The organism is Nocardioidaceae bacterium (genome assembly GCA_018672315.1).
In the GTDB taxonomy this organism is placed as follows: Bacteria; Actinomycetota; Actinomycetes; order Propionibacteriales; family Nocardioidaceae; genus TYQ2.
Genome location: CP076053.1, coordinates 2,798,164 through 2,855,681, shown reverse-complemented (window position 1 = coordinate 2,855,681; position 57,518 = coordinate 2,798,164). Strand labels below are relative to the sequence as shown.

Genomic DNA, 57,518 nt, shown 5'->3' with positions numbered 1-57,518 from the left:
CCTCGGCGCCGGTGTCGTCGGCGCGGCGGGCCGCCTCGACGAGCACCACCACGGCGTCGTGGCTGCGGGTGTCGACGTCCTCGGCGACGGCCCGGAAGGGCTGGTCGTCGAAGAAGGTGCTCACCTCGGGATCGTCGACCGCCGCGCGGAGGGCCGCGAAGAAGGCGGACAGGGCCGCACCCCGCGCGCCCGCGGCCATGGCACCGATGTCGCCGTTGTCGGCCCCGACCGTGGTCAGGTCCTCGCTCAGGGGCGCGTCGGCGTCGGTCAGCGTGGTGCTGAAGGCCGGGGCCAGGGCGTCGGGGGTGAGGAAGACCGGCAGGTCGATGCGCGTGCCCTGCAGCGAGACCAGCAGCTGGGCCTGCGCCTCGGCGGGCCCGCTGAGCAGGATGGCGTCGACGCCGTCCTGCCGGATGCTGCGGCGCACCAGACCGAAGAGGCGGTCCTCCTGCTCGCCGAGCGTGACGGTGCGCTCGGCGTAGTCCTCGAGCCCCTCGGGCACGCCCCCGCCGATGTCCAGCACGTACGGCAGCTCGGCCTCCCGGTCCTCGAGAGCGGTCGCGAGCGTGGCGCCGGCGACCTCCTCGGACGGTGCCAGGGAGAAGAGTCCACCGCCGTCGAGGAGGTTCTCGGGCACGGGTTCGTACGGGAGCACCACCGGCACCTGCTCGTCCTGCGCGACGGCGAGAGCCTGCTCGAGGTGGTCGCCGCTGGAGGCCACGACGATGCCCGTGACACCTGCGTCGACGAGCTCGCGGACGGCCGCGACGGCGCCCTCGGTGCTGCCGCTGTCGTCGCGGACCTCGAGGGTCACGTCGACCTCGCCGCGGGAGTAGCGGTACGCTGCGACGGTCGCACCCTCGGCGGCGAACTTCCAGGCCTCGCCCTGGCCCGGGTCGGACCCGAGGGTGACCACGACGCCGAGGGTCACCTCGGAGACTGAGCTCTCCGCGTCCTCACCTCCGCCGAGGTCGACCGGCGCGACGCTGGCCGCGGTCGCCGCGGTCGCGGCGGGCTCCTCGGCGGAGTCACCGGTGCAGCCGGTGACCACGAGCAGTGCCGTGGCCGTCGCCAGTGCACCGGCGAGACCGGGCCGCCGGGTCACTGCCCCGAGCCGATGTGCACGTCGTAGACGACCTGCACACCGTCGGCCTCGGGGTCGCCGAACGCGCCGAGCTGCTGCAGGCGCCGCAGCGACGCATCGGCCTGCTCCTGGCGCAGACGGATGCCGTCGATGTCGGAGCTGCGCTGGTTGGCGTACGACGTCGTGCGGTCGGTGGCCTGCGTCAGCTGCAGGTCGGCCGAGCGTGCCGTGGCGGCGCCGGCCGACATGATGCCGAGCAGGCCGGAGCCCGCGACGTCGGGGTCGCCCAGGTCGAGCAGCACGTTGGTCAGGTCGCGGCGCAGGATCGCGGCGGCGCTGTCGAGGTCGCGTACGGAGCCGCTGACGACCCGGTCGATGCCCGCGAGGGCCTGGCCGGCCTGACGGGTGATCTGCTGACGTGCCGACTGCCGCGCGCCGAGCAGCACCCGCTGCTGGCGCCGGATGGCGGCGTAGCCGTCGGACCGGATCAGCCGACCGGCGCCGCGCAGACCGGCGATGGACTTGTCGAACGCGCGGCCGAGCGTCTCGGCGTTCTCCGCGGTGCGCCTGCTGATCTGTCGTGTCGCCGGGTCGACGATGTCGGCCAGCGAGTCGTCGGCCGCGTCGGCCGCGTCCTCGAACGCCTCCCGCGCTGCTGCGGTGACCGCCTCCTGGTTCTCGGCGACCTCGTCGACGCTCTCGATCGCCACCGTGCGGGCCGCGTCGAGCTCGGTCATGGCTGCCTGCAGCGCGTCGGTGAGCTCGCGGAGCTCCAGGCGGTCGCCCTTTACACCCTCGGTCAGCCCGCCGAGTGCGCCGCTCACACCGCTGACGGCGTTCGCGACGACGTCCAGTGCGCCTTGCGCGCCGCCGACACTGGACGACAGCGTCGCCCAGGCGGCCGCGTTGCGCTGGGCGCGGTCGGCGAGGGAGTCGGCCACCGGCGTGTTGCCCGCACCCGGGTTCGGGTCGACCACGGGGGCGTTCGGGTCGTTCGGGTCGTTCGGGTCGCCGGGCTGACCGCCGCCGGGGACGACGGGGCACGTGCCGCCGTCGAGGATGTCGCGCATCTGCTGCGCGGCTGCGCCGCCGTCGCAGACGATCGCGAGTAGATCCGCGACCTTGCCACTCAGCTTCGTGGCATTCAAAGTCCCGTCGTTCACCTGCTGGGAGAGCCCTCCCAACGCGTTGGACAGCTGCTGGAGCGCCCCGAAGACTCCGCCGAGGCCGATGCCTCCGATGTCCCCACGCTGCAGCGCCCGCGCGTTCAACAGCGCCGACCCGCGCTCGAGGATGCGGTCGACGCGCGTCGAGAGCTCACCGGCCGAGCGCACCGCGGTGGCCGCGGCGTCGGGGTCGAGCGCTGCGATGGCGGCGTCGCCGTCCTCGAGCAGCTGCGTGGAGATCTCACCGAAGCGGTCCTGCACGCCGAGCAGCGAGCAGGTGACGTTGTCCTTGCGGTCACCGTCGGCGTCGAGGCACTTCTGCGCGGTCGGCTCCGCGGGCCCGATCGCGTCGACGATCACCTGGCGCACCTCGCCCTTGCAGGCGTCGGTGGCGCGGGCGTACCCGTCGAGGAGGGCGACGACCCGCTGCAGGCTGCCGCCCACGGTGCGGGCCCGCACCCCGGACCGCACCGTGGACTCGCAACCGAAGCCCACGACCGTCGCCGGCCCACCGGAGCTGGATGGCGTGCCGAGCACGGACTGCAGCCGGGCGACCGTCTGGTCGAGCTGGGCCAAGGTGCCGCGGCTGGAGGACTGCACCGAGGAGCGCACGCCCTGGCGCAGCCCGCGCATCGTGCCCTGCAGCTGCCGGATCGAGGTCGCGACGCCGCGTGTGGTCGAGCGGAGGTTCGAGACGGTCTGGCGGCCGAGGGTCTCCGCCGCCGACCCGAGCGTGACGCGCACGTCGGAGATGGTGTCGCTGGCACGACCGAGCACGTCGTTGACGTCGCCGATGACCTGCACGGTGCGCGCCTGCAGCTGCAGGTCGTCGGAGCGCTCGGGGTTGAAGGCCGCGTCGAGCAGCTCACCGAGGGACGGGTCGACCACGAGCCCGGGGAAGACCGTGAGGTCGAAGGTCGGCGCGGGCAGGTCCTCGCCCTGCATGACCAAACGCATCGTCGTCGTGGCGGAGAGTCGCGGCGGCGCGAGGATCGAGGCCCACTGCACGACGGTCGTGCCGTCGTCGGTGCGTCCGAGCACACCGTTGGTGACCCCGGCGTCCTCGGACCCCTGCACCTGGTCGAGCAGCGACTGCTGGTTCGGACCGTCGGTCAGCACGGTGGCCGGCGCCGTGTCACCGAGGTCCGCGGCACCCACGACGGTGAGCGGTGCGGCGACGAGCGCGTTGCGGGAGCGGGAGACCCCGTTGGCGTCGTAGGTCAGCTCCTGCGGCTGCTGGGTGAGGTTCGAGACCGTCACCTCCACCACGGCGCGGCCGTCGTACCCCTCGAGCTCGCTCAGGTCGGTGCCCGAGCCCTCCTCGGTCCTGTACGAGGTCAGCACCCGCACCGGCAGGTCGGCGGAGTCCTGGCGCGGGTCGAAGGACTGCTCGGTGGTCTCGATGCCGTCGGCCGAGCCGCGCATCATGCGGCCGCTCAGGCCGGTGATGCTGCCGTCCGGCGCCATCGAGACCTGGACCGCCTGCAGCGCGCTGCGCGGGTCGACCGGTGGGTTGTTGTCCTGCTCCGCGGCGAGCGCGGTCGGCGCGGTGGCCAGGGCCACCGCCAACGTGGTCGCGACGGTCACGGAGGCGGCGCCCCAGGACCGACGTGGCGTACGACGGGATGAGCGCGCCGAAGCACGACTGGTCGAGGTCACTACTTGATTCCCCCGGTCTCGACTGTAGGTACGGAATCTCCGCACGCGGATCATAAGGCCAAGTCAGACCGGTCCGCCGCCATCCCGGGCGATATCGCCGAAGTTCTCCTCACGCGGTGACACGGCGTCGATTCCAGTCGTATGCTGCTGTCGCATCCGACGACCGGACAGGTCTGGTCGTACCAGGTCAGAAGGCCCCACAGGGGTCCAGAAGGGCGGAATCCGACATGTCCCGTGTGCTCTCCACCGAGCAGGCCAAGCAGGCCATCCAGCAGATGCAGTCGATCATCAACGGCGGCTTCACCGACCAGATCACCCAGCTCGACTCCCAGGGCCGCACCTTGAGCGACCCCAACGTCTGGGACGGCCCCCTGGCCGAGCGGTTCCGCGGCTCGACCTGGCCCGAGACCAAGTCCGCCCTGGACAAGGCCAAGGAAGAGCTCGAGCAGCTGCGCGACCAGCTCCAGCGCATCAGCACCGACATCTTCTCCGCCGGCGGCGGCTCCTGAGCAGAGCGCTCGGAGCCTGACCCGAGCATCCCCGTACGCGTCCCTGAGCTGAGCACCTGAGGAGAAGTCTGTCGTGAGCGACCTGCGCGGCAACGAGGAGGACGTGCCCTTCGACTGGGGCGGCGCCGACCGGCTGATCGCGGCGGCCACCAGCGCCGCGTCCACCGTGGAGTGGTCCGCTGTCGGCTGGGGTTCCCGTGCGCGGACGGCGTCGGTGGAGTTCCGGGGCCTCTTCTCGCGTCTCTTCGACGACAACGCCGTCACCGCGGCGGCCGACGCGCGGGAGATCGCGACCGCGCTGCGTGACCTGGCCACGGTCACCGGACGCCTGAAGGGACTTGCCGAGGAGGAGCAGCAGCGTCGCGAGGAGGCCCGCCGCTGGTACGCCGAGCAGCAGGACCGCAACGCGGTCGAGCGCGGTCTGGACTGGCTCGGTGACAAGCTCACCGGCGACGACACCCCCGAGGTGCGGGTCGCGGCGGGTCCTCCCCCGCCGATCTCGGTGCAGCACCCCTCCACGGGGTTCCGCGAGACACCCACCGGCGGCGGTGGAGGGGGCGGGGGCGGCGGCACGTCCTCGGCCCGGCCCCAGGACCTCTTCACCTTTGCCGACGGGGCCGACGCGGCGACCGACGACCTGACGACGACGTCGCAGTCGGTCTCCTCGGCGCACTCCTCCTTCTCGGCCAACACCCAGTGGGGGCGGGTCGAGGCCGACGGGCTCTTCAGCGGGTTCACCGCCTTCCTCGAGCTCAACCGGGCAGACGCGCGCTGGTCGCGGGTCGTCGCGCGCGCCTTCGAGGCCGCGGGCAGCCGTGGCAGCGTCTCGACGCTGGCGGACTCGGCGGTCGCCTCCGCCCTGGCCGCAGCCGGGGTCAGCGCGTCCCGCGTCGACCTGCAGATCGACCCTCCGGTGGCGTACGGCGAGCAGCCCACCACGGGCTACGCCGACGACCCGGTCAACACCGCCACGGGCAACTTCACCCACACCGAGGTCGACCTCGGCTTCGTCGGGGGCGCCGCGACGTTGGGTCTGCGGCGTACGTACAACGCGCTGGCCCACCGCGCCGGGGATTCCCGGGCGGTCCAGCCGTACGGTCCCGGCTGGTCCACCTGGACCGACGCCCGTCTCGATCTCGACGCGCACGGTGACGGCACGACCGCGGCGATGACGCTGCCCGAGGGCCGGCAGATCCAGTTCGCGCGGGAGACCACCGACGATGGGGACGTCGGCTGGGGCAGGGCGATCGGTGACAACTACTGGCTCGAGGCTCTCGGTCGGACGTCCACAGCCGGTCACGCCGTCACCGACAACCGGGGTGGCCGGTGGACCTTCGACGGTCGCGGTCGTCTCGTCGAGGTCGCCCGGGGCGCGGGCACGGGCGTACGCCTCACCTGGGACGACGCCGGCGGCACGGACAGGGTCACCCGCCTGGAGCACGAGCGCGGCCGCTGGATCGAGCTGGCCTGGGAGGCCGACGGCGCCCCAGGGGGACGCGACCGCCTGACGGGGGCGACCTCCAGCGACGGCCGCGAGGTCTCCTACGCCTACGACGAGCACGGTCGTCTGGTCGCGATGACCAGCGAGGGGCGTACGCGCTCCTACACCTGGGACGACCTCGACGGTGAGCACCAGGGGCTCCTGATCGCGGTCACCGACCCCGACGGCGTCGCGGAGCTCGACAACACCTACGACGACCGCGGCCGGGTGCGTACGCAACGCTCCCCCCACGGCCGTCTCTCGCGCTATGCCTACCTCGACGGCCGCATCACGGTGGTCTCCGACGCCGACGGCACGCGCTCCAACACCTGGGTCGCCGACCACCGCGGACGTCTGGTGGCCGCGATCGACGCGCACGACGAGCGCACCTCCTTCGCCTACGACCGGCACGGCAACCAGGTCCTCGCGACCGAGCGCGACGGGTCGACCACGACGAGCAAGCACGACGACCGGGGCCGCCTGGTCCGGCAGATCACGGCCTCGGGGGCCGACCTGTCGTGGGGCTACGACGAGCACGACCGGGTGACCACCGTCGTCGCGGAGTCCGGTGCCGTCACGACCATGGCGTACGACCCTGACCCGGCCGCGCGCAACCCGATCCGCATCACCGACCCCGAGGGCGGGGTCACCGAGCTGCACTGGACCGACGGCCTGCTCGACCAGGTCGTCGACCCGACCGGTGTGCTGGTCGAGTTCACCTACGACGCCCACGGCGACCTCGTCGCGACCACCGACGCCCACGGCGGGTCGGCGCGGCTGGAGCGCGACGCCCTCGGCCGGGTCGTCGCCGCGGTGAGGCCGTCGGGTGCGCGCACGACGTTCACCTACGACGGTGCCGGCGCGCTCGCGGCGCGTACCGACCCCGACGGCGCCACGTGGCGCTTCGAGCACTCCGACGGTGGCCGTCTGACCGCGACGATCGACCCGACCGGCGCCCGCACGACCCTGGAGCGCGACGGGGCCGGCGAGACCGTACGCACCGTCGACCCCCTCGGCCGGGCCGTGCACCGCACGCTGGACGACCTCGGTCTCGTCTCCTCGGTCGAGCTGCCCGACGGTGCCCGCTGGTCCTACGCCCACGACGCCCTGTCGCGACTGGTCGCGGTGACCGACCCCACGGGTGGCACCTGGCGCACCGAGCACGACGCGATGGGACGGCCCGCCGCGACGGTGGACCCGACGGGCGCCGGCCGTCGCATGACGATCGACCGCCGCGCGGGCGAGGTCAGCGTGACCAGCCCGACCGGCGACGTGCTGACCTCCCGTTCGGACGCGCTCGGACGAGCACTGGGTGCGGTCGGTCCCGACGGGTCCGGCTCGGTGCTGACCCACGACCGGTGCGGTCGCGTCGTCGAGGTCGTCGACCCCGAGGGCGGACTGACCCGCATCGTGCGGGACGCGTCGGGTCGCCCCGTCGAGGTGAGCTCCCCCGGCGGCGCCGTCACCCGGTACTCCTACGACGCCTGCGGACGTCTGGCCACCACGACCGACCCGACCGGGGCGACGACCACGCGGGGCTACGACGTCGACGGACGCCTGGTCACCCTCACCGGTCCCGCCGGCGAGATCGCCGACATGACCTACGACGCCTGCGGTCGGCTCGTACGCCGTCGCGTGCCCGGCCGCGGCACACAGACGTGGCGCTACGACGCCGCCGGTCGCGTCACCGCGACACGGGACCCCTGGCACGGACGCCGCGCGTTCGCCTACGACGCCGCGGGTCAGCTGGTTGCTGTGACCAACGCTCTGGGCGGCGTCACCCGCTGGGAGTACGACGCGAACGGTCGCGCCGTCCGCATCATCGATCCCCTCGGGCACGTCACGTCGCGCGAGTTCGACGGCCTGAACCGCTGCATCGCCGAGACCGACCCGCTGGGTCGCACCACACGCGCGGGGTACGACGCGGTCGGCCGACAGGCATGGCAGACCGACGCCGGCGGCTCCACGACGACGTGGGCCCGCGACGAGGCAGGTCGGCTCACCGAGGTCGCCGTCGACGGCCGCACCGCCTCGCGGTGGGCCTACGACGCCCGCTCGCGCACCACGACCGTGCTCGACCACCACGCCCTCGGCGGGCGGCTCGCCGAGGAGGCTCAGCGACGGCACGAGCTCGCGTACGACCGGCGCGGGCACCTCGTGCGCCGCGCCCGCGTCGCGCTCGTCGACGCCCCTGGCGAGGCCACGGGCGAGATCAGCTGGACCTATGACGCCGACGGCCACCGCCGCAGCGTGACCGTCCCAGCTGCTCAGGACGGCGCGGACGGCGCGGTGACCACGACGTACGACCGGGACGCCGCTGGTCGCGTCGTCGGCGTCGGACACCCCTTGCTCGGCCGAGCCACGATCTCCCGCGACGTGGCTGGTCGTCCGGTCGAGGTCCGCGCCGACGGAGACGGGCGACCGCTGCGACAGACGTTCACCTACGCCGACGGGTGGCTGACCGCGACCGAGGTGCAGGCGGGTGAGGCGTCGAGCTCGGTACGCGTCGCACGTGACGACCAGGGCCGTCTCACGCGGGTGACCCGCGACGGACGCACGACCACCTACGCCCACGACAGCGCCTCGCAGCTGCTCGGCACGGTCAGCGACGACGGCACCACACGCCGGTGGCGCTACGACGCCGCCGGGCGGCTTGTCGGCGAGCGCGTCGTACGCGCCGAGACGGTGAGCGAGATCAGCTACCGCTACGACGAGGCCGGTCAGCTGCTCACCTCCACCGCGCAGGCCCCCGGCGGCGAGCAGCGCACCGAGCACGCGTACGACGCCGCCGGTCGCCGGATCGCGACGTCCACGGACCAGCAGACCGTGCGGTACACGTGGTCGCCCACCGGGTGGCTCGCCACCACCGAGACCGAGACGTCCGCGGAAGAGCTTCTCGTCGACGCCCTCGGCGAGCTCGCCCGGGTCTCCACCGCCCAGATCTGGTGGGACACCGCCGCCGGCGGCCTCGACCCGCTGCTCGTCGGGTCCGACCCCGTCGTCGGCGCCGGACCCCTCACTGGCGTCGGCGACCAGTGGCGTACGCCTGGGTGGCGCACCGCCCGCGAGACCGACCCGGCCGACCCCTGGTCGGTCGAGACCATCACCGGCGGCCCGGAGGGACTCGGTGTCTCCGCCACCGGTGTCCTGCACCTCGCAGGCCTGGAATGGATGGGCGCCCGCGCCTACGACCCCGCCACCCGCGGATTCCTCACCGTCGATCCCCTCGACCCCACCCCCGGCGCACCCTGGGCAGGCAACCCCTACTCCTACGCCGGCAACGACCCCCTGCACGCCACCGACCCCACCGGCCTCTCCCCCCTCACCGACGCCGACCTGCAGTCCTACCTCGCCGACCGCCAGGGCGCCTTCCACGCCGCCGGCGAATGGGCGAAGAACAACTGGGAGTACGTCGCCGGCGGCGCCATGGTCATCGCCGGCGGGGCGCTGATGTTCACGGGCGTCGGCGGACCCGCGGGAGCCATGCTCATGGCCGCCGGCGCCGACACCATCATCCAGAAAGCCACCACCGGCGACGTGAACTGGGGTCAGGTCGCCATCTCTGGTGCCTTCGGCGCCTGGGGAGGCGTGGGTGCAGCAGCACGCATGGGCGTCCAGTCGGCGCTGGGCCGCGCCGTGGTCGGTGGAGCGATCTCCGGAGGTACGAGTGGCGCCGTGAGCGGTGCGTACGGCTACGCCACCGGTCCCGGCCCCCACACGGCAGGAGGACTGCTCCGCGCCACGGCGACGAACAGCCTCGTCGGCGCCGGATCGGGTTCAGCTCTCGGCGGTGTCGGTCATCAACTCAGTGGTGGCGCGTCGACTGCCAGCAGTGCAGGCCGGACGCTGGATGAGGTGGCGCCGCAACCACGACTACCGGACCTCGAGGGCACCATCCGGGACTCGTTCCGCGGAGGCAGTTACGAGGTCCGTCACTTCCCGGCGGGCACGGAGTTCTACCGCGCAGAGGGTTGGGCGGACTCGAAGCCTGGCTCCTTCCTCGGACTCGAGTCAGCCGACAACCACATCGAGGCCGAACAGGCGTACAACATCGCGATGTGGGACAACCCGATCGAGGTGCAACGACGGTACGTTCTGACCGAGGGGCAGGACATGTACTACGGCAGCGTCGCAGGCGGCGAGGGTTACCAGGCATTGATTCCCCGGGACGTCGACCCATCGTCGATCTTGCAGCAGACCGGCGCCAAGCCGTTGAGGTGACCTGATGAATCTGTACGCAGTGACCGAACGCGTGGAGCGCCTCTTGCGCGAGGCTCACGAACAACGGCGTGCTGATTGGCTGGCGGAGCGTCGCGAGCGGCTCGAAGACCCCGCGAAGGCTGCCCCGGCAGCGAACGAGATACGAGGAATCGTCCACGGCATGGGCGGTCTGCTCGACCTCTGGCCCGACGTCGAGGACCGAGACCACGCGCGAAGGATCCGCAATGAGCTGCACGACCTGGCGGAGAGGATCATCGAGTTGACGGATCCTTCGGCCTCGGGCCCCGACGATGACGCGCGCCATGCCTGAGGCTCCCGCTGCGCTACCCCGCCCCCTGCGTTATCTCCTGATCGCCCTCGCGGCAGGATGGCTGGTCGCCGGCGCGGTCTTCCTTCTCCAGGACGGCGTCACCGGCACGGCCTGGCAGGTGCCGGTCATCACCGGCGTCACGGCCTCCGTCGTCGCACCGCTGGTCGCTGTCCTTCGCGATCGCCGTTCACGACGCATGTGAGTCACTCGCACCGCATGCCTTCCGCGCACGAGGTGGGCTTGCCGGTCGTTCGTGTCCGCCGCACGAGCGCGGGCCGCCTGTTGCAGCGGCCCTCGTACGAGGTGTCCGTGATTCCGGTGGGCGCTGTCGATCCCGGCCAGGTCCTGCGTACGCGCCGGCCTCTGTCGATCATCGAACGTCACATCGGACGGGACGAAGGTCCGACCGTCATCCGGGCGGCCGACGAGCGATGGCGCAGTGTCCGCGACGGCTGGGCGACGCTCTTCCCCGGCGATGCGCTCCCCGAGCGACACCGAAGCCACGGCGAGGCTGGAGAAACGACGGACCCGTCTCCCCTGACCGGCGCGCACGACGACGGGTCGCCTCGGCTCCGCGTGCGGCGCCTGCCCGACGGACGACGACTGCTCCGCGCGAGGCCCCGCTACGAGGTGGCGTACACACCGGTCGGTTCGGGCCGAGCGTTGTGGAGCAGTGAGACCGACGATCCACGGGAGCTGCTGGAGCCCTACTGGGGCGTGGCCGACACGCACGCTGTGCTCGCGGCGGCAGACCCGGCGTGGGATGGCGGTGTCGGCGCGTGGGAGTCGCTGCTGCCCGGCGACCGAGACCTCGCACGTGGCGACGGGCGTCCGTCTCACCGGTCGCCGGCGTATGCCTCGCTCGTGCCCGTCGTGGAGCTCCTGGTCGCCCACGGCAACTCGCTCGCGGATGACGGCTTCCTGAACTCCCCGGGAGGCTGGTACTGCCGCATGACAAAGACGCTGGACATCGACCTCGTCGAGCGCGAACGCGACCTCCCCGCCTCGGTCGACGCCTCGCGCGACCTTCTCCCCGTCTGTGGGACGACCGCGTCCTGAGCGACCTCGAGCGACGATCGACCTATCCTGACGTCGTGATGACGCCGTGAAGCGCCTCCTGGGCGCCGCGCGGCAGCAGTGGTGGCGGTGGCAGCAGTGGCGTGAGGAGCGGCGTACGCGGCCGGTGAACGTGCTGCCGCCCTCGATCAGGTATCCACTGCTGGCTCTCCTCGGCATCGGCGCTGTTGTCGGCCTTGTTCTCGTCGTCCGCGATCCGGGAATGGCGATCACGCAGTCCAACGGCCGGGTGTACGCGCTCCTCGGCGAAGTCGTCGTGCTCCTGCTCGGCGCGCTCGCGATCGCCGCGTGGGTCGGCCGACGGCATCGTCGGATGGTGCGACGCCTGGAGCAGCTGGGCCAGTTGGCGCAGCAGCGGCCAGGCCACGACGGACAGGTGGGCCACCTCGCCGAGATCGGCTCGTCGGCGGCTCGCGCCGCCCACCTGCTGCGGGCGCGCCAGACGGAACAGGCGGTCAGCGAGATCGAGATGATCGAGCAGCGGCGCGACGCGGCTCTCCACGGGGCAGACGATGAGGTGAACGCCGCGCTCGACGCCGTGATCGAGGAGCTGGCTCGCATGCGGCGCACACGCCGCCGGATCCGAGAGCGTGAGGCACGTGTGGGCCGTGAGCGGCGCCGCCGGCTGCGGCTACCTCCGACACCCGAGGAGCGGCTCGCCAGAACGGCGCAGGACTCGACAGCTCCCCACGCGAGCCCACCCGACAGCGTTCGCGACAGTGAGGGGGCCGGCGGACCGTGGCCGTCGCTCTCTCCGAGCCCGCTGGCTCGTCGTCTCGACGACCTGGGACGCGGCTCCGACACCGTGCATCTGGGGCCCTGGCTGCGCCGTGCGCGCCTCGATCGAGCGCATCTTCCCCGCGACTACGCCCGTCTGCGACGCGAGCAGGCCGAGCAGGTGCTCGACTGGGTGGAGCGTACGGCTCCGGCCGTCGTCCGCGCGGTCGCCGACCAGCACGACCGGCCCGAGGAGCTGGCGGCCGACGCGACGTACGCGCTCGCGTGGACCCTCGGGTCCGACATCGACGGCCGCGAGCGGCTGCTGGTCGCCTCGGTGCTGCGCTTCTGCGTCGAGACGGCAGGGTTCGAGTGGGGCGAGGTGCTCGCGGCCGGATGCGACCCGGCCGGACACGACGGCGAGGGCATCCTGCGCATGCTCTTCTTCGTGTCCGGCGAGCTGCCGGCGTCCCATCAGCCGTCCGGCTCCGGCGCGGACTTCACCGTGCAGAGGATCCCGGCTCTCCTCTCGCCCCGGCTCGTGGGGCCCGACGCAGATGCCTCGCTGGCTCCCCTTGCCGAGCGGCTGTTCGTCGAGCGAGCACGACGCCCCTGGGAGCGGCTCGAGGACGCCCAGCTCGACCCGGTGCTGCGTCACGTCACCGCCGCCGCCAACCTGCTGGCGACCGGCTCGACCGACGCAGCACGGCATCACATGGATCAGGCGGCGTACCTCGTCGGCGACTCCTGGCCACGGACCGACGAGGACGGCCTCGGGTCCGCAGTGATCGCGGCGGCCCGACGGCTACGGGCACGCTGAGGCAGCCCGATAGCGCGACGAGGTCCCGAGAGTCAGGAATGTTCCGGACCTTTCACGACGACTCGCCCGGGAGTCGAGAGGAGTTCACGCCGGGACCTGCGCAGAAACCGATTCCGTCAGTACGCTGCCGCTCGACCGGCCGCACCGACCGGTCTGGCCCGACACACCAAGCGCCCCCGATCAGGCGCGGAAGGCGGAATCCGACATGTCCCGTGTGCTCTCCACCGAGCAGGCCAAGCAGGCCATCCAGCAGATGCAGTCGATCATCAACGGCGGCTTCACCGACCAGATCACCCAGCTCGACTCCCAGGGCCGAACCTTGAGCGACCCCAACGTCTGGGACGGCCCCCTGGCCGAGCGGTTCCGCGGCTCGACCTGGCCCGAGACCAAGTCCGCCCTGGACAAGGCCAAGGAAGAGCTCGAGCAGCTGCGTGACCAGCTCCAGCGCATCAGCACCGACATCTTCTCCGCCGGCGGCGGCTCCTGACCTGACATCCGTGGTCGGTGTCCCGCATCGCGCGGGACACCGACCTCCGAGCTACTCCTGGGGGTCTGATCGATGGGTTGGGGTGGGAACGAGCACGACGTCCCGTTCGACTTCGAAGCAGCCGATGCGCTGATCGCGACCTGCAACAGCGTCGCCGGCGACGTCGAGGACCACGCGCAACGCTGGGCATCGTCGGTCACCACGGCCTGCGTCGAGTTCCGTGGTGCCTTCGCACGGCTGTTCCAGTCGAACGCGACGACCGCCCGCGGCGACGCCGACCAGCTCGCGGCAGCGCTGCGCGACATGGCGGGCAAGGCGCAGGGCCTGCGGGGAAAGGCCGAGGCCGAGCAGCAGCGGCGCGAGGAGGCTCGTGCGTGGTACCGCGAGAAGGAGTCCCTCTCCGGCGACCTCAAGGGCCTCGCACACAACGCCACGTTCGGTCTCGCGTTCTCCGACCACGAGCAGCCTCCGCCAGGGCCGCCCGACCCACCGATGCCCGAGTCCGTCCCTCAACCTCCGGCAGCACCCCGCGAGGCGCCCACCCCGGGCGCTGCCGGCGGCGGGTGGGGCGGCGGCACGACCTCCGCCCGTCCCGAGGATCTGCAGGACTTCTCGACGCGCGCGCACGCCGACGCGGACACGCTCGATCGCCGGCGCTCGGCGGTCGCCTCGGACCTGGACGCCTTCAACGACGGCTCCGAGTGGGGGACGCTCCACGCCGACGGCGTCGTCCTCGCCTTCTCGAAGTTCGGCGAGGCCAACCATGCCGACGCCCGGTGGGCCGCGGCCATCGGCGTCGCCTTCCGGGCCGCCGGCAGCTCCGGGGACGTCTCCACGCTCCCGGACTCGGCCCTGGCCGAGGCGCTGAACCGGGCGGGTGTCGACGCCAGCCGTGAGGACCTCGACATCCCGCCGGCCGTCGCCATCGGTGAACCACCCACCTCCGGCTACGCCGACGACCCCGTCAACACCGCGACCGGCAACTTCGTCCACCACGAGATCGACCTGGGCTTCACCGGCGGATGCGGCGACCTGGCGTGGCAGCGCACGTACAACTCCGTCGTCCTCCCCGATGCCGTCGTCGGCGCCTTCGGGCCGGGCTGGTCGACCTGGGCCGAGGCAGGCCTCACCCTCGAGGACGAGGTCGCCCGCGTACGCCTGCCCGAGGGCCGCGAGATCCACTTCCCCTCCGCCGGCGAGGGGTGGGGTCGCGCCACCGACGGCAACCACTGGCTCGACGCCGAGGGCACCGGTCACCTCATGAGCGACAACGCCGGCGGACGGTGGCGCTTCGACAGCGCCGGCCGCCTCGTCGAGATCTCCCGAGGGCCCGGGGCCGCAGTGACCGCCACCTGGCAGGAGCACAGTCGCGAGGCACGGCTCGTACGCCTCACGCACGCCCGTGGACGCCACCTGGACCTCGAGTGGGACGACATCCCGGGCACCGGCAGCCGCATCGTCGCCGCGCGCAGCAGCGACGGCCGCACCGTCGTCCACGACTACGACGACGCAGGCCGGCTGCGCGAGGTCACCCTGCCCGGAGGCGCGGTCCGGACGTACGTCTGGGACGACGCAGGGCTGCTGCGTGCGGTCACCGACCCCGACGGCGTCGTGGAGGTGGAGAACACCTACGACGAGGCCGGCCGGGTCGCGACGCAGCGCTCACCCCACGGACGCCTGACGCGGTACGCGTACCTCAACGGCCGCGTCACGGTCGTCTCCGACGCCGACGGCACCCGGTCCAACACCTGGATCGCGGACTCCAAGGGCCGCCTCGTCGGCGTCGTCGACGCCCACGACCACCGGCAGTCCACGGCGTACGACCGGCACGGCAACCCCGTCATGCACACCGAGCGCGACGGTGCCGTCACCGTCAGCGCGTACGACGACCGCGGCCGCCTGGTGCGAGCGCAGACCCCGGAGGGGGCCGACCTGCACTGGGGCTGGGACGAGCACGACCGACTCATCTCCGTGACCGTCAGGCGCGGGGCCGAGGAGCTCGGCGCCACGCGGTTGGAGTACGACGACGCCGAAGGACGCACGGAGCGCCACCCCGCTCGGCTCATCGACGGCGAGGGCGGCATCAGCTCCTTCACCTGGCGCGACGGCCTCCTGCGCGAGGTCGTCGACCCGACCGGCGTGCGCGTGGCCTTCACCCACGACGGGCACGGCGACCTGGTCGCGACGACCGACGCCGAGGGGCGTACGGCACGCCTCGAGCGCGACGACCTCGGCCGTGTCACTGCGGCGGTCTCCCCCGCGGGCGACCGCACGGCCTACCGCTACGGACCGGCGGGGCTGCTGGCCGAGCGCCTCGATCCCGACGGGGCGGTCTGGGCCCACGAGCACACCGTCGGTGGCCGACTCGCCGCGGTCGTCGATCCCATGGGGGCTCGCACCGCCGTCGAGCACGACGAGGCCGGTGACGTGGCCCGGGTGATCGACCCGCTCGGTCAGGGGACGACGCAGCGCTACGACGACCTCGGGCAGCTGGCCTCGGTCGAGCTGCCGGACGGCTCGACGTGGCGCTACACCCACGACGCCCTCTCCCGGCTGACCGAGATCACCGATCCGGCCGGGGGCACCTGGCGACGCGACCACGACGCGACCGGGGCGCTGTCGCGGATCATCGACCCCACCGCGGTGAGCCGCCACGTCGAGACCCGCCGCGGCAGCGGTGCGGACCCCAGCACCGTCACCGTCTCCGACGCGCTGCTCGCGACCACCACCCGCCTGGACGTGCTCGGCCGGGTGGTCGCGGAAGTGCGCCCCGACGGCTCGACCGAGCTCCGCCGCCACGACCGCTGCGGCCGTGTCGTCGAGGTCGTCGACGAGGTCGGCGGGTCCACGCTCCTGACGCGCGACGCCGCCGGCAGGGTCACCTCGGTCACGAGCCCCGCGGGCGTGGTGACGCGGTGGGCGTACGACGCCTGCGGTCGTCTCGCGACGCGCATCACCACTGCGCAGGACGACACCGACGCGGTCGAGACCTTCGTGCACGGCGACCACGGCCGGCTAGAGAAGGTCGTCTCACCCACCGGCGAGGTGAGCACGTGGAGCCACGACGCGATGGGGCGGGTCGTACGACGCACGCAACCCGGTGTCGGCACCACCAGATTCGAGCGCGACGCGGTGGGACGCGTCACCGCTCTGTCCGACCCGACGTGCGGGCGTCGACAGTTCGGCTACGACGCCGCCGGCCGCCTGAGCTCCGCGACCGACGCGAACGGCGGCACGACGCACTTCGAGCTCGACGCGCTCGGTCGGGTCGGTGCCGTGATCGACCCGCTCGGGGCGCGGACGGAACGCAGCTTCGACGCCGTCGGCCGTCTGGTCGCCGAGACCGACCCGCTGGGGCGTACGCGCACGTGGGCGTACGACGCCGCCGGTCGTCTCGTCGAGCACGTCGACGCGACCGGGGCTCGCACGGCCTGGACCCATGACGCGTCGGGCCGGGAGGCGAGCCGTTCCGCGATCGGCGCGGACGGTGACGCCACCACCGTGCACGTCGCCCGCGACATCACCGGACGGCGGCTGCGGCTGACGGAGTCGGGCACCCGCGGCACCCGCGACCACGAGCTGTCCTTCGACCCGCGCGGCCTGCTCCTCTCCCGGAGCCGGGACGGGGCCGGGGTCTCCTGGACCTACGACGCCGACGGCCGCACCACGGGCGTGACCCGTCCGGACGGGACGACCACGCAGCGTGCGTACGGCTCGGACGGTCGGGTGGGCCGTGTGGAGCACCCGCTGCTCGGCGCGATCGAGCTGACCCGCGACGCGGCCGGCCGGGTCGTCAGCGCCCGGGAGACCGCCGGGGGCGGCCGCCGCCACGAGTGGCGCTTCGAGGACGGCTGGCTCGCCTCCGTGGTCACCGGCGCCACCGCGTCCGACCCCGGTGCGATGACCTGGCTCGAGCGCGACTCCGACGGCCGCGTCACAGCGGTGCGTCGCACCGGTGACGCGGTCGACTCCTACGACTTCGATGCCGCCGGGCAGCTCGTCGGCGTCCGGCAGGACGGCGTTCGTACGCGCTTCCGCTACGACGCCGCCGGGCGTCTCGTCGCCGAGACCCGCGACGAGGCCGGCCCGCACGAGGACCCGCACCGCACCATGTGCCACCGGACCTTCGACGCCGCCGGACAGCTCGTGAGCACCGAGACCGACGGCGAGGTCACCACGCACGTCTACGACGCCGCCGGTCGCCGCGTGGCCGACCGCCGTCCCGACGGCTCCGCCACCGAGTACGCCTGGAGCGTCGACGGACTGCTCGCACGGGTCGTCACGGTCGGCGCCGACGGTGCACGGCGTACGCGCGAGCTCTCCGTGGACGCGCTCGGCGAGCTCGCCGACATCGACGGCACCCCCGTGTGGTGGGACCCCACCGACCCCTGGCACGCCCTGCTCGAGCTCGGCGACGCACCTGTCGTCGCCGCCGGCCCGCTGCACGGTGTCGACGGACGCTGGCAGTCACCGTCGTGGCGGCCCACCGCCACCGGCGACGGCTCCGACCCGTGGCAGCCCGATGCCGTCTCCGGACCGGGACCGGCGTCGCTGACCGCCGCCGGCGAGCTGCTCCTCGACGGCCTGGAGTGGCTGCACGCCCGCGCGTACGACCCGGCGACGCGCAGCTTCCTCTCCCCCGACCCCCTCCCGCCCGTGCTCGGTGCCGGGTGGGCCGGCAACCCCTACGCGTACGCCGGCAACGACCCGTTGCACGCGCTGGACCCTCTCGGGCTGTCGCCGGTGAGCGACGCCGAGCTGCAGGCCTACCGCGAGGCGAACCGGGCACCGATCTTCAAGGCGGCCGACGCCGTCGGAGAGTTCGCCAAGGACAACTGGGAGTACGCCGTCGCGGTCGCCGCGGTCGCGGGCGGGGTCGCCCTGGTCGCCACGGGAGTCGGCGGGCCCGCCGGCATGGCGCTGATCTCGGGTGGCATCGACGTCGGCATCCAGAAGGCCACGACCGGCGAGGTGAACTGGAAGCAGGCGGCGGTCTCCACCATCGCGGGAGGCGTCGGCGCCGGGGTCGGCACCGCGCTCGCCCGCAACGCCGCCATGTCGGTGGGCAGGCGGGTGGCCATCAACGCCGCCGTCGACGGGACGGCGAACATGGCCAGCTACGTGGCGCAGAACGGCCGCAACAGCTCCGTCCGGGGGCTGCTCGGCTCGTTCGCCGGCGGGGCGGTCGCAGGCTCCGCCAGTCAGTACGGCGGACGCGCCGCGAACTACGCCGAAGACATCGTCGGCAGCCGGCTGAACGCCACGGCGACGCGAGCGCTCACCGAGACGACCGTCGACTTCGGGGCGGGCTTCACGGGGTCGACGACCGAGCAGCTCATCTCCGACGGTTCGGTGAACCTCAACGAGGCATCCCTCAAGGGCGGCGTCGCCGGCGTCGCGGGCAACACGGGGCGTGTCATGGAGCAGCTCGACCCCGCCGGTCCGAGAGTTCTCTCAGGAAGGCACCAGGCCGACGCCATGGGACGACCGTGGACAGCCTTCCGGGAGGACTGGGGCTCCCAGGGCAGCGGGGTCGCGGTCACCGCCGCCGGCGACAGGGCCATCGACGGGGCCGAGCAGGGTGAGCTCCTCGGCCTGTGACGGGGCGTGGAAGGGGCGTGGAAGGGCTGGACGGGATTAGAGTCGCGGCATGACGAGCGTCCCTGACGGTGCCACGCGTTACGACCGCATCCAGGGCCGCATCCGTCGATCCACGGTCGTCGAGACCGGCCTCTTCGTGGTGGCGGTCGGCATCGCGGTCGTCCTCCCGCTGCTGAACGGGGCCGACCCGCTGCTGGTCGCGGGCATCTTCGCGGCAGCGGCCGCGATCTCCGCTGCGACCTATCTCCTGCCGGGCCGGTTCCGCTGGCCCGTGGTCATCGTGGTCGCGGTCGCCGGGGCCGCGATCGTGGTCCCCCTCACCGAGGACGGCACGTCGGCTCTCGTCTGGTTCGCTGCCTTCTTCGGCTGCCAGATCCCGGTCAACGCCATGACCAGCCGCGCGCAGTGGAGTGCGCGCCTGTCCACCGCGGTCGGCGCCCCTCCCTCGGCCGCGCATCCGCAACGCGGGGACAAGGTCGACCACTTGGCTCTGTGGACGACCACGGAGCACGACTTCGAGGCCGTCGACCCGGCCTGGGAGACCCTGCGCGACGCCCTGCACCGGCTGGACGGCCGCGACCGCACCCTCCTCATGCTCTGGCGGGGCCCTCACCGCCTTGCCGTCGGTGGCGACGCAGCCGGTCAGATGATCGTCATCGGCACCAACGACCAGGGCAGGTGGATCGCGCTCCAGTCCTCCGCGAAGCCTGAGGACAAGACGTTCCGTCAGACGCTCGAGGACGGTCGCGACATCCCCTTCGCCACCGAGCTGGTCCGCACCCCACCCCAGCACGTCGTCGGCATCGACCTCGCCGAGCAGGCGCTGCAGCACCTGCACCGCACGGGAAGTCAGCACCCCGACCTCACCTGGTGGCGAGACGTCACCGTGCTGCAACACCTGCGGCCGAAGGAAGTGCTCCTCAACGACGCGTGAGAGCCCACCTGCCCGTCGACGTGGCGGCGTTCCGGCATCCTTGGCACGTGACGAGAGAGCCGCACTCCCCACCGACGCCCGCGGGCCGCTTCTACGGCACGCTCGCCCTCGCCCTGCTGGTCCTGATCGCGGGTCTCGTGCTGCTCGTCGACGTGTCGCGTGACCACCCGGCCGTACGCATCGGCTTCAGCGTCGCGATCGCCGCCGTGCTCGCGCTCGGGGTCAAGGACGCCGGCGAGCGCTTCCGCGCCCGCCGGGCGGAGCGGAACGCCTCGGAGTCCTAGACCAACCGCGTCGTCGGCCGCGTCGTCGGTCGTACGCATGGGTAGTGCACGCCTGGCCCGCGCTCCCCGCGGGCACCGCACCCACCCCGAGGAGCACCGCATGGCCGAGCACGACGACAACCAGGACCTCACCGGTCGCATCGACGACGCCGAGGAAGCACGGGCGACCTCGGACGACTCCGGCGCCGCCGCGGCCGGTGAGTACGACGCCGCCGAGGGCTCACCGCACCAGGAGGCACCGGCCCCGTCGGGAGACCCCGCGGACGTGCTCGTCGAGGACGTCCCGACGCAGTCCGAGGACCCCGAGCGCCGCTGAGCGCGGATCAATCACCCCGGTGCCCGGGCCGGCGAGCGAGCTGGTGCTCGAGGTGGCGTACGCGCTCCTCGAGCGCCAGCACCCGGGCGATGCCGGCGAGGTTCAGCCCCTCCTCGAGCAGGTCACGGATGCGGTGCAGCACCGCGAGGTCGTCCTCGGAGTACAGCCGCGTGCCGCCTGCAGTGCGGTCGGGCGCCAGGAGGCCGCGGCGCTCGTACACGCGGAGGTTCTGCACCTCCATGCGCACCAGGCGGGCGGCGACGCTGATCGCGTACACCCCGTCGTCGGATCCTGCAGACACCTGGTCAGTTTCCCTTGCATCTGGAATATCGACAACCTATAACTGTTGATACAGATACGAGGCCGCTCCGGCGTCCTCGTCCCCATCCACCGCGGCTCGTGCCGCACCCGTGAGGAGGAAACCCCATGCTGCTCCGTCCCACCGACCCCTTCCGTGAGTTCGACCGGCTCGCCGCCCAGCTGACCGGCACCACCAACCGTCCCGCGGTCATGCCGATGGACGCCTGGCGTGAGGGCGACCGCCTCGTGCTCGAGCTCGACCTCCCCGGCGTCAGCACCGAGTCCCTCGACATCGACGTCGAGCGCAACGTGCTGACCGTGCGCGCTGAGCGCGTCGCCCGCAACGGCGACTGGGAGCGCCTGGCCTCCGAGCGCCCGACCGGCGTCTTCAGCCGCCAGCTGGTGCTCGGCGACAACCTCGACCTCGAGCGCATCGAGGCCTCCTACGACGCCGGCGTGCTGCGCCTGGTCGTGCCGGTCGCCGAGAAGGCGAAGCCGCGCAAGATCGAGGTCGCCGGCCTGCCTGCCCGCGAGAGCGAGGCCGCGCAGATCGAGGCCTGATCCTCGGGTCGGACCACCTGTCGGCGAGCCCGGACCGCAGCAGCGGTCCGGGCTCGTCCCGTCACCGTCCCTGGAATGTCGAGTCGCGCTGCTCGCGGAACGCTGCGCCCCCTCGACGTCGGGGGCCCAGCGAGGTCGGCCGGCGCGACGGCGTCGATGACGCGTGAGGCGATGCCGAGCCGCCCGCACTCCGCGGCCGTGTCCGGTCGCCGACGATCGCGACCGCCATGGCCTTGCCGCGTCCGAGGATCGCCGGCAGGTACACCGTCGCTCCCCCGTCGGGCATCAGACCGATCGCCCTCGGACGCGTTCTTCAGGTGGGTGGCGGGCTCATGACGACGAGGTCGGCGCACATCGCGATCGAAGTGCCCACACCGACGGTGACCCCGATGACGCGGGCGACCACGAGCTGGGGCGCGGCTCGGCGGGCAAGCACCCACAGGTTCAGGCTGTCGAGCGGGGGGGGTGTCGGCGCCGCCGGTGGACTCGATGCGTACGCCCGGGGTGCTCGTGGAGGTCATCGACCGAACCCCCATCCCTGCCTCACGCGGTGCGCCGGCGGAGCGTCGCCGCACCCAGCACGAGGACGCCGAGGGCGAACGCCGTCACGACGGCCAGGTCGGCGAGCGGCGCGGCGACGTCGGCGCCGGCCGTGAGTGCTGTCATCGCGTCGGTGGCGTACGACAGCGGCAGCACGTCGCTCAGTGAGCCCAGCACCGATGGCAGCTGGTCGCGCGGCACCAGCAGACCGCAGAGCAGGATCTGAGGCACGACGACCAGCGGCATGAACTGCACGGCCTGGAACTCGCTGTCGGCGTATGCGCTGACGAACAACCCGAGGGCCGTGCCGAGCACGGCGTCGCCGACCGCCACGACCAGCAGGAGCCAGACCGGACCGGCGACCTGCAGGTCGAGCAGCCACACCGAGACGGCGACGGCCATCGACGCCTGAGCGGCGGCGACGCCGGCGAAGGCGAGAAGGTAGCCGAGCAGGAAATCCAGCTTGCCCATCGGCATGGCGAGGAGTCGCTCCAGGGTCCCGCTGCTGCGCTCGCGGAGCGTGGTGACGCTGGCCACGAGGAACATCACGATGAACGGGATGATCGCGAGCAAGGCCGGCCCGAGACGGGAGAAGACCCGCGGGTCCTGGTCGGAGTACATCCACCACAGCAGCGTCACGATCAGCGTCGGCACGAGCAGCAGCATCGCCGCGGTCCGGGCATCGCGTCGCAGCTGTGCCACCACGCGCACCGCCACAGCCAGCGTGATCCCGGGACTCCACATCGCGGTCATGCCGCCGCCTCGCCGACCATCGTCAGGAAGGCCGACTCGATGTCCTCAGACCCTGTGCCTGCCCTGATCGCGTCCGGGGTGTCGTGGGCGAGCACGGCGCCGTCCCGCATCAGCACCAGCCGATCGCAGCGCTCGGCCTCGTCCATGACGTGACTGGAGACGAGCACCGTCGCACCATCGGCGGCCAGACGGTGGAACAGGTCCCACAGCTCCAACCGCAGCACCGGGTCGAGGCCCACCGTCGGTTCGTCGAGCACGAGCAGCTCGGGCTCACCCAGCAGCGCGACGGCGAGGCTCACGCGTGACCGCTGCCCGCCCGAGAGGCGGCCGACCACCTGGTCGCGCTGTTCGTCGAGGGCGACAGCGCCCATCACTCGATCCGCCGCTGCCGGCGCCGCGCGCAGGACGCGAGCGAAGAACCGCAGGTTCTCCGCGACCGTGAGGTCGTCGTACACGCTCGCGGCCTGGGTCACGTAGCCGACGCGATCGCGCAACGCCGGGGCGCCCGCCGGCGCGCCCAGGACGCGCACACTTCCCGAGGCCACCCGTTGGACGCCCACGATCGACCGCAGCAGCGTGGACTTGCCGCACCCGGACGGCCCGAGCAGACCGGTCACCCCCGAGCGGATCTCCAGGTCGAGGTCGCAGAGCACGGTGCGCTGCGCCCGCACCACCGTCAGGGCGCGGATCTCCACGGCGGCACCCGCCGCTTCGTCGTTATTCATCATACGTTGAATATCTGCTTCGGACGTCTCCACGTCAAGGGCGTGCGCCAGACCGGCTCACGCTGCGTAGCCTGCGCTCATGAGCCGCACCAGTCGCGCCGGGCGTCGAGGGGCATCCAGCACCGCCCGCGACGACATCGCGAAGGCCGCCCGCGCACTCTTCGGCGACGTCGGCTTCGACACCGCCACGATGCGCGGCATCGCCCACCGCGCCGGGGTCGACCAGGCGCTCATCGGCTACTTCTTCGGCTCCAAGCAGGAGCTCTTCGCGCAGGTCATGGATCTGCCACTGGACCCCGCGGTCGTGATCCCGCACGTCACGTCGGGCGGACCTCGCGAGGTCGGCGAGCGTCTTGCGCGAGTCGTCCTCGAAGCTCTCGACGACCCCGCGCGCCGCGCCGTCATCGAGGGCATGGTGCGGTCCGCGGCCAGCCACCCCCACGCGGCCGCGATGATCCGGGACCGGATCACCGCGACGGTGCTGCTCCCGCTCGCGTCAGCCGTCGCCGGCGGGGCCGGCGAGCAGAACGACGCGGAGCTGCGCGCATCCCTGGCGATGTCGCAGGTGCTCGGGCTGGTGATGGCCCGACACGTCGTGGCACTCGAGGTGCTGCAAGCCGCCTCGACCGACGTGCTGATCGCGCAGGTCGCCCCGACCCTGCAGCGTCACCTCGTCGGCGGACCGTGAGGGTCAGTCCCTCGTGAAGACCCGGTCGCCCCGCGACCAGGCCCCCACCGGGTCGGCGCGTCCGATGTGGTCCTCGTGGGCGTCGAAGGGATCCTCGTCGAGCACGACGATGTCCGCCGAGGCGCCGACGCGGATGTTGCCGGAGTCCTCGAAGTGGTTCGCGTGCGCGGCACCCGAGGTGTAGGCCTGCAGGGCGTACGTCAGGCTCAGCGCCTGATCCTCACCCATCGGCGGCTCCTCCTCGGACTCGTCCGTGCGTCGCGAGGAGCGGTTGACGAGCACGTGCACGGCTTCCATGGGCTCAGGCGGGTTGATCGGCCAGTCCGAGCCGCCGGCGACCAGCGCGCCCGTGCCGACGATGTCGGCGAAGGGGTACTGCCAGCCCAGCCGCTCCTCGTCGAGGTAGGGCTTCACCATCTGCACCGCCGGGGTGTTGGCGCGCGCCCACATGCCCTCGACGTTCGCGATCGCCCCGAGGGTGCGGAAGCGGGTGCGGTCCTCCGGGCGTACGAGCTGCAGGTGCGCGAGCTGGTGCCGCTGCGGGCTCCAGCCGTTCTGCCGTCGGGCCGCGGCGATCGCGTCGAGCGAGGTGCGGACGGCCCGGTCGCCGAGGGCGTGGAAGTGGGCCTGGAAGCCGGCCGCGTCCAGGGCGATGACGGCGTCCTGCAGCTGCTGCGGGCCCATGAACGCCAGACCCCGCTCCCCTCCCTCGCACGGGCAGCGGGCGCCGCCGAGATACGGCTCGTCGACCGCCATGGTGAAGGTCTCCGAGACCCCGTCGACCATCAGCTTCACCGAGCCGGCGTCGAGCCCGGCCGCGGCGAGCCGCTCCCGCTCTGCCTTGAGCGCCTCGATCTGCTCGACGCCCTGGTGGCGGTCCCAGAACAGCGCGAGGCGTACGCGGGCCGTCAGGTCGCCGGTGTCGACCAGGTCGAGGTAGGCCTGGGTGGGGTCCTCGAGGTTGGCGTACCCGCCTACCAGGGCGTCCTGCCAGCCGACGATGCCCCAGGAGTGCAGGAAGGACTGGGCGTCGCGCAGGGCGTCGGCGCGCTCCTGCCGGCCGACGTCGACGAGGTCGTGCACGAGCAGGGCCGCGGCCTCGCGCAGCGTGCCGGTCGGGTTGCCGTCGTCGTCGCGCTCGATCCAGCCGTCCGGCGGGTCGGGCGTGTCCTTGTCGATGCCTGCGAGCTCCAACGCGCTGGTGTTGACCCACGCGTTGTGGTGGTCGTTGCTCGGCAGGAACGCCGGCCGGTCCGGGCAGACACGGTCGAGCATCTCGGCGGTCGGACCGGTGTGCTGGTCGAAGTGCTCGAGCGACCAGCCCCCGGCGCGCAGCCAGTCGTCGCGACCGGCGTCGGAGTCCTCGACCAGGGTCTGGATGCGCTCCAGGCAGGCGTCGGCGCTGTCGCAGTCGGTGAGCAGGCCGTTGCGCAGCTCGAGCCCGCCGACCATCGGGTGCACGTGGGCGTCGTGGAAGGCCGGGAGGATCAACCCGCCCTCGGCGTCGAACTCCTCGACGGGGCCGCCACCGACGGACATCTCCTCACGGACCGTCTCCAACGGGCCGACGGAGTGGATGGTGTGGCCGCGTACGCCGACGGCGTGGTCGCCGAGGTAGGCGAGTCCGTCGAAGAGGCGTCCGTTGGCGAAGATCGTGTCGGGCATCAGCCCATGCTCACACGCCCGGGTCCTGGCCGGCACGACCGTTAGTGTGGGGCCATGACACTCGCGGAGGCGCTGGACGTGCGCACCACCGGGCCGGTCGACGGCTCCGTGGTCGTGCTCGTGCACGGTTTCGGGTGCGGGCAGTCGATGTGGCGCCAGGTCGCGCCGGTGCTGGGCGCGACCCACCGGGTGATCTCCTTCGACCTGCCCGGGTCCGGCGGAGCCGACGACGCCTCCTACGACCCGACCCGGCACGCCCGGCTCGAGGGATACCGCGACGACGTGCTGGCGCTGCTGGACGAGCTCGACCTGAGCGACGTGACGCTGGTGGGCCACTCGGTGGCCGCGATGATCGGGGTGCTGGCGAGCATCGAGGCCCCGCAGACGGTCGCCCGGCTCGTGCTGGTCGCGCCGTCCGCGCGCTACGTCGACGACGGCGACTACGTCGGTGGGTTCGCCGCTGCCGACATCGACGAGCTCGTCGAGCTGATGCAGCGCAACCACCTGGGGTGGCAGGAGCCGCTGGCCGAGCTGGTCTCCGGCGACGGCGGGCCTGCGGCGCGCGAGGAGCTGTACGAGAGCTTCTGCCGTACGCGCCCCGAGGTCGCCGCCCAGTTCGCCGACGTGACCTTCCGCGGCGACAACCGCGCCGACCTGCCCCGGGTGACCGTCCCGACCCTGGTGCTGCAGTCGGCCCACGACCTGGTCGCGCCGCTGACGGCGGGTCGATTCGTGCACGAGCAGATCCCCGACTCCCGCTTCGCGGTCATCGACACCGCCGGCCACTGTCCGCACCTGACCGCGCCGGGTGAGACCTCGGCCGCGATCCTCGACTTCCTCGGCCGCGTGCCGACCGCCGCGTGAGGGCCCGCACCCGGCTCGATCCCGACCTCCTGCAGGACGCACCGGCCGGTCACGTCACGACCGACGAGACAGGGCTCGTGGCCAGCGCGAACACGGAGTTCCTGCGCCTGGTCGGACGCACCGAGGACGACGTGGTCGGTCGGCTGGAGCTCGCGGACCTGCTGACGGTGGCCGGACGGGTCTACCTCGAGACGCACCTCGCGCCGCTGCTGCAGCGCGAGGAGGTCGTGCGCGAGATCGAGCTGGACCTGCTGCGGCCCGACGGCGCACGCGCCCCGGTGCTCCTCAACGCCCGGCGGCTGGGCGACGAGGGGTCACGGTCGCTGCAGATCGTGCTCCTCGGGGCCGGTGACCGGCACCGCTACGAGGAGGACCTCCGGCAGGCCGGCCGGCTCGCCGAGGCCGCCCGGGCCGAGTCCGCTGCGCTCGCCGAGACCCTCTCGCGCACCCTGATCCCTCCCGCTCCCCCGTCGGTTCCGCACCTGGAGATCGCGGCGGCGTACCGCCCTGCGGGTGACGGTCGCGAGGTGGGCGGCGACTTCTACGACGTCTTCCAGGTCAGCGAGACCGGCTGGGTCGTCGTGCTGGGCGACGTGAGCGGCAAGGGCGTGCACGCCGCGACCGTCACCTCCCTGGTGCGGCACAGCGTACGGACCCTCGCGATCGACCACCCCGACCCCGCCGACCTGCTCTACGGCGTCGACCGGGTGCTGACCCGGGAGCAGACCGACCACTACTGCACCCTGATCGTGGTGCGCATGGACTACCGCGAGCGTGGGTGGGACCTGCGGATCTGTCTCGCCGGCCACCCCCCGGCCCTGCTGCGCGCGGCGGACGGCACCGTGACCGAGGTCGGCACCCCGGGGTCGCCCGCCGGGCTCATGCCCGAGCCGTCGTTCACCTGCGTCCGGCACCGCCTCGGCGATGAGCTCCTGACGGTCTACACCGACGGCGTCACCGAGGCGCGCGGGGTCGCCGGGATGTACGGCGAGGAGCGGCTCTACGCGTTGATGGGAGAGCTGTCGCACGACCCGCACGCGCAGGTCGACGGCATCGTGACCTCTGCCCTGGACTACCAGGACGGCAACCCCGCCGACGACATCGCGATCATCGCGTTCGCGGCCGTCGGCTGAGGCTGCTCGCCACACCCGCGAGCTCAGCCCAGGGAACTCAGGCCGGGGAACTCAGGCCAGGGAGCTCAGGTCGGGAGGCACGTCGACGGCGTAGCCGCGCAGCACCTCCAGCGGCACGACCTCCAGCGCACGCTCCGAGGTCGCGGCGAGCACCACGGGCGGGGCGACGCCGTCGTGGTGGGCGTGCAGCCAGCGTGCGGCGACGACGCACCACCGGTCGCCGCCGCGGAGTCCGGCGAAGCCGAAACGCGGCTGCGGGGTCACCAGGTCGTTGCCGGTGGCGACCTGGTGGGCGAGGAACTCATCGGTCATCACCGCGCAGATCGCGTGCAGACCGGGGTCGCCCTCACACCGGCAGGTGCCGTCGCGGAACCAGCCGGTGACCGGGTCGGTGCTCGCGACCTCGAGGGGTTCGCCGAGGACGTTGCTTTCGGGTCGTGCGCCGGTGGTGCTCATGGGCACCAGCCTGACGTACGCCCCTCTCAGGCCCGGTCCGTGGGCGGCACCGCTGCGGTGCAGCGGCAGCCCAGGGGCAGCGCGATGCCGCTCGGGGCCTGGGCGAGCGCGTCGATCGGGCCGCCGGGGAACGGCAGCCTGACGTCCTCCACGCCGTGAGCGCTCAGCACCGTCATCGAGATGCCGTAGCGGTCGACGTCGTGGACCTCGACGGCTTCGGCGGTGCGGTGTCCCTGGGCTCGCAGGCAGGCCACGAGGTCGCGGGAGTGGGCCTCGCGCAGGTGCGCGACCAGCTGGGGCGCGAGACGCCACAGCGGGTCCGGTGCGGCGGCCCGGAGCTGTTCCGGCGCCACGGCGATCCCACGGTGGCCGCCGAGCAGGCACTGGACCGGCGTCAGACCGAAGACCGCGTCACCGGCGCCGTCCGCCTGCCCGCCCGGGGGTCGGCAGGCGTGGAGGCGTCCGGTGAGCTCGATGCGACGGTAGGGCCGGGCCGCGGGCACGATGAGCGAGGCGACCCGCCGACCCTCGAGGTCGGCGGCCGTCGCGGAGTCCGCCTCGACGGCGATGCGCGGTCGTCCGTCGGCGCCGGTGTGCACGGTCACGATGGTCATGGCGCCGGCCCGGCCGCCGCAGCCGCGCACCAGCAGGGTGCCGCAGCGGGCGCGGGCCAGCGCCGTACGCGCCACCTCGGCCGGGGACGGGCCGGTCATCACGCGACCTCGGCTTCCATCGCGGCGACGAAGTCGCCCTTGACCGCGCGCCACGCCTCGTCGTCCATGTGGCGGCGCCAGTACGGCGAGCACGACATGTCGGCGCGCGGGACGCGGCGGTCCAGCAGCAGGTGCCGGCGCAGGGCACGGATCTCGTCGGCCTCACCGTGCACGAAGGCGTGCACGCGACCCCGGGGGAACGGCAGGTTGCGGACCTCCTCGGCGAGGAGGTCGGCGTCCTCGGCACCGCCGCTGCGATGGAGCCAGACGACGTCGAGGTCGCCCGGCGAGGTCAGCGGCACCTCGTGGTCGGGGCCGTCGCAGAGGAGGCGTACGACCGCCAGAGCGCCCTCCGGCACCGCCTCGAGCGACGCGGCGATCGCGGGCAGCGCGGACTCGTCGCCCACGAGCAGGTGCCAGTCGGCCGTGGGGTCGGGACGGTAGCCGCCGGCGGGCCCCTCGAGGACGAGCACGTCGCCGGGCCGGGCGGTGCTCGCCCAGCGACCGGCGGCACCCGTGCCGTGCACGACGAAGTCCAGCGTCAGCGTGCACGACGCGGGGTCCCAGGCGCGCACGGTGTAGCGGCGGCGTACGGGCCACAGGTCCCGCGGGCAGGTCTGCTTGACCTCGGCGGGCTCGAAGGGGGCGGCGTACGGCGCTCCCTCCGGTGGGAGGGCGATGTTGACGTAGGCGTCGGTGGCCTCGGGCATCACGAAGCGGCTGGGGTCGGCGAGGTCGCCGCCGGTGAGGGTCAGCCGGACCATGTCGGGGGTGATCCGGTCGATGGTGTCGACGTACGCTTGCATGAGGCCCTCCTGGTCTTGAAGTTAGGCAAGCCTAACCTCACCGGTGGAGGATGTCGATGGCGCCCGCCCGCCGGACTGCCTCAGCGCGCGAGCAGGTCCTGCATGGTGCCGATCTCCGCGGCCTGCGTGCGGGCGATCTCCCGCGCCAGCTCGATCGCCCCGGCGTCCTCACCCTCGGCGATCTGCGTCCGCGACTGCTCGATCGCCCCCCGGTGGTGCTCGACCATCAGCTCCAGCCACAGGTCGCCGAACGCGGCGTCGGAGGCGGTGCGGAGGTCCGACATCTGCTGCGGCGACATCATCCCTTCCATCTCCACCCCGCCCATGTCGTGGTCCATCCCGTTCATGTCGTGGTCCATCCCGCTCATGTCGCCCATGTCGCTCATGTCGCCCATGCCGGCCGTGGGCTCGACCCCCCACTCGTCGAGGAAGCCCGTCATCTGCTCGATCTCCGGCTGCTGCGCATCGCGGATCTGTGCCGCCAGGTCCGCGATCGCCGGATCGATGTCGCGCCCCTGCACCATCTCGGCCATCATCACCGCCTGCTGGTGGTGCGGGATCATGCCGGCGACGAACGCGACATCGGCCTCGTTGAAGTCCGCGTCCGCGGGCACCGATGACGCCGATGTCTCGTCGGCCGAGGTCTGCTCGTCACCGCCGCAGGCGGCACCGAGGGTCACCAGCGCAGCCGCGGCGAGCGACCCGGCGGCCACGCGGCGGAGTCGTCCGGGAAACCGTTCGCCGAGGGGTCGGGATGTGCGGGTGGGGGTCATGGGTCTACCAGCCTTCTGCGTCGATGAACGTGTCTCCGAGGTCGTCGCTGCGGACGAGACCTCGGCTGTCGAGAAGCCACACGGCACCGTCGGGCCCGGCGGTGAACGCCTGCAGTCCACGGTCGGCCGCCCCGTCGCGTGCGGTCCACTCCCCCGGTGCCTCCGCAGTGTGGAGGCGGCCGTCGGTGCCGACGCCCACGAGCGTGCCCTCGGGCGCGACGTCGACGAGCACCAGCTGCGGCGCACCCGGCACGGTCGCGAACGTACGCCCGACGTCGTCGCTGCGCAGCAGCTCCCCGCGGTCGGTGGTGCCCCACACGCTCCCACGCGTCGGGTCGACCGCGAGGTCGAGGAATGCGGGCGCCCCCGCGACGGTGGTGAACGTACGTCCGTCGTCACTGACGCGCAGGACGCCGTTGGACGCGTCGTACCCGACGACACCGCTCTCGCCCGCGTCCATGGCATGGAAGTCGGCCTCGCCCGACAGCGCGACCGGCCGCCAGGAGGAGCCGCTGTCGGTGGAGGTGATCAGGCCGAGGTTCGCGGGTCCCTGTGTGTCGGGAGCGGAGTGCCCGCTGGCGAAGAGGTTCTCGTCGGGTCCGACCGTGAAACCCATGAGGTCGCTGCGGGTCTCGCCCACCCGGCTCAACCCGGCGCCGTCGGTGTAGGCGAAGAGCCCGTCGTGGGTGGCGACGTACACCCGGCTCGGGTCGTCGGGATCGACCTCGAGTCCGTGGACGTGCGCGACGCCGGCCTCGCTGGCCGAGCCACCCGAGCCGCCCGACGGGCCACCGGATCCGTCCGACGGTCCGGTTCCGCACGCGGTGAGCACGAGCAGAGCCGACGCTGCGGACGCCAGGGTGCGCGCGAAGTGGCCCGCCACGGGGAAGGGGGACATGCCGCCCACCGTAGGCGGGGCGCGACTCCCTCCCAAGTTCTACTCAAGCGACGGTGCCCGCCTCCCGGAGAGCCGCGATGCGGGCGGCGTCGTACCCGAGAGCGCTCAGCACCTCGTCGGTGTGCTGCCCGACCGACGGAGGCATCCGACCGGGCACCGGGTCGGCGCCGTCGACCTCGAAGGGCACGGCGATGGCGCCGACCCGGTCGTCCTCGGCGAAGGAGACGACCAGGCCGTTCGCGCGCATCTGCTCGTCGTCGGCGAGGTCCTCAGGAGTCGCCACGACGTCGAAGACGACGTCGTTCTCGGTGAGCAGGCGCTCCCAGTGGGCGCGCTCGTGCCGGGCGAAGGCCCGGTCGAGCTCACCGATCAGCGCCGTGGCGTTCGCCAGCCGGTCGGGCTTGGTGGTGAAGCGCTCGTCCTCGAGCAGGTCCTCGCGCTCGAGGCACCGGGCCAGCACCGGCCAGTGCCGGTCCTCGTTGAGCAGGGTCAGCAGCAGCCACTTCCCGTCCGCGGCCTCGTAGTGCAGGCTCAGCGCGTTGAAGTGCTCCTCGCGTGGCGGACGCTCGGGGAACTCCGCCCCGCACAGGGCCGCGGTCGCCATGTAGGAGTTCGCCCACAGCCCGTTGGCGTGCAGCGAGGACGACACGTGGGCGCCCGCGCCGGTGCGCTCGCGCTGGTAGAGCGCGGTGGCGATCGCGGCGTACAGGCTCATCGCCGAGGGGTGGTCGCCCTGCCCGACGACGCCCTTGGCCGGCGGGGCATCGGAGGCCGGCTTGATGGTGTCCATCATCCCCGAGCGCGCCCAGTACGACGTCGCGTCGAAGCCGGGCTTCGCCGCCTCGGGGCCGCGCTCGCCGTAGCCGGTGAAGGAGGCGTACACGAGCCGGTCGTTGAGGCCTGCCAGGGTGGCGTGGTCGATGCGGAACTTCTCGCGTACGCGCAGCGGGTAGTTGGTGATGAAGACGTCGGCGTCGGCGACGAGGTCGTGCATCACCTGCTGACCCTCGGGCGACCTCAGGTCCAGCGCGAGCCCGCGCTTGCCGCGGGCGTCGTGGATCCAGGCGTAGTCGTGCTCGGAGACGGGTTGGCCGGGCAGGCGCGGCAGCTGGCGGTACGCGTCCCCCGCGCCGGGCGACTCGATCTTGACCACCTCGGCGCCGAGGTCGGCCATGATCATCGCCGCCGCCGGGGCGGCGATGTAGCTGCCGCAGTCGATGACCTTCAGGCCCGCGTACAGGCTCATGACTTCTCCTCGTGGGCGTCGGTCTCGTAGTCGTCGTAGAAGCCGCGGCCGGACTTGACCCCGAGCCGGCCGTCGTCGATGTAGCGGCGCAGCAGCGCCCGGGGGCCCTCGGGCAGGCCGTCACGGTGGGCGGCGTAGTTCTCCTCGATGTCGAGCACGACGTCGAGGCCGACGGCGTCCATCGCGCGGAAGGGTCCGCGGCGAGCGCGCAGCACCGAGACGTAGATGTCGTCGATCTCCGCCGGCGAGGCGACGCCCTCGTCGAGCACCATCAGGGCCTCACGCTTGATGGAGGCCCAGATGCGGTTGTAGATGAAGCCCATGCTCTCGCCGTGCACGCGGTAGGGCTCGATGCCGAAGCGGGGCAGCTCGTCCATGAGCCGGTCGATGATGTCGGCGTCGGTGTGCCCGCACGACATCAGCTCGCACGCCACGGCGACCGGTGGCATGTAGAAGTGCATGTTCAGCACCCGCTCGGGTGAGCCAACCTGCTCGATCATGCGGCTGGTGGGGTGCGAGGAGGAGTTGCTCGCGAGGATCGCGTCGCCGGGAGCGAGCCGCTCGAGGTCGGCGAAGGCGGGGATCTTCACCTCCAGCCGCTCGGGCAGGGACTCCACGACGAGCCAGGCGTCAGCGACGGCCTCGGCCATGTCGCCGGTGGTCTCGACCTTCGCGGCGGTGTCGTTGCCGGTCTGCTCCAGCACGGCGGGCAGGTGCTCGTCGATGAACGCGGCGGCGTCGGCGCGCTGGGTCTCGTCGAGGTCGCAGACCCGCACCGTGCCGCCGCCGGTGGCGAACATCAGGGCGATGCGCCGGCCGAGCGTCCCGGCGCCGATCACGGCGACCGGTCGGGCGTCGGGCCCGGTGACATCGCTGCTCATCGGGTCTCCTCGAGGTAGTCGTACACGGGCTCGGCCGGCAGCAGCGAGAGGTCGGTGAGGACGTGGCTGGCGCCGACGACCTCGCGCACGGGGAGGTCCGCCAGCGGCGCCGCGACGTGGTCGAAGAGCTGCAGTCGGGCGGGGCCGGTCCAGGCCTCCTTGATGACGAGGTCGCGAACGCCGGCCCGGATCAGGTCGCAGCGCAGCAGCTGGCGGCCGTAGCCGAGGATCGTCTTGACCATGAACTGCGGCACCCCGATCTGGGCGCGGGCCTCGTCCTCGTCGAGCCGCTGCTGCTTGTAGCCCATCGTCGCGGTCGCGACCCGCTCGGAGGTGACGTCGAGGGTGCCGATCAGCACGCTGTCCTCCACGCGGAGGCGGGGGACGCCCATGCCCTTGGGGTACGCGCTGAGCTCCCGGCCGGCGACGGTGGCGGCGAAGTTGTCGAGGTACATCGCGTGGAGGTACTCCCCCCGCTCCTCCCCCAGCCGCACCGGGATCGCGAGACCACCCTCGGTGTAGGTGCCGTAGGAGCCGACGTCGCCCATGTGCATGATCTCGAAGCGCACGAGCGCGTCCTCGTCGATCTCCAGCGGCTCCGGCACGACGGCACGCAACGCCTCGGGGTCGGTGCGGTAGGTGATGTTGAGGTACTCGCGGTCGATGAACCGGTTCGCGGCCAGCGGGTACGGCGGCGCGGTCAGCGGTGTCGCGTGGGCTGCGGCGACGTCGGCGGCCCTCACGTCGCGCACCCGGCGGCGGGTGTGTGGACCGATCGCGGCATGGAGGACTCCTGAGGGTTCGGGGCGACGGAACGTGGCTACGGTCCTGACATGAGGCCCACGTCACACCTTCCACCCCACCTGACGCCCACACCTGCGCCCGCCCACCGCCGGGCCGCGTGATGGGCCTGCCGGGACCCCGCGACCTCTACGACAAGGTCGAGAAAGCCGCCGGCCCGCGGGCGCGGGAGGTCACGCACTCCGACCAGTTCGCACAGGCGGCCTCGGTGGTCGCCGGACTGAACCACTTCGTACGCGGACGCGTGAACCGGGTCGCGGCGAAGGCCTGGCACACCCTCAACCTGCCCGCCGGCACCGACGTGCAGAAGCTCAACAACCGCCTGGGTGCTCTGGACCGGCAGGTGCGGCTGCTGACCATGGAGCTCGAGCGCGAGCGCGGCAAGGCTCCGAGGAAGGACGCGGACTGATGGCGAGCATTCCGGGTGCCGGCACCCTGGACCGCGTACGCAAGGAGGTCGAGCGCAACGCGCTGCGGGCCCGCAACGGCATCGCGATGGCCACGGGCCTCAAGCGCACCGACGTGGGACTCACCCCGAAGGACACGGTGTGGAGCTCCGGTCGCGCCGAGCTGTGGCGCTACCGCAGCGACGAGGTCTCGCTGAAGCCGCCGCTGCTGATCATCTACAGCCTGTTCAACAAGAGCTACATCCTCGACCTGCGGCCCGGCAACAGCGTCATCGAGAGGCTGGTGGCCGAGGGCTTCGACGTCTACATGATCGACTGGGGCGTGCCCGACGAGCGGGACGCTGAGAACCGGCTCGAGGACTACGTCGACTACTACATCCCGGCCTGCATCGAGCGGATCCAGGAGCTCACGGGCACCGAGCAGGTCAACCTCTTCGGCTACTGCTTCGGCGGCACGCTGGCGATGCTGCACGCGGCGCACCACCCGGAGTCGCCGCTGCGGAGCCTGACGGTGCTGACCACGCCGGCGGACCTGCAGCAGTGCGGCCCGATGACCGAGATCATGGCGCGCACCGACCTCGAGGACGTCATCGGCAAGGACGGCCTGGTGCCGCCCGGCGTCATCATGCAGGGCTTCCGCACGCTGGAGCCGGTGGGCGAGGTGACCACGCGGGTCGACCTGGTCGAGAAGCTCTGGAACGACGACTTCGTCAGCGCCTACCAGGCGATGAACGGGTGGGCCACCGACCAGGTGCCGCTGCCGGGCGGCGTCGCCCGCCAGTTCAAGAAGCTGGTGGTGGAGAACGGCTTCCTCAAGGACCGCGTCTATCTCGACGGCGACCGGGTGCACCTCTCCGACATCACCGTGCCGTTCATGCACGTGCTCGGGCTGCGCGACCACATCATCCCCGAGCCCGCGGCGAGCCCCCTGGTCGATCTCGTCGGGTCGGAGGACAAGCAGGAGCTGCGACTCGACGCGGGTCACGTCGGACTCATGCTCGGGCGCACCGCCCACAAGAACACGCTGCCGGTCGTCATCGATTTCCTCAAGAAGCGGAGCGAGCCCGTCTCATGACCATCGCCGAACTCACCGTCGACCACGTCGAGGCGCTGACCTCGTTCTTCGCCCGGATGCCCGAGGGCGACGTCACCTTCATCAAGGTCGACGTCTCGCCCGAGGCGATCGCCACCTGGCCCGACGCCCCCGGGGCACGCTGGGTCGAGGTCGACCAGGACGGGACCGTGCAGGGCTTCGTGGTGCTCTACCGCCTCTCGGGGCTCTCGGACCACGTCGCGGAGCTGCGGCTGGTCGTCGACCCCGACGCGCGGGGTCGCGGCATCGGGCGTGCGCTGGCGCAGCACGCGGTGGCGTACGCCGTACGCGACGGACTGCTCAAGGTCGTCGTCGAGATGCCGGCGGCCCGGCAGCGGGTCTCGGAGATGTTCCTCGACCTCGGGTTCACCGGTGAGGCGCTGCTGCGCGACCACTTCCGCGACCGCGACGGGCAGGTGCAGGACCTGATCATGCTGGCCTACCTCGTCGAGGAGGCCCAGCAGTCGATGAGCGCCGTGGGCATGGCCGAGGTGCTCGACGAGGGGTGACCCAGGACGTCCCAACCGCGATCATCGAGCCGGGCTGGGTGCCGGCACCCCTCAGGTCGCGGTCGACGGGCAGACGCCGGGTCAGCGGATCAGCCGGCGAGCAGGTCCTGCATCGTGGCGATCTCCTCGGCCTGCGTCTGCGCGATGTCCTCGGCCAGAGCGACCGCCTCGGCGTCCTCGCCCTCCGCGATCTGCGTACGCGACATCTCCACCGCACCCCGGTGGTGCTCGATCATCAGCTCGAGCCACCGGTCGCCGAACTCCGCGTCGGACGCCGTGCGCAGCGACGACATCTGCTGCGGCGACATCATGCCCATGCCGCCCATCTGGCCCATGTCGCTGTGGTCCATCCCGTCCATCCCGCCCATCCCGTCCATGCCGTCCATGCCGTCCATGGCCGAGGCGGGCTCGGCGCCCCACTCGTCGAGGAACCCCTCGAGCTGCTCGATCTCGGGCTGCTGGGCATCCCTGATCTCGGCAGCCAGGTCGGCGATCGCGGGATCGACGTCACGGCCCTCGACCATGTCGGCCATCATCACGGCCTGCCGGTGGTGCGGGATCATGCCCGACGCGAACTCCACGTCGGCCTGGTTGAAGTCCGCGTCGGCCGGCACGGACGACGTCGAGCCGGCGTCGCCCGGGGGCTGCTCGTCCCCGCCGCAAGCGGCGCCGAGGACCAGCACCGCGAGCGAGGCCAGCGACGCCACGCCGGCGCGGAGCAGTCGGGAGGAGCGGTGCGTACGGGTGCGTGCCATGTGGTCTACCAGCCTTCTGCGTCGGTGAACGTGTCTCCGAGGTCGTCGCTGCGGACGAGCCCTCGGCTGTCGAGGAGCCAGACGGCGCCGTCGGGACCCGCGGTGAACGCCTGGAGGCCGCGGTCGGCCGCGCCGTCGCGGACGGTCCACTCCCCCGCCCCGGTGGTGGTGTGGAGGCGCCCGTCCATGCCGATCCCGACGACCGTGCCGTCTGGGGCGACGTCGATGAGCACGAGCTGCGGGGCGTCCGGCACCTCGGCGAACGAACGGCCGCCGTCGCCGCTGCGGACGAGCTGGCCCCTGTCCGTCGTGCCCCAGACGTCCTGCGAGGTGGTGTCCACAGCGAGGTCGATGAACCCCGGGGCGCCGGCGACGGTGGCGAACGTACGCCCGTCCTCGCTGACCCGCAGCACACCGTTGGACGCGTCGTAACCGACCACGCCGCTCTCTCCGGCGTCCATGGCGTGGAAGTCGGCTTCACCCGACAGCGCGACCGGTGCCCAGGAGGCGCCGGCGTCCGTGGAGGTGATGAGCCCGAGGTCCGCCGGTCCCCCGCTGCCCGGTGCGGAGTGGCCACTGGCGAAGAGGGTGTCGGCGGGGCCAACCGTGAAGCCCATCAGGTCGCTGCGGGTCTTCCCCACCCGGTCGAGTCCGGCGCCCTCGGTGAAGGCGAACAATCCGTCGTGGGTGGCGACGTAGACGCGGTCGGCATCGTCGGGATCGACTTCGAGCCCGTGGACGTGGGCGACGCCCAGGCTCGCTGCGCTGCCGTCCTTGGAGGACGGTGCGTCGGGTTCGGCCGATCCGTCCGCGGTCCCTCCGCACGCGGTCGCACCGAGCAGGAGCAGGAGGACGGCGGTGACGGCGCCGAGCGGTCCGGGGCATCGCCGTCGGGACCGTGTCGGGGAAGTCGACAGTGCACTCACGCGGCCACGGTACAGAGACGGTCCAGGCAGCTCACTCAGATAGCTGCGTGAGCCTCACCACCACGCCGCGCTCCCTCGTACGCGTCTCCTCGACGGTCCAGCCGCGGGTGGTGAGGTCAGCCGCGAGCTGGTCGACCTGGCCGGTGTGACCGAGCTGCAGCAGCAACGATCCGTCGGGCCGTAGGTGCCCCGCGCACGCGCGCAGCACGGCGCGGGCGACGTGGAGACCGTCGTCGCCGCCGTCGATGGCGAGCACGGGATCCTCGGGGAACTCCCCGATCGACTCGTGCCGCACCCACGGTGGATCGGCGACGACCACGGCGAACCGCTCGTCGTCGCCGAGCGACTCCTCCAGCCGGCCTTGACGCACCTCGACGCGGTCGCCCACGCCGGCGGTCTCGGCGTTGCGGGTCGTGTACCCGCACGCCGTCGGATCGAGGTCGACCGCGACCCAGCGGCAGTCGGCGAGCGTGGCGGCGAGCAGGCCGATGTGGCCCGCGCCGGAGCAGAGCTCGAGCAGGGGTGGGCCGGGCTCGCCGGGCTCGTCGGGCTGTTCTGTGTCGATGTCGGCGAGCAGCTCGGCGGCCCAGCGTGACTGCATCGCGGTCCACGGTCGGGGTTCGAGCACGCGGGAGTCGTACGCGATGGTCAGGCCGCCGACGTCGACGACGCCGGGGCCGTACGCGGGGTCCTCGAGCGGCCCGGGGTCGGCGGCGAGGTCGGCGTCGGAGCTCATGGACGGTCCTCGGGCGGCAGCGTCTTGTGGGTGCCGTCGCACCAGGGCAGCCGGCCCGACATGCGGCAGCGGCACACCGCCGAGACGGGCCGGGTGGTGCGGTGCTCGCGTCCCTGGTCGTCGGTGACGACGTGGTCCCCGCGCAGCAGCATGGGGCCACCGGGGCAGAGCACGACGTCCTCGCGGGCGCTCGGTCGGATCATGACGCCCACCGCTGCAGCAGCGACGTGCCCACGCGAGCCTCGAGGTCGAGGCAGGTCCAGGCGCCGAGGAGGACGTCCTCGGCGAGGTGCGGCTCCTCGGCGACGAGGGCCCCGCACACGGCGCGTACGGCGACCTGCTCGTGCGCGGCGTCGGCCTCGACGTGCTCGTCGTAGTAGGCGGCGACCTCCTCGGGCAGCCCGAGCTTGCGCAGGGCGCGGGCCAGGCGCTGGGAGGGAAGCGAGCTGGAGGCCTCGAACGCGGCGAAGTGGCCGAGAGCTGCTCCGCGGAGGCGTCGGTGGAGCCCGAGCATCGTCATGGCGGCGTTCTGCTCGAGGATCTCGGGCACGGCCTCGCCGACGTACGCGCCGTAGTCCGCGTCGAGGCCGGCGGCGCGCATGCCGCGCTCGTAGAGGTGGTGGTGCAGGGCCGCGGGGTCGCCGGCGCCGTACTCGTCGTACTGGATCTCCGCCAACGGCGCCTTCGCCGCAGTGGTCAGGCGGGGCACGACCCAGGCGGTCGGATCGGCCTCCTTGAGGTGGTAGACGGATTTCTGCGCGAGCATGTCGAGGGCCTGCTCGGTCGTGCCGTGGCGCTGCAGGTGAGCGGCGAGCGAGGGGCCGTCGTGGGACTCGGTCATCGCGAAGACCGCCTCGGCGAGACGATCGGGGTCGGCGACCTCGTCGGCGGCCGGGTAGTCGTCACGGACGGCGGCCCAACGCTCGCGGAGACGCTGCTCGAGGTCGCGCTCGAGGCGTACGCGCACGGCCAGCAGGTCGGGGTGCCACTCCCAGCGGTCGTCGACGCCGGCGAAGCCGCGGTAGTGCAGCTCCTGGAGCACCCAGAGGGTCTGGGCCTCGTCGTCCGCGCTGGAGGCGGGCGGGAGGGAGACGGCGTCATCGGGAGAACCGAGCAGGGTGTCGTGAACGGCCGCACCGAGGGTGCCGCGGGGTGCGGGCAGGCAGGGCGCTGTCGGTCCTGGCGTCGAGGGCTCCCCGGCGAGGGCGTCGGGTGCGGGACTGACGAGCGTCATGGGACTCCTGGGGGCGGCAGCGGGTGGGCACGAGCAGGCTCGGGTGGGCACGGCGTGGTGCCGTCCCTCGTCCCGTGCCCGATGCATGGAGGGGCACGCACACCCGCCGGGGTGGCCGGGGTTGCCGCTACGGTCGGCAGATGACTGTCGAGCAGATGCCCTGTGGTGAGGTCGAGCTGGCGTACGAGACCTTCGGTGATCCCTCTGATCCGCCGTTGGTGCTGGTGATGGGCCTGGCGACGCAGATGCTGGGGTGGCCGGACGGGTTCTGCCGGACGCTGGTCGACGCCGGGTTCTTCGTGGTGCGCTTCGACAACCGCGACATCGGGCTCTCGACGCACCTGCACGAGGCAGGGCAGCCGGACCTGTCGCCGTACTTCGAGGGCCGGCCGGTCGAGTCCGCGTACGTGCTCGCCGACATGGCCGACGACACCGCTGCGCTGCTCGACGGGTTGGGCCTGGACCGGGTGCACCTCGTGGGTGCGTCGATGGGCGGGATGATCGTGCAGGAGTTCGCGCTGCGTCACCCCGAGCGGCTGCTGAGCCTGACCTCGATCATGTCGACGCCCGGTCCGCAGGTGGGGCCGCCGACCGCGGAAGCCGGTGCGGTGCTGTTCAGCCCGCCGGCGACGACGGAGGACGAGGCAGTGGAGCGGGCGATCGCGACGTACTCGGTGATCGGGTCGCCCGGCTACGAGCTGGATGTCGAGGCGCTGACCGAGCGCACGCGCGAGGGGTACCGGCGTGCCCACGACCCCGCCGGTGTGGCACGCCAGCTGGCTGCGATCTGGGCGTCGGGTGACCGTACGGAGCGCCTGCGATCGCTGGAGGTGCCGACGCTGGTGATGCACGGCGAGGGCGATCCGCTCGTGCAGATCGCCGGTGGCCGGGCGACGGCCGACGCGGTGCCGGGGGCGCGGCTGGTGACGTACGAGGGGATGGGTCACGACTTCCCGCGGGAGCTGTGGGGTCCGATCGTCGAGGAGATCAGCGCTCACGCCACCGCCGCCGGTTGAGGCGCGAGCCGAAGGACGAGCCGCGAGACCCTGGCGCCGGTCAGAAGACAGCGAGGTCACACCACGTCGGGCCAGTCCGACGTCAGGTACGCCTCGATCGCCCGATGCCGGAAGGAGTGCAGCTTGCCACGGTCGATGATGCCTCGGACGGTGTCGAGTCGCCGGGCCGTGGGACCGGCCTGACTCGCGCTCGCGAAGTCCATCGCACGGGCGATGGCCGTCGCCGTGCGCTGCTCGGGTGGCAACGTCGCCATGGCCTCGAGCATCTGCATCTCACGATCAGGCAGCCTGCCGAGGATCCGCTCGACGTGCGCCGCCGCCTCCGGTCTTGCCTGCAGCCATCCCGAACGGACGTCGGCAGCAGAGATCACGTCCTCCTCGCCTGCGTACCACGCCCGGTCTCCCACGAGCTGGAAGAGGAATGGTTCACCCCGGCACAGAGCGATGACGAGGTCGACGGCTGCCGGCTCCATGCGTACGCGACCTACCTCTCCTCTGCTGTCAGCGACCGGCCAACCGGTGCTCACGAAGTCATGCAGGGCCAGTCGAAGGTCGTCGTCGTCGATGGGCGCGAGGGTGGTCGTGGCGAATCTGCGGGCGAACGTGGCGCCCTTCTTCGCACCCGCCATGTCGGCGAAGTCCGGGAGTCCGGTGAGGTAGACCGCGATCGGCAGCAGGCGGGAGACACGACCGCCCGGAACGGAGACGTCGGCTTCGAAGGCCAGCGCATCCCCGAGGCAGATCAGCAGCTGAGACAGGGCGTCGTCGTCGGTGACGTTCTGGATCTCGTCGAGGTGGATGAGGACACACACGTCGTGCTGGATCGCCCTCTGTCCGATCTCGACGAGCAGCTCCGTCAGGGCGACGTACGGCTCCGGACCACTCCCGCGATCGAGCTCGACTCCGATCCCGGCCCCGGAGACCCCTCGAACGCGGGCGAGCATCTCGCCGATCCTGTGCTCCCTGGATGACGCGAGACCCGCGCGATCGGCCAGACCGAGCAGAGCCGCGGCGAGCTTCTTCAAGGGGTCGCTTCCGGTGGGCATCCGCAACTGGGGTGTCACCCAGTCGCCGTCCGCGTCGGCGAGCTCCGCGATCCGACGCACGAGCGCGGACTTGCCCACACCGGCCTCCCCGAGGATCGTGCGGCCGCGCTCGGGCAGACCGGCGAGCCGGCGCGGTCGCACCACGTCCTGCCAATCCCGGACGTGTCGTGTCCTTCCCGCCCAGATCGTCGGGATCGTGTCAGCGCCCGGGGTGAACGGATTCGTGAGAGCTGTACGCACGCTGATAAACTTATCATGACCAGTCTCAAGAACGATAAAGTTATCCCACAGTCCTCGGCTACGGAGAGCAAAGAGCGCCGAGGGCGTACGTCCAGTCGATGCGCTCCTGCTCGAGACGCAGCCGCTCTCCGTGCACGTCGGCGACGAGTTCGGCGTACACCTCGGATTCCCCGGCGGTCAGCCGTGTCAGGCCGGCGCGGGTGGGCTTGGGCTCGACGCCCCACCGGTCGCAGTGCTCGATCAGCGTGTCGCGATCCATCAGGACCGAGCGGGTCTGTGGCAGCCACGCGCGCAGCCTGTCCAGGATCGCGAAGCCGTGGGTGTCGAGGTCACCCCAGTAGGTCACGGGCACGCCGGCCAGCCACGGCAGGCGCCCGACACGGTCCACCTCGAAGCCGTGACCCCAGATCACGAGCCCACTCTCGGGGACGGGCACGCTGAGGAAGGTCACCTCGTTCTCGACCACGAGGCAGCTCGTCGGTGACAGTGTCAGCGCCGCGAGGTCATCGGCCCGCACCGTGATGTCGGGCAGAGCGACGGGGAGGCCCAAGGAGCGATGGGGTCGCACCCGCACCACCTCCGGCTTCGCCTGCAGGCCGAGATCGGCGAGGAAGCCGGCGGCCGAAGCGCGTACGCCGAGCATCGCGCCCAGCACGCCCCGGTGCTGTTCGACGAACTTGGTGTCGACACCGGGCGCGGAGATCTGCCGGAGGAAGAGTCCGCTCCCCCGCCGGGCATCGAGCCAGTCGTACGCCGCGACCACCTGCTCGGCCTCGGCTCCGAGTGCGACTGCGGCGAGCGGTCGGCTGTGCGCCCAGTCGCGCACGGCCGCCCGGTCCCCGGCCGCGCCGATCACCCGCGCGAGAGCGGCGACCTCGCGACGTACGCCGAGCAGCGCCCACGCCTGGTCGAAGGTGCTCACGACCGCGTGCGAGGGCAGCTCGTTGCGGCCCACCAGGCGCCCGCCGACCGTCCGCCACCGCAGCGCGTAGCGTCGATCCTCGTCGCGACCGTGGTCGAGCGCGGACAGCCAAGTGCGCACGGCTGTGAGGTCGTCCCCGATCTCGGCCGGCCGCGGCCCTCGTAGCGGCACCTCGATCTGCGGGCATGGCTGCTCGTCCACGAGCGCGCGCAGCAGCGTGCCGTCGTCCCACCGGCGACGCGCAGCACGCGCGATGTCGGTCGGCGTGGACCACGGCGTCGACGACGTCACCGGGACCGCCGCTCGCGGTACTCCTCGATGGTCATCATGTGCAGCCGCGATGACGTGCCACCGGGGTTGTCGACGAAGCCGATGGAGCTGACGTACGGCTCGATGACGTGCACCTTCTGCAGGGGCGTGACGATGAGGAGCTGCAACCCGAGCTTCGCGAACAGCTCGAGGGCGTAGCGCGTAGACGCGTCGGACCCGCGACCGAAGGCCTCGTCGATCACGGCGAACCGGAAGTCGCGTGAGCGCACGGCACCCCACTCGAGCCCGAACTGGTAGGCCAGCGAGGCGGCCAGGATCGTGTACGCCAGCTTCTCCTTCTGGCCGCCTGACTTGCCGTCGGAGTCGCTGTAGTGCTCCCACTCCTCGTCGGTGACCTCGTCGCGCTCGGAGGCGGAGAAGACGAACCAGGTGCGTACGTCGGTCACCCGTCGCGTCCACGCCCTGTCGACCTCGACGAACCCGTCGCGGCCCTGGAGCCGCTCGATGATGCGCTTGACGTCGAGGAAGCGCTGCTCGGAGTACTGATCGCCGTCGACGGCAAGCGCGTCGTTGGTGAGGTTGCGCAGGTCGGCCCGGAATTGGCTGACCTCCTGGTTGGTGGTCGGCTCCTTCTCGAGCCGGATGAACCGGCCCGGGTTGTACGGCACGGCACCCAGCGCCTCGTTGATGACCGCGATGCGGTCGTCGATCGCTGCGGCCTCGCGGTGCAGCCAGTTGTTGAAGCCGGCGAGTTCCTGGATGGCGTTCTTGTTCAGGTTGTCCTTGAACTCCGCCTCGAAGCGCGGCAGGTCGTCGGCGGCGACCTGCTCGTGCAGGGCGACGTACGCCCCTCTGGCCTCCACGTCGGCGTCGAGGTCGGCCCGCAGGGCTGGCCACCGGTTCAGCAGGTCGCCCATGAGGCGCACCAGGGTCGTGCCCGTGCGTGAGAGCTGCTGCTCCACGACCCGGCCGCGTTCGGCCAGTCCGCTGGTCAGCCGCAGCTGGGCCTCGGACCAGTCCTCCGCGCGTGTCGGCGCCGAGCCCAGGCGTGCAGCGAGCTCGTCGTACGTCGCGCGTGCTGCCTCCAGCACGGACCCTTCGGCGGCCCGCACCGTCGCCTGGTCGGCGTCGCGGGTGCGCCGCGCCCGGGTGAGCGCCAGCTCGGTGGTGGCGATGCTGCGTTCGAGCCGGCTCGACTGCTCGGCGGCATCTCCGCGCGCCCTCTCGTTCGCCGCGAGCGCGGCAGTGATCTGGGCGATGCGACTGTCGCCCGCCTCGAGCCGCGCCTTCTCCTCGCGGGCGCTGGCCTCGCGTGTACGCGCCTCGGCGACGTCGAGGTGCCGCCAGGTCGTGAAGCCGAGGAGCTGCACGTACGCCTCGTCGAGCACGCGGACTTCTTCGCGGGCGTCCCAAGCGTCCCGACCGCGCTGCTGGGCTGCGCGCAGCAGCTCGGCCTGCGTCGCGTGCTCGGCCTCGACGGCCGCGATCTTGCGCTCGTTGGCCCAGCCGAGCACCCAGCGGCGGGGGTCGTCGACCCGGTGCCGGTCGTCCTTGAGGTGCCGCTCGCCCGACCGCACCTGTCCGCTGAGGGTGACGGCGCGTTTCGCGGTGCGGAACACCTCCATCGAGGTCACGCACAGATGATCCGCACGGTGGGTCAGCTCGGCCTCGAGGTAGTCGGCGAACCGTCCCTGCCTGACCTCCAGGCAGTCGGCCAGGCGGAGGGCGGCGTCGGCGTCGCGGCGCAGGGCGAGCACCCGCTCGGGAACACGTTCGTACGTCAGCCGCGCCCCCACCTCACGGCCCCCGCGTCCTCTCACCGTCAGCCGCCGCTGGTCGACCCAGGCGCTGACCGCAGCGTAGTGCTCCTGTGGCACGAGCAGGCTGAGGGCGAACCCGCGGAGCACCCGCTCGGCGGCACCCCGCCACGCGCTCGACGCCTCGTGCACGTCGAGCAGTTCCCCGGCGTATGGGAGGTCTTCGATGCCGAGACCGAGGTCGTCGCAGATCGCGTCACGAAGCTGCACCTGCTCGAGGGGCAGGTTGCTGGTGCGCGAGCGCAGGCTCGCGAGCTCCTCGGCGAGCGCCGCCAGGGCGCCTTCGGCGTCCTTCTCGGTCGAGATCGCCTCGGCGACATCGGCATCGAGCTGCTTGCGGCGGGCGACCAGCCCGGGCCGGGCTGCCTCGGCGGCGGCGCGGGCGCGCACGAAGGTGGGCTCGTCGTCGACTGCCCCGAGATCGGTGCCGACGAGGTCGGTGCCCGCGAGGGCGGCGTCGTAGCGGGCGCGCGTCTCGGCGCGCTCGCGGGCATCGTCGGCGGCCTGGGCGGCGAGGCGCTCGAGCTCGCCGATCCGGTCACCGCCGGCGCCGGCGCGCTCCTCGATCAGCGCGACACGCTCGGCGTCAAGGCGTCGAGCCCGGTCGTGCACCTGCTCGAGCTCGGCGGCGTGCTCGGCGCGGTCGACAGTCAGCTGGTCGATCTCGGTGGTGAGCGCAGCGATGCGCTGTTCGGCGACGAAGAGCGACACGGCCGCCTGCTGGTCGGCGAGCGCGTCGCGCTCCGCGAGCGCTGCGTCGTAGGTCGTGGCCGCGCCGACGAGGGGGATAAGGGCCTCGAGCTGCTCGCGGGCGCGGCGCACGGCGTCGTGGGAGCGGGTGAGGTCCTCGAAGTGACCGATGATGTCGCGGATGCGGTCGCCCGGATCGGTCGGCTCCAGCATGTGGTCGCGCACGAACTCGTTGAGATTGCCGACCGACTTCATCGACACCGTCTGGTGGAACAGCTCCAGCGCCTGCATCGACCGGATTCCCAGACGGCGGCGGAGCGAGGTGGCGTACGCGGGGAACTCGTCGAAGACGTCGGCGCCGGCGGCCCGGAGCCGCTTGCGCAGATCACGCAGGTCGGAGCCGAAGTCGGCGAAGTCCTCGGCGATCTGCAGGTCGCGATCGGCGGTGACGAAGAAGCGGTACGGCTGTCCGGTGGCCTCGCGCTGCTGGAACACCTGAGCGAGCGTGACGGTCTCGTCGTAGCCCTCGTTGGCGAAGACCGCGAGCACCACCGAGTAGGTGCGGCGGTCGGTGCGCAGTCCGATCGCCCGGGAGCGCCCGGTGGACTCGACCCGCTCGGACTTGTAGTGACCCTCGACGTAGGAGCGCAGGGTGCGCTCCTTGGACTCGGCCCCCGCCGCCTTGTTGTACGCGATGCGGTGTGCCGGCATCAGCAGGGTCGTCAGCGCATCGACGAGCGTCGACTTGCCCGAGCCGATGTCTCCGGTGAGCAGCCCGGTGTCGCCCTCGGGTCGCAGCCGCCACACGTGCCCGTCGAAGGTGCCCCAGTTCAGCACCTCGATGCGGTGCAGCCGGAAGCCGGCGCGGGGCGCGCCGCTGCCCTGTGTCACGGGCTCGTTGAGCTCGACGCGGGAGAAGAGGCCTTCGTCGACGGTCATGCGTCGGTCTCCTCACTGGCGTTGCCCGCGTACGCCTTCAGCGTGCGGTCGAAGTCGCCCATCGTCTCGGCGTCGACGTACGCCTTCAGGATGCGGCGCACCTCCCACCGGTCACGCTCGGACTTCACCTGGCGTACGAACCCGAGGTCGGCGGCCTTGCGCAGCGTGGACTCGACGTTGTCGACGAGGCGCGCCTCGTTGGTGGAGTCGGCGGAGAAGAGCCGCATCATCTCGGTGACCTGCTCGCTCGAGAGCACCAGTCGGCCCTCGCCCCCGGTGGTCTCGAACTCGACCTGGCGCTTGCGCAGCAGCACCAGGAGGAGGCTGACGGGATAGGTGAGCTGGTGGCGGCGCACGAGGCGCGGCAGCGGGTCCTCCCCCTCGACGGCGGGGCGGGTGCGCAGGTAGGCGTATCCCTCGTCGTCGTCGATGACGACGTCCACGCCGATCGTGGCGAAGTGGTCCCGCACCCCAGCCCCGGAGCGCTGCAGCGTCGTCCACGTCTGCTCGTCGGCCTCGCGGTAGAGCACGCCGCGCATCAGCCGGATGACCACCTCCGCGATCGCCCGCTCGTCGTTCATGCCCGCCTCACCGTCACCGCGGGCAGGGTGGCGCGTCGGCGTACGCCCTCGGTGTCGTCGTACTCCACGACCATCTCCTGCCGGTGGTCGAGCGGCGAGCCGTCAGGCGAGCCGTGAGACCCGTCGGGGTCCACCTCCACCTCCATCCCGGGCTCGTCGAGCGCGAGGTAGCCGATCAGCTCGGCCGCACCGTGCTCGAGCGGATAGAGCTCGAGGATGTCGTCCAGCCGGGCCGAGGACCCCGAGGGCAGCACGGCGCGGATGTTCTCGGCGAGACGACCAGCGTCGACGACGTCGGCGGTGAAGAGCAGGTCGGGTGCGTCGAGCTCGGCGTCGGCGAGCACGGTCGACTCGACCTCGACGGTGCGGGCAGGCGTGTGGAGGGGGCGCTCCAGCGGCAGGGCGATGGGGACGCCGGGCTCGTCGATCCACAGCCCGGCAGCCGGCCGGCCGGCCCGCAGCGTCAGCGCACTGGTCTCGATGGAGCGGACCAGCTCGAGCACGCGACGGTTCTCCAGCCACACCTGGTCGTCGAGGAACCGGCGGAGCTGCTCGGAGATCTGCCGCACGGTGCGCTGCGTACGCTCCGCGGCCTCGGACCAGTCGTGGTGGATGCCGCGCGTACGCCGGTCGACCTCGACCTCATCGAGGTGCCCGACCCTGTCCAGCAGGTCGGCGAGCTCGCGCTGACGGGTGTCCGACAGCAGGAACTCGTAGAACGCGGTGAAGCTGCGGCCCTGGTCGGACGCGGTGATCTGGGAGCGGCCGCCGACGAGGTCGGCGAGCAGCTCGCCCTTGCTGCCGGCCCAGGTGGCGATGCGCTCGCGGGCGTCGCGGTCGAGGCGGCGGAAATTGTCCTCCACCTCGCGGAAGTCGGCGAGCAGCTCACGGGCGAGGGTCGCGAACTGCTGGTAGCGGTCGCGTACGCCGCTGCCCTCGAGCAGGACGACCTCGCCGGCCTCGACCCGGGCAATCTCGGCGTCGATCGCCGCACGCTGCCGGTGCAGCTCGGCCAGCCGGGCCTGCGGGTCGGACTCGGTGCCCTGCACGATCTGGCGGAGCAGCTCGACGGCGGTGTGGAGGCGTGACTCGGTGCCGACGAAGCGGCGCTCGGCGAGCGAGTCGACCCAGGCGTACGCCTTCTCGAAGGCCGGCGTGACCTCGTAGTGAACCTCCCCGTCGCCGCGGGGGTAGAAGCGGCGCAGATAGCCGGAGTCGGTGGAGGACCACTCCTCGAGGTAGGCGCGAGCCTCACGGGGAAACGGGGGCTCGTGCTCCGCAGTGTCTCCTGCCGGCTCCCGAGTGTTGAGGGCGTGCAGGTGGTCGTCGAGACGGGCCATCAGGTGCGAGGCGGGGACGGCGCCGGAGTTGCCGTCGACGAACACCTCGCCGAGGAAGGCGAGGATCAGGGGCGCGTGCTGCGCGCGCAGGAGCCGCCAGCCGGCGTGCCGGTCGCGCAGCCTCTCGATCGCCTCGAAGTCCACGCGCCCAGGGTAAGGAAGGGGGCCGACAGTCGCATCGACTGATCCCGCTCGAACGAGCGGGACCCCTCCTGTGGAGGCGTGCCCCGCGAAAGACACCACGGCACAACAGCTCTTCCACTCTTCGCCGATGTTCGTTCAGACGAACATGTAAGCGCACGGTTCGACATGCATCCAAGGCTGATGACTAATGTCTTACTTGTTGGACTTTTGAATGCGTATGATGGTTTCCGCCGGGAACGCAGTCATGATGTACGCCGAGACAGACATCAGGAGGTCATCGTGGCGCTGCAACGCCGATCAACCAAGACGCCGTCCCAACGATCGGCCGCGTACGGCCCTCTCGCTGCCGTGCTCGCCACGCGACGGCAGGAGCTCGACCTCAGTCAGCAGGACCTCGCGGATCTTGCCGGCGTGGCGCGCGGCTCGGTGATCGCCGCCGAATCCGGAAGGCCGATCACGAACGAGAGCCTCCTGGCACTGCTGGACGTCCTGGGTCTGCATCTGCAGGTCTCCCGCGGACGGACACCGGGGGGGTACGCCGTGAGCACGGAACTGGCGGGCCGCTACGGCCTCGATGCCGCCGACGACACGGACGACGTCTCCCCGGAGTCCCGGTGAGCACGGCCCCTGGCGAGGAGCCCGCGCCAGCGGCGTCGCGGATGGAGTCGCTCAAGGCCGTCGAGCGAGCGGACGTCTACAAGGGCGACAGCCTGGCGGCGCACCTGACGCGGACGGCGGACGGTCGCATCGAGTTCGCGTACGCCACTGAGTGGGTGACCGCCGGCGGCGAGCCGGTGGCGAGCACGCTGCCGGTCTCTCCGGATCCGGTCGTGGTCGGCGGGGGCGCCGTGCCCGCGTTCTTCGCCGGGTTGCTGCCCGAGGGTCGGCGTCTGGCAGCCCTCCGGCGCAGTGTGAAGACATCGGCCGACGATGAGCTCAGTCTTCTTCTGGCGGTGGGTGGGGACACGGTCGGCGATGTACGCGTGGTGCCGTCGGGAGCCGGCCTGCAGACGGTGGCGCCGCGCCTGGACGTCTCGCACCCCGCGGAGCTCAGTTTTCGCGAGCTCCTGAGAGACGTGGGCATCCGGGTCGACCGGGTCGGGCTGCCGGGCGTGCAGGACAAGGTCAGCGCCGCCATGCTCAACGTGCCCGTTCGCTCGGCCCACGCGCAGTTGCTGCTCAAGCTGGACCCGCCGGAGTTTGCGCATCTTGTCGAGAACGAGATGTTCTTCCTCCGCGCCGCGGGTGGGGCCGGCATCCGCACGGTCGATGCGAGGGTCATCACGGATGCCGAAGGACTGCCCGGACTCGCGGTCACGCGCTTCGACCGCGTCTCCCGGACCGACTCCCCGGGAGCGATCGCACTGGCGGTCGAAGACGGATGCCAGGCGCTGGGGTTGCCGCCGTCGGAGAAGTACCGCGTGTCGACCGAGCGGCTCCTTTCCGCGCTGTGCCGACTCTGCGAGGCGCCGGTCGTGGCAGCCGCAGAGTTCCTGGCGCAGGTGGCGTACGCGTTCCTGACGGGCAACGGCGACGCGCACGCCAAGAACTTCTCCGTCATGCGGGACCTCGACGGCCGCTGGCAGCCGGCTCCTGCGTACGACCTGCCGAGCTCGTTCTTCTACGGCGATCACACGATGGCTCTGAGCATCGACGGTCGGAGCGACGGCGACATCGCGGGGTCCCGTTTCGTCGCACTCGGATCGGCGTTGGGCGTGCGGCCGGCAGCCGCCCAGAAGATCCTGCGGCGCGTCGCCGCGTCAGCTGACGCGTGGGTCGACACGCTCGAGGAACTGCCGTTTGACGAGGCGCGGCGTCGGAAGTTCGCCAGGGTCGTGCGTCATCGGCAGGGGATCATGACACGCTTCTGAACCCCTCACTCACCGATGAGGTGATCACCTGCGTAGACACGCGTCACGGGATATCCCCACCTGCGAAGAACTCGCACCATCATGTCCGCGCCGGCCGGATTCGACGTGTGGACGACGGCATCGAGGTCGTACATCTCGTCGTCCGATGCGGCGCGAGCCAGCTCGTCGATGACCGGACCGATCGAGTCGATGCGGCCTCCGACCTCACCGAGATCGTGATCGAGCCAGAGCTCGAAGGAATCGCCCGTCTCGCGGAGCCGTGCAAGAACGGGCAATGCCTCAGCGCTCGTCTTGCAGCGGATGTGAGGGCGCTCGTCGCGAAACGTGCGGAGGTCGTCGACCAAGACGATGACCCTCGAAGCGGCGACACTCACGCCGAGGTGCCGTCGAAGCGCGGGGCACCGAGCTCATCGAGCAGAGCACGCGCCCGGGTGTATTTCTCGGTGAGACGCTCCCGCAGATCGTCCGGCAAGACGCTCAGTCGTGCCGGGTCGCTGTTGTCGGCGACATCAGCAGCCTTGACGACCTTGGCGATGGGATCTGCGCACGCTCGGCGCACAGCGTCGAGGTGCTCCTCCTTCGGCTGCTCGTCCGTGGCAGGTCGTTTGGTCAGCGCCTCGACCGCGGCCGCGACGTCCGGGCTGAACCCGACCTCGGCGAGAAGCGCGGCGTCGATCCCGGGGCAGTCCTCGATCGTGTCGTGCAGCCAGGCGGCGGCCTGTTGCTCCTCGCCGTAGCCGGCCGCCGCGACTCTCCCCGCGACGCGCTCGACATGGCCGCGGTACGGATTGCCTGCCTTGTCGACCTGCCCGGCGTGCGCACCGATGGCGAATGCGCGGGCGATCGCGGCGAGGCCGGCGTGTGAGTCAGTCATCTCTTCATCCGTTCGTGAGGGGAATCAGGTCGCCCAGGAGTGCCCGCCCCTGGTCGGGTGCGGTCAGGTTGCAGCCGAGGTCGTGGTCGGTCTTGCGGGTGCCGTGGTAGTCGCTGGAGCCGGTGACGACGAGGCCGAGTCGGTCGGTGACGTCGCGCAACGCTCCACGCACATCAGGTGAGTGCGCCTGGTGGTCGACCTCGACTCCGTCGAGCCCGGCCCCGGCGAGTTCTGCGAGTCGCTCGTCGTCGACTCCCGGCCCGCGCCTGGTGTCACGGGGGTGGGCGATCACCGACACTCCCCCGGCCTCACGGATGGCGGCGATGGCATCGACGATGTCGGGGCGGTAGCGCTCGACGTACGCGGGCTTGCCTTCGTTGAGCCACTCGGCGAACGCCTCGTCCTCGTCGGCGACGTGGCCGGCCTCGACCATCGCCTTGGCGACGTGCTTGCGGCTGGGGATGCCCTCGCCTGAGGCGCGTACGCGTTGCTCGTCGACGGACAAACCGAGCTCCGACAACCGTGGGAAGAGAGCGTCGATGCGGTCGGCGCGCGAGCTCGCCGCACGGCCGAGGATCTCGGCGATGCGCTCGTGCCGTGGATCGACGAGGTAGCCGAGCAGGTGCCGTCCGCTGCCGAGGTCGGTCACCGAGAACTCGATGCCGGTCACGACGGTGATGCCGTGCCGCTGCCCTGCCTCGAGCGCCTCGTCCCACCCGTCGACGGTGTCGTGGTCGGTCAGCGCGACGACGTCGAGGCCGGTCGCGGCTGCCTTGCGTACGAGCTCGGCCGGGTCGTCGCTGCCGTCGCTGATGTTGGAGTGGGTGTGCAGGTCGATGCGCATGGCAGTCACTCCGGATCGGGGAGACGCAGGGGGCGGACGCCACTCGGCCCGAGGCTCAGCGACCACGGCCCAGGTCCGCGCTTCGTGATCTCTCGCTTAAGGCGCTTTTCGTGTCGCAGGAAGAGCTGCAGCTGGTCGGCTGGACCTAGATCCTGCTTAGCGCCGATCCAGACGGAGCGGATGCCGTGTTGCCAGTAGGCGCGCCGTTCGGCGGGTCGGGAGCGAATGCGCCTGTCGCGCGTCAACACGATCAACTCGCGCTCCCCGATGACGGTCATCCAGTCGAGGTCCGGCGAGCCGCGCGGCACCTCGGGCAGACGATCATGTCCTGGGTAGAGCACGTCTTCACGCCCGAGGCTGCGCATGAGCTTGCCGAGGCCAAGCGTGTTCTCGTCAGTGAAGTACACGTTCGCGCTGGGGATCAGGCGGCTCGTTCGCCACCAGCGATCAGTTCGAAACGGATCGCCTGGTCGACCTGTTCCGGGGTGAGGTCGTACAGGTCAGCGATCCGGTCCCTGCTGGTGCCAGCGCGGAAGTCCTCGGCGATCGCTTCGGTACGTACGCTGCGCATGGCGGGCTGCCCGAAGGTGCGTCGGGGATCCATGGAAACCAGCGGGGTGCGCTGTTCTGGCTTCAAGATTCCTGCAACGCCTGTCTCGTCGTACTCGACGCAGGCCGTGAATCGCTCGGTGGCCCCCGAGAGCACGTACTGCCCGTCTGCGACGACAACCAGCTGCTGCTCGCGAGCGAGGCTCACGTCGTCCTGCACGGTCTGGACGAGCTTGCGCGCCTCGACATCGAGGAACGGACTCGCCATGGCGAGCGGATAGCGCCCGAACTCGGAGCGCAGTCGCACCATGGCTGGTCGCATGTTCTGCACCGGCACCTTGCGCCCGCGGAATTCGGCAAGCAGGCGCGCCTCCACCATCTCGCCCCACGTCACGGAGTCTGAGCCGGTCGGCTCCGGGCGAAGGATGGGGTCGTAGAAGCGCCCGAGGCGCTCGTAGCCCTCGAGCCAGCGACGAGCTGTTCCGCCGCCCAAGCCGATCAGGCGATCCACGTCGGCGTAGCTGTAGATCGCGCGATCGAGCAGCGATTCGGTCATGTCTGCATCGTGACACGTCCTGGCCCCGGGATTGTGCCTCGACGCGAGCCAGCCGCCCCGTCGCGACTCAGCCACGAGAGCCCTGCGGGACGCGTGCCGCCGCCGCCCAGACGCGACCGCGACCGCGGGCGCCGGGCAGGACGTCCAAGACGTCACGCTGCGCCTGCTCGGGATCGTGACCGAGGAGGGTGGCGTACGCGACCGCGACGCTCGGCGTGCGTTGATGCGCGGCGACGCAGTGGAGCAGCACGGTCTTTCCCTCGGCTCGGAGGCCTCGGACGGCGTCGGCCGCGTCGGCAAGCAGGAACCCGAGGTGGGGGTTGTCTGCCGGGTCCTCGCTGTCTATGAGTCGGGACTCGATCACCTCGGTGGCCTCGTCGAAGCAGGTCTGCTCGCGACCCACGCGGCACATCGAGACGACCGTGTCGGCTCCGTGACCGGTGGAGCGGTGGGTGCCGAGCAGCACGCCGCGGTCGTACGGGTGCGGGACGACGGTCGAGAACGCGCGGTCGGCGTAGTCGACGTGACCAGCGGTCGGCCAGCCCTTGGCATCCGGCGCGCCGCCGCGGACGGTGAGCGTGGCGTACGCGACGAGGTCGCGACCGTCCCCTCCGTGTCCGGGGCCGGGCCACCCGTGCACGGCGCGGCGCCATGTCCATGGCACCGCGCCGGCACCCCAGCGGGCCCCGAGAAGCCCCCCGGCTATTGCGGCGACGGTGTCGGTGTCGTCGCCGATGCGTACGGCCGCGTGCAGCGCGTGCTGCAGGTGGAGGCAGGCGAAGCTTCCCCGCTCGGGGGCCTCGGGCGGCACGGACGTGTGGGCGATCGCGGCTACCGCGGCCTGCAGGGCGGTAACGGTGAAGCCGTTCGGGGTGAACTGTCGCCCCGGCGCCTCCTGGTGGGTCGTCGGCGTTGCGAGAGCCTCGTCGATCCACGCCGACCACTGGTCTCGCCGTTCGTCGGGAAGGAGGTCGAGCCCGGCACGTACATCGATGCGCTCCTCGAGCACAGCGACACGGATGGCCTCGCTCCACAGCACGCACGAGTCGCCTGCGAGCGGGTCGGCGTGGGTGAGCTCGGCGACCGCACGAGCCGCGACGGCCAGGTGGTCACGGTCGTCCAGCGAGGTGAGTGCGACAGGGGCCGTACGCATCAGCGCACCGTTGCCGGCGGACTTGGGGTGGGACGCGGCGTACGCGGCGGCCTCCTCCCGCATCAGCCGTGCCGCGCCCCGCTCGCCCGCCCCGAGACGGCGGGCGGTGGCGCGCAGCACGGCTGAGGTCTGGATGCCGATGTCGGCGGGTCCGTCGCCCAGCCAGCCGAGGAAGCCGTCGGCGATCTGGTCGAGAGCGGCCTCGGTGGTGAGGTCGGCTCCGGTGGCGGCGACGCGGGCGATAGCGACGGCCATCGCGGTGTCGTCGCTCCACTCCCCCGGCGTGAAGCCGCCGAGTCCGCCGCCGCGCATCTCGGCGTCGGTGCCGGGAGGGGGTGGGGTGGCGAACTCGTACGGGACGCCGAGCGCGTCGCCGGCAGCAGCACCGAGGATGACGCCGGCGGCGCGGTCGGTCTGCGTGGTGATGAGTCTCATGGGGAGTCCCTTCTTCTCGGCTGTCATGGTGGTGCTGACCCCCGACAGTTGCATCGGATCACGTAGATCGGCTGCCAGAGCTCGGTGAGCGCCTGACCTGTCATTCCCAGAGCGACATTGCGCAGCGAAGGTTGTGACGGCAGTCTGAGCGCGTGACCCATCTCCTACGAGTCGCCGGCTCGCGCGCATCGAAATTCGCCACGACCGACATGAAGTCGGAATCATTTCTGGAGAAAGAGCATCTTGAGAGTTGGCTGTCACTTCACCCGGACGTCCTCGGCGACGGGCTGAAGATCGTTAGCACGCAATTTAACAACTGGGAATCGTCTGACGGCGGCGCGGCAAGGGAAGCCCTCGATATTCTCGCGCTATCGTCGAGCGGACAAACGGTAGTAGTGGAACTGAAGCGAGGGTCTGACCGAAAGGTTCATCTCCAAGCCATTACGTACGGCGCGCTAGTCGCCAGTTTCACTCGCGAACAACTCGCCGACGCGCACGCGAAGTGGGTAAACAAAACGAGACAGACGCCCATCTCCTCCCATGAGGCTATGGAAGAGTTGCATGACCATCTCGATGCAGGATGGGACGATGAGATACTCAAACTCCCGAAAATTGTCCTCGTCGCTGAAGAATTCAGCGACCAGACGGTGACCACGGTCCAGTGGCTCAAGGACGTAGTGGCCCCTCAACTAGACATCGAGTGCCATGAGTACAGCCTTTTCAGGGACGGCAATGACGTCCTCGTGGGATTCCAGATTATCTATCCCGTCGAGAATCTCGACGGTCGCACCTTGCGCCCGTCTGCGAGCGTGAACACAGACGCCGTCAGGCAGCGAATCGCTACTAACAAGCGGCGCGCCCGGTCGGTCAAGATCATCGCGGAGGCGGGGCGGGTATCGAATGGAAGCGAGGTTTCTCTCAACCTGGTAAGCCTTGTAAAGCCGGACGTCGCGAATGAAGTGGAAGCCTGGCTCGACGCAGATCCAGATCGTAAGAAGATCACGTGGCACAATCACCCACAGAAGCCCCTCCGTTGGGCTGCCGCTGACGACGCTAACGCCTCGTGGTCACCGACTGCCTTGAGAGACGAAATTTTCGAGCGAGCAGGCGGCGCACGACCAACCTTCTCTGCGGCCGACGCCTGGTGCGTTGGCGGTGAGAATCTCTACAGCATCGCTGAGCAGATCCTCGCAGAGACAGAAGCCGTCCGGGACGAGGGTCAGCCTTAGCCCCCCGCACGGATGACGGGGTGACTTCGGTCGCTGGCGCGGATGTGGACGGGCAGACCGCCGTGCTTGAGCCGACCGACGTCGTAGCGCGAATCAGCCCCGGTGATCGACCACGGATCGGGGTGGTCGTCCTGCTCGGCGAGCAGCGGCTCGATACGTCGGACCATGCGGCGGGCTCGACGTCCGGGCGTCACCTCCATGGGGGCGTCGTGGAGGTCGACCCAGATGGATTCGCCAAGTGCGGTGTAGTGCTCGCGCAGCGTCGCGGGGTCGGAGAAGATCTCGAGCCGCATCGGGTACCCGCCGACGCCGATCAGCACGCCCGACTGGCCCGGCAGGAGCGGGGGCCACGGCGGGAGCGTCATCATCGAGCGGTCGAACGCCCACTGCCGTGCGATGTCGCGCCGAACCTCGGCGTACGAGGTGGTCGCCGAGCCGACTGCGTCGGTGCGGGAGATGCGGTCCCAGACCTCGGCCTGACCGCCTGCGCCCCAGCCGGCGCGTACGAACTCCGACGCCCTGCGGATCTCCATCGTGTGCTCGCGGGCCTCACCGCCCCAGCGGCCGACCTCGACGCAGGCGACGGCGATCTCGCCGACGCTCCTAGCCGGGATGATGCTGCTGCGCAGCGCCATCCGGTCTTGGAAGCCGCCTTCGAACAGCTGCCCCTCGGCGACGAACACGTTGCGCTTGCCGGGGTTCTCGACGAGCAGGTAGGGCGCCTGCGCCTCCGGCATCTCTGCGATGCGGAGCTGGTCGAGCGAGGTGGTGAAGCGTCGCCGGCCGCCGCTGTGAGTCCAGACGGGAAAGAAGGTGACGGGTGCGACAGGGAAGCCCTGCCCGATGTGGATCTGCATGGTGGTGCCCTTCATCC

At 71.7% G+C, this 57,518-nt stretch carries 53 protein-coding genes (1 of these 53 running past the window's edge); 22 read left to right on the top strand and 31 right to left on the bottom strand.

Annotated elements, in window-relative coordinates:
• Together KLP28_13760 and KLP28_13755 are read right to left on the bottom strand one after the other, a co-directional pair.
• Positions 1-1,105: the 5' portion of an ABC transporter substrate-binding protein gene (locus tag KLP28_13760; protein ID QWC84622.1), read on the bottom strand. 209 nt of this gene lie to the left of the window's left edge; only the first 1,105 of its 1,314 coding nucleotides appear in the window; its start codon is at positions 1,103-1,105; the stop codon falls past the left edge of the window.
• A complete protein-coding gene (locus KLP28_13755; protein ID QWC84621.1) occupies positions 1,102-3,837 on the bottom strand; it encodes a hypothetical protein in 2,736 nt (911 codons plus the stop codon). The genes KLP28_13760 and KLP28_13755 overlap by 4 nt, the downstream gene beginning before the upstream one ends.
• A 299-nt stretch (positions 3,838-4,136) precedes the next feature.
• Here KLP28_13755 and KLP28_13750 point away from each other — a divergent pair, with 299 nt between their 5' ends.
• The 11 genes from KLP28_13750 to KLP28_13700 all read left to right on the top strand — a co-directional run bounded on the left by KLP28_13750 (position 4,137) and on the right by KLP28_13700 (position 20,665).
• Positions 4,137-4,418, top strand: coding sequence for a pyrophosphorylase (locus KLP28_13750; protein QWC84620.1), 282 nt, complete (start codon positions 4,137-4,139; stop codon positions 4,416-4,418).
• Between the two features lie 73 nt (positions 4,419-4,491).
• A complete protein-coding gene (locus KLP28_13745) occupies positions 4,492-10,119 on the top strand; it encodes a hypothetical protein (GenBank protein ID QWC84619.1) in 5,628 nt (1,875 codons plus the stop codon).
• Positions 10,120-10,123: 4 nt separating this feature from the next.
• Positions 10,124-10,429, top strand: coding sequence for a hypothetical protein (locus KLP28_13740; protein QWC84618.1), 306 nt, complete (start codon positions 10,124-10,126; stop codon positions 10,427-10,429).
• Positions 10,422-10,631 (top strand): hypothetical protein, encoded by a 210-nt coding sequence (locus tag KLP28_13735; protein ID QWC84617.1) that lies wholly within the window; start codon positions 10,422-10,424, stop codon positions 10,629-10,631. Before KLP28_13740 ends, KLP28_13735 begins: the two co-directional genes overlap by 8 nt.
• A 107-nt stretch (positions 10,632-10,738) precedes the next feature.
• Positions 10,739-11,488 carry a hypothetical protein gene (locus tag KLP28_13730; GenBank protein QWC84616.1) on the top strand — a complete coding sequence of 250 codons (750 nt, stop codon included), beginning with the start codon at positions 10,739-10,741 and terminating at the stop codon, positions 11,486-11,488.
• A 46-nt stretch (positions 11,489-11,534) separates the two neighbouring features.
• Positions 11,535-13,043: a hypothetical protein gene (locus tag KLP28_13725; GenBank protein ID QWC84615.1), complete on the top strand. Its 1,509-nt coding sequence runs from the start codon at positions 11,535-11,537 to the stop codon at positions 13,041-13,043.
• A gap of 205 nt (positions 13,044-13,248) precedes the next feature.
• On the top strand, positions 13,249-13,530 hold the full coding sequence (locus tag KLP28_13720) for a pyrophosphorylase (GenBank protein QWC84614.1): 282 nt from the start codon (positions 13,249-13,251) through the stop codon (positions 13,528-13,530).
• A 72-nt stretch (positions 13,531-13,602) separates the two neighbouring features.
• A complete protein-coding gene (locus KLP28_13715) occupies positions 13,603-19,131 on the top strand; it encodes a hypothetical protein (protein QWC84613.1) in 5,529 nt (1,842 codons plus the stop codon).
• Positions 19,132-19,180: 49 nt separating this feature from the next.
• Entirely contained in the window at positions 19,181-20,065 is an 885-nt protein-coding gene (locus KLP28_13710) for a hypothetical protein (GenBank protein ID QWC84612.1), read from the top strand.
• A 47-nt stretch (positions 20,066-20,112) separates the two neighbouring features.
• A complete protein-coding gene (locus tag KLP28_13705; GenBank protein ID QWC84611.1) occupies positions 20,113-20,349 on the top strand; it encodes a hypothetical protein in 237 nt (78 codons plus the stop codon).
• 100 nt (positions 20,350-20,449) lie between these two features.
• Positions 20,450-20,665 carry a hypothetical protein gene (locus tag KLP28_13700; protein ID QWC84610.1) on the top strand — a complete coding sequence of 72 codons (216 nt, stop codon included), beginning with the start codon at positions 20,450-20,452 and terminating at the stop codon, positions 20,663-20,665.
• A 7-nt stretch (positions 20,666-20,672) separates the two neighbouring features.
• On the opposite strand, the gene KLP28_13695 is transcribed toward KLP28_13700, so the two are convergent.
• Positions 20,673-20,942, bottom strand: a complete 270-nt coding sequence (locus KLP28_13695) for a MerR family transcriptional regulator (GenBank protein ID QWC86985.1) — start codon at positions 20,940-20,942, stop codon at positions 20,673-20,675.
• Positions 20,943-21,091: 149 nt separating this feature from the next.
• Between KLP28_13695 and KLP28_13690 the strand changes: the two genes are divergently transcribed.
• Positions 21,092-21,526 carry an Hsp20/alpha crystallin family protein gene (locus KLP28_13690; GenBank protein ID QWC84609.1) on the top strand — a complete coding sequence of 145 codons (435 nt, stop codon included), beginning with the start codon at positions 21,092-21,094 and terminating at the stop codon, positions 21,524-21,526.
• Positions 21,527-22,069: 543 nt separating this feature from the next.
• Here the strand turns inward: KLP28_13690 and KLP28_13685 are convergent.
• Complete coding sequence (locus tag KLP28_13685) at positions 22,070-22,810, bottom strand: ABC transporter permease (GenBank protein QWC86984.1); 741 nt, start codon at positions 22,808-22,810, stop codon at positions 22,070-22,072.
• 5 nt (positions 22,811-22,815) lie between these two features.
• Entirely contained in the window at positions 22,816-23,547 is a 732-nt protein-coding gene (locus KLP28_13680; GenBank protein QWC86983.1) for an ABC transporter ATP-binding protein, read from the bottom strand.
• A gap of 76 nt (positions 23,548-23,623) precedes the next feature.
• Here KLP28_13680 and KLP28_13675 point away from each other — a divergent pair, with 76 nt between their 5' ends.
• Positions 23,624-24,232: a TetR family transcriptional regulator gene (locus KLP28_13675; protein ID QWC84608.1), complete on the top strand. Its 609-nt coding sequence runs from the start codon at positions 23,624-23,626 to the stop codon at positions 24,230-24,232.
• A 3-nt stretch (positions 24,233-24,235) separates the two neighbouring features.
• On the opposite strand, the gene KLP28_13670 is transcribed toward KLP28_13675, so the two are convergent.
• Positions 24,236-25,897 (bottom strand): amidohydrolase, encoded by a 1,662-nt coding sequence (locus tag KLP28_13670; protein ID QWC84607.1) that lies wholly within the window; start codon positions 25,895-25,897, stop codon positions 24,236-24,238.
• 54 nt (positions 25,898-25,951) lie between these two features.
• Here KLP28_13670 and KLP28_13665 point away from each other — a divergent pair, with 54 nt between their 5' ends.
• Both KLP28_13665 and KLP28_13660 read left to right on the top strand, forming a co-directional pair.
• On the top strand, positions 25,952-26,761 hold the full coding sequence (locus KLP28_13665) for an alpha/beta hydrolase (GenBank protein ID QWC84606.1): 810 nt from the start codon (positions 25,952-25,954) through the stop codon (positions 26,759-26,761).
• On the top strand, positions 26,758-27,894 hold the full coding sequence (locus KLP28_13660; GenBank protein QWC84605.1) for a SpoIIE family protein phosphatase: 1,137 nt from the start codon (positions 26,758-26,760) through the stop codon (positions 27,892-27,894). Before KLP28_13665 ends, KLP28_13660 begins: the two co-directional genes overlap by 4 nt.
• Positions 27,895-27,945: 51 nt before the next feature.
• Here the strand turns inward: KLP28_13660 and KLP28_13655 are convergent, their stop codons facing one another.
• From KLP28_13655 to KLP28_13620, 8 genes are all read right to left on the bottom strand, one after another.
• Entirely contained in the window at positions 27,946-28,350 is a 405-nt protein-coding gene (locus KLP28_13655) for a DUF2237 domain-containing protein (protein ID QWC84604.1), read from the bottom strand.
• Positions 28,351-28,376: 26 nt separating this feature from the next.
• Positions 28,377-29,063 (bottom strand): DUF2470 domain-containing protein, encoded by a 687-nt coding sequence (locus KLP28_13650; protein QWC84603.1) that lies wholly within the window; start codon positions 29,061-29,063, stop codon positions 28,377-28,379.
• Entirely contained in the window at positions 29,063-29,869 is an 807-nt protein-coding gene (locus tag KLP28_13645) for a siderophore-interacting protein (protein QWC84602.1), read from the bottom strand. Before KLP28_13645 ends, KLP28_13650 begins: the two co-directional genes overlap by 1 nt.
• A gap of 80 nt (positions 29,870-29,949) precedes the next feature.
• Positions 29,950-30,642: a DUF305 domain-containing protein gene (locus tag KLP28_13640; protein ID QWC84601.1), complete on the bottom strand. Its 693-nt coding sequence runs from the start codon at positions 30,640-30,642 to the stop codon at positions 29,950-29,952.
• 4 nt (positions 30,643-30,646) lie between these two features.
• A complete protein-coding gene (locus KLP28_13635; GenBank protein QWC84600.1) occupies positions 30,647-31,540 on the bottom strand; it encodes a hypothetical protein in 894 nt (297 codons plus the stop codon).
• Positions 31,541-31,583: 43 nt separating this feature from the next.
• Positions 31,584-32,786 carry a CoA transferase gene (locus KLP28_13630; GenBank protein ID QWC84599.1) on the bottom strand — a complete coding sequence of 401 codons (1,203 nt, stop codon included), beginning with the start codon at positions 32,784-32,786 and terminating at the stop codon, positions 31,584-31,586.
• On the bottom strand, positions 32,783-33,667 hold the full coding sequence (locus tag KLP28_13625; GenBank protein QWC84598.1) for a 3-hydroxyacyl-CoA dehydrogenase family protein: 885 nt from the start codon (positions 33,665-33,667) through the stop codon (positions 32,783-32,785). The genes KLP28_13630 and KLP28_13625 overlap by 4 nt, the downstream gene beginning before the upstream one ends.
• Positions 33,664-34,410 (bottom strand): acetoacetate decarboxylase, encoded by a 747-nt coding sequence (locus tag KLP28_13620; GenBank protein ID QWC84597.1) that lies wholly within the window; start codon positions 34,408-34,410, stop codon positions 33,664-33,666. The genes KLP28_13625 and KLP28_13620 overlap by 4 nt, the downstream gene beginning before the upstream one ends.
• Positions 34,411-34,568: 158 nt before the next feature.
• Between KLP28_13620 and KLP28_13615 the strand changes: the two genes are divergently transcribed.
• Genes KLP28_13615 through KLP28_13605 form a run of 3 tightly spaced genes read left to right on the top strand, consistent with a single transcriptional unit; the run spans position 34,569 to position 36,477 of the window.
• Positions 34,569-34,877 carry a hypothetical protein gene (locus KLP28_13615; GenBank protein QWC84596.1) on the top strand — a complete coding sequence of 103 codons (309 nt, stop codon included), beginning with the start codon at positions 34,569-34,571 and terminating at the stop codon, positions 34,875-34,877.
• The gene (locus KLP28_13610; protein ID QWC84595.1) at positions 34,877-35,950 is read left to right on the top strand and encodes an alpha/beta fold hydrolase; all 1,074 of its coding nucleotides are present in this window, start codon (positions 34,877-34,879) and stop codon (positions 35,948-35,950) included. The genes KLP28_13615 and KLP28_13610 overlap by 1 nt, the downstream gene beginning before the upstream one ends.
• Positions 35,947-36,477, top strand: coding sequence for a GNAT family N-acetyltransferase (locus tag KLP28_13605; protein ID QWC84594.1), 531 nt, complete (start codon positions 35,947-35,949; stop codon positions 36,475-36,477). Before KLP28_13610 ends, KLP28_13605 begins: the two co-directional genes overlap by 4 nt.
• A gap of 89 nt (positions 36,478-36,566) precedes the next feature.
• On the opposite strand, the gene KLP28_13600 is transcribed toward KLP28_13605, so the two are convergent.
• Genes KLP28_13600 through KLP28_13580 form a run of 5 tightly spaced genes read right to left on the bottom strand, consistent with a single transcriptional unit; the run spans position 36,567 to position 40,128 of the window.
• Entirely contained in the window at positions 36,567-37,232 is a 666-nt protein-coding gene (locus KLP28_13600) for a DUF305 domain-containing protein (protein ID QWC84593.1), read from the bottom strand.
• 5 nt (positions 37,233-37,237) lie between these two features.
• Positions 37,238-38,158, bottom strand: a complete 921-nt coding sequence (locus tag KLP28_13595) for a hypothetical protein (GenBank protein QWC84592.1) — start codon at positions 38,156-38,158, stop codon at positions 37,238-37,240.
• A 31-nt stretch (positions 38,159-38,189) separates the two neighbouring features.
• Positions 38,190-38,894 carry an RsmD family RNA methyltransferase gene (locus tag KLP28_13590; protein ID QWC84591.1) on the bottom strand — a complete coding sequence of 235 codons (705 nt, stop codon included), beginning with the start codon at positions 38,892-38,894 and terminating at the stop codon, positions 38,190-38,192.
• Positions 38,891-39,097, bottom strand: a complete 207-nt coding sequence (locus KLP28_13585) for a CDGSH iron-sulfur domain-containing protein (GenBank protein QWC84590.1) — start codon at positions 39,095-39,097, stop codon at positions 38,891-38,893. The genes KLP28_13590 and KLP28_13585 overlap by 4 nt, the downstream gene beginning before the upstream one ends.
• Complete coding sequence (locus KLP28_13580; protein QWC84589.1) at positions 39,094-40,128, bottom strand: iron-containing redox enzyme family protein; 1,035 nt, start codon at positions 40,126-40,128, stop codon at positions 39,094-39,096. Before KLP28_13580 ends, KLP28_13585 begins: the two co-directional genes overlap by 4 nt.
• 140 nt (positions 40,129-40,268) lie before the next feature.
• Between KLP28_13580 and KLP28_13575 the strand changes: the two genes are divergently transcribed.
• On the top strand, positions 40,269-41,144 hold the full coding sequence (locus KLP28_13575; protein QWC84588.1) for an alpha/beta fold hydrolase: 876 nt from the start codon (positions 40,269-40,271) through the stop codon (positions 41,142-41,144).
• Between the two features lie 56 nt (positions 41,145-41,200).
• On the opposite strand, the gene KLP28_13570 is transcribed toward KLP28_13575, so the two are convergent.
• From KLP28_13570 to KLP28_13550, 5 genes are read right to left on the bottom strand one after another with little or no spacing between them, the layout of a single operon-like run.
• On the bottom strand, positions 41,201-42,430 hold the full coding sequence (locus KLP28_13570; protein ID QWC84587.1) for an ATP-binding protein: 1,230 nt from the start codon (positions 42,428-42,430) through the stop codon (positions 41,201-41,203).
• A 58-nt stretch (positions 42,431-42,488) separates the two neighbouring features.
• Positions 42,489-43,643, bottom strand: a complete 1,155-nt coding sequence (locus KLP28_13565; protein QWC84586.1) for a hypothetical protein — start codon at positions 43,641-43,643, stop codon at positions 42,489-42,491.
• Positions 43,640-47,068 carry a hypothetical protein gene (locus KLP28_13560; protein ID QWC84585.1) on the bottom strand — a complete coding sequence of 1,143 codons (3,429 nt, stop codon included), beginning with the start codon at positions 47,066-47,068 and terminating at the stop codon, positions 43,640-43,642. Before KLP28_13560 ends, KLP28_13565 begins: the two co-directional genes overlap by 4 nt.
• Positions 47,065-47,649 carry a DUF4194 domain-containing protein gene (locus tag KLP28_13555; GenBank protein ID QWC84584.1) on the bottom strand — a complete coding sequence of 195 codons (585 nt, stop codon included), beginning with the start codon at positions 47,647-47,649 and terminating at the stop codon, positions 47,065-47,067. Before KLP28_13555 ends, KLP28_13560 begins: the two co-directional genes overlap by 4 nt.
• Positions 47,646-49,133, bottom strand: a complete 1,488-nt coding sequence (locus tag KLP28_13550; protein ID QWC84583.1) for a DUF3375 domain-containing protein — start codon at positions 49,131-49,133, stop codon at positions 47,646-47,648. Before KLP28_13550 ends, KLP28_13555 begins: the two co-directional genes overlap by 4 nt.
• A 279-nt stretch (positions 49,134-49,412) precedes the next feature.
• Here KLP28_13550 and KLP28_13545 point away from each other — a divergent pair, with 279 nt between their 5' ends.
• Both KLP28_13545 and KLP28_13540 read left to right on the top strand, forming a co-directional pair.
• The gene (locus KLP28_13545; protein QWC84582.1) at positions 49,413-49,751 is read left to right on the top strand and encodes a helix-turn-helix domain-containing protein; all 339 of its coding nucleotides are present in this window, start codon (positions 49,413-49,415) and stop codon (positions 49,749-49,751) included.
• Positions 49,748-51,004 carry a HipA domain-containing protein gene (locus tag KLP28_13540; protein QWC84581.1) on the top strand — a complete coding sequence of 419 codons (1,257 nt, stop codon included), beginning with the start codon at positions 49,748-49,750 and terminating at the stop codon, positions 51,002-51,004. The genes KLP28_13545 and KLP28_13540 overlap by 4 nt, the downstream gene beginning before the upstream one ends.
• Positions 51,005-51,009: 5 nt before the next feature.
• Here the strand turns inward: KLP28_13540 and KLP28_13535 are convergent, their stop codons facing one another.
• From KLP28_13535 to KLP28_13510, 6 genes are all read right to left on the bottom strand, one after another.
• Complete coding sequence (locus KLP28_13535) at positions 51,010-51,348, bottom strand: hypothetical protein (protein QWC84580.1); 339 nt, start codon at positions 51,346-51,348, stop codon at positions 51,010-51,012.
• Between the two features lie 26 nt (positions 51,349-51,374).
• Positions 51,375-51,878 (bottom strand): HD domain-containing protein, encoded by a 504-nt coding sequence (locus KLP28_13530; GenBank protein ID QWC84579.1) that lies wholly within the window; start codon positions 51,876-51,878, stop codon positions 51,375-51,377.
• Positions 51,879-51,882: 4 nt separating this feature from the next.
• Positions 51,883-52,722, bottom strand: coding sequence for a PHP domain-containing protein (locus KLP28_13525; protein ID QWC84578.1), 840 nt, complete (start codon positions 52,720-52,722; stop codon positions 51,883-51,885).
• Between the two features lie 5 nt (positions 52,723-52,727).
• A complete protein-coding gene (locus tag KLP28_13520; GenBank protein QWC84577.1) occupies positions 52,728-53,129 on the bottom strand; it encodes a hypothetical protein in 402 nt (133 codons plus the stop codon).
• Between the two features lie 14 nt (positions 53,130-53,143).
• Entirely contained in the window at positions 53,144-53,827 is a 684-nt protein-coding gene (locus KLP28_13515) for a DUF433 domain-containing protein (protein ID QWC84576.1), read from the bottom strand.
• Positions 53,828-53,894: 67 nt separating this feature from the next.
• The gene (locus tag KLP28_13510) at positions 53,895-55,415 is read right to left on the bottom strand and encodes an ADP-ribosylglycohydrolase family protein (GenBank protein QWC84575.1); all 1,521 of its coding nucleotides are present in this window, start codon (positions 55,413-55,415) and stop codon (positions 53,895-53,897) included.
• Between the two features lie 152 nt (positions 55,416-55,567).
• Between KLP28_13510 and KLP28_13505 the strand changes: the two genes are divergently transcribed.
• Positions 55,568-56,644 carry a hypothetical protein gene (locus KLP28_13505; GenBank protein ID QWC84574.1) on the top strand — a complete coding sequence of 359 codons (1,077 nt, stop codon included), beginning with the start codon at positions 55,568-55,570 and terminating at the stop codon, positions 56,642-56,644.
• Here the strand turns inward: KLP28_13505 and KLP28_13500 are convergent.
• Positions 56,641-57,516, bottom strand: coding sequence for a hypothetical protein (locus tag KLP28_13500; GenBank protein QWC84573.1), 876 nt, complete (start codon positions 57,514-57,516; stop codon positions 56,641-56,643). The genes KLP28_13505 and KLP28_13500 overlap by 4 nt on opposite strands.
• Positions 57,517-57,518: the final 2 nt, after the last annotated feature.

Coding starts and splice junctions, on each gene's coding strand:
- KLP28_13665 (QWC84606.1), top strand. CDS start 25,952: ATGACACTCGCGGAGGCGCTGGACGTGCGCACCACCGGGCCGGTCGAC.
- KLP28_13715 (QWC84613.1), top strand. CDS start 13,603: ATGGGTTGGGGTGGGAACGAGCACGACGTCCCGTTCGACTTCGAAGCA.
- KLP28_13515 (QWC84576.1), bottom strand. CDS start 53,827: ATGACCGAATCGCTGCTCGATCGCGCGATCTACAGCTACGCCGACGTG.
- KLP28_13685 (QWC86984.1), bottom strand. CDS start 22,810: ATGTGGAGTCCCGGGATCACGCTGGCTGTGGCGGTGCGCGTGGTGGCA.
- KLP28_13750 (QWC84620.1), top strand. CDS start 4,137: ATGTCCCGTGTGCTCTCCACCGAGCAGGCCAAGCAGGCCATCCAGCAG.
- KLP28_13645 (QWC84602.1), bottom strand. CDS start 29,869: ATGCAAGCGTACGTCGACACCATCGACCGGATCACCCCCGACATGGTC.
- KLP28_13605 (QWC84594.1), top strand. CDS start 35,947: ATGACCATCGCCGAACTCACCGTCGACCACGTCGAGGCGCTGACCTCG.
- KLP28_13560 (QWC84585.1), bottom strand. CDS start 47,068: ATGACCGTCGACGAAGGCCTCTTCTCCCGCGTCGAGCTCAACGAGCCC.
- KLP28_13675 (QWC84608.1), top strand. CDS start 23,624: ATGAGCCGCACCAGTCGCGCCGGGCGTCGAGGGGCATCCAGCACCGCC.
- KLP28_13655 (QWC84604.1), bottom strand. CDS start 28,350: ATGAGCACCACCGGCGCACGACCCGAAAGCAACGTCCTCGGCGAACCC.
- KLP28_13600 (QWC84593.1), bottom strand. CDS start 37,232: ATGGCACGCACCCGTACGCACCGCTCCTCCCGACTGCTCCGCGCCGGC.
- KLP28_13700 (QWC84610.1), top strand. CDS start 20,450: ATGGCCGAGCACGACGACAACCAGGACCTCACCGGTCGCATCGACGAC.
- KLP28_13640 (QWC84601.1), bottom strand. CDS start 30,642: ATGACCCCCACCCGCACATCCCGACCCCTCGGCGAACGGTTTCCCGGA.
- KLP28_13740 (QWC84618.1), top strand. CDS start 10,124: ATGAATCTGTACGCAGTGACCGAACGCGTGGAGCGCCTCTTGCGCGAG.
- KLP28_13710 (QWC84612.1), top strand. CDS start 19,181: ATGACGAGCGTCCCTGACGGTGCCACGCGTTACGACCGCATCCAGGGC.
- KLP28_13555 (QWC84584.1), bottom strand. CDS start 47,649: ATGAACGACGAGCGGGCGATCGCGGAGGTGGTCATCCGGCTGATGCGC.
- KLP28_13585 (QWC84590.1), bottom strand. CDS start 39,097: ATGATCCGACCGAGCGCCCGCGAGGACGTCGTGCTCTGCCCCGGTGGC.
- KLP28_13670 (QWC84607.1), bottom strand. CDS start 25,897: ATGCCCGACACGATCTTCGCCAACGGACGCCTCTTCGACGGACTCGCC.
- KLP28_13625 (QWC84598.1), bottom strand. CDS start 33,667: ATGAGCAGCGATGTCACCGGGCCCGACGCCCGACCGGTCGCCGTGATC.
- KLP28_13635 (QWC84600.1), bottom strand. CDS start 31,540: ATGTCCCCCTTCCCCGTGGCGGGCCACTTCGCGCGCACCCTGGCGTCC.
- KLP28_13500 (QWC84573.1), bottom strand. CDS start 57,516: ATGAAGGGCACCACCATGCAGATCCACATCGGGCAGGGCTTCCCTGTC.
- KLP28_13690 (QWC84609.1), top strand. CDS start 21,092: ATGCTGCTCCGTCCCACCGACCCCTTCCGTGAGTTCGACCGGCTCGCC.
- KLP28_13590 (QWC84591.1), bottom strand. CDS start 38,894: ATGAGCTCCGACGCCGACCTCGCCGCCGACCCCGGGCCGCTCGAGGAC.
- KLP28_13510 (QWC84575.1), bottom strand. CDS start 55,415: ATGAGACTCATCACCACGCAGACCGACCGCGCCGCCGGCGTCATCCTC.
- KLP28_13525 (QWC84578.1), bottom strand. CDS start 52,722: ATGCGCATCGACCTGCACACCCACTCCAACATCAGCGACGGCAGCGAC.
- KLP28_13630 (QWC84599.1), bottom strand. CDS start 32,786: ATGAGCCTGTACGCGGGCCTGAAGGTCATCGACTGCGGCAGCTACATC.
- KLP28_13720 (QWC84614.1), top strand. CDS start 13,249: ATGTCCCGTGTGCTCTCCACCGAGCAGGCCAAGCAGGCCATCCAGCAG.
- KLP28_13680 (QWC86983.1), bottom strand. CDS start 23,547: ATGATGAATAACGACGAAGCGGCGGGTGCCGCCGTGGAGATCCGCGCC.
- KLP28_13530 (QWC84579.1), bottom strand. CDS start 51,878: ATGACTGACTCACACGCCGGCCTCGCCGCGATCGCCCGCGCATTCGCC.
- KLP28_13610 (QWC84595.1), top strand. CDS start 34,877: ATGGCGAGCATTCCGGGTGCCGGCACCCTGGACCGCGTACGCAAGGAG.
- KLP28_13650 (QWC84603.1), bottom strand. CDS start 29,063: ATGACCGGCCCGTCCCCGGCCGAGGTGGCGCGTACGGCGCTGGCCCGC.
- KLP28_13575 (QWC84588.1), top strand. CDS start 40,269: ATGACTGTCGAGCAGATGCCCTGTGGTGAGGTCGAGCTGGCGTACGAG.
- KLP28_13580 (QWC84589.1), bottom strand. CDS start 40,128: ATGACGCTCGTCAGTCCCGCACCCGACGCCCTCGCCGGGGAGCCCTCG.
- KLP28_13735 (QWC84617.1), top strand. CDS start 10,422: ATGCCTGAGGCTCCCGCTGCGCTACCCCGCCCCCTGCGTTATCTCCTG.